The sequence below is a fragment of the Ligilactobacillus apodemi DSM 16634 = JCM 16172 genome, assembly GCF_001434405.1.
GTDB lineage: Bacteria > Bacillota > Bacilli > Lactobacillales > Lactobacillaceae > Ligilactobacillus > Ligilactobacillus apodemi.
In genome coordinates, this window is the sequence record NZ_AZFT01000009.1 from 1 (window position 1) to 57,671 (window position 57,671).

The window sequence follows — 57,671 nt, forward strand, 5'->3', positions numbered from 1 at the left end:
AGACCCTGCACATTTGCTTATCGAAACTTTGTTCAGTTTTCAAAGATCTACTTGTTGCTCTCTAACAAACAACATAAAACATTTTAACAAACATCTCAGTTGTTGTCAACAACTTTTTGAATTAATTTTTAAAAGTTTTTTTCAAGCGACTAACTTATAATAACAATCAGCACTTTAAAAGTCAACAACTTTTTTTAATTAATTAACTGCTGTAACAAATCAGCTTTTATATAATAGCATGACTAACAAGTTAATGTCAATATAATTTTTAAATTATTTTTCAGCAACTTGCTCCGTATCAGCAACTTTTATAGTATAGCAAGAAAACAAATTAATCGTCAAGAACTTTTTTTGCTTTTATAAAAAATTCCAATCTCACTCACAAACATCTTTTATCTTTTCCATCACAAAATTAGTTAACCCTACTCCTTCACGCCAAACTTGCTGTTTTTTAATAACAACATATCCTCTTTGTTCAAAAAAAGGACGCGCCGTCAATGACGCATGCGTTATGATGTGGTCACCACCAAACTTTTCTAACCGATCACATAAAGCAGTGGCCACCTCTCTTCTCAAATGATCAGCAGAAACAAACAGATGGCCTAGATAGCCACTTTCATCGATTTCACCAAAACCGATTATCCGTCCCGCCTCAACTGCTACTAAGCTATATTTTTTTGCTAAGCGTTGCTGCCAAATCGTGGGATCTGTATTACCTTTTGTCCAAGCAGCTAATTGCTCTTGAGAATAATCCTTTGCATTAACAGTCTGCACAGTGGTATAAAATAGCTCAGCGATTTGTTTTTGATCACCAAATTGATATTTTCTGATCATAATGTCTTTCCTTTCTTTACTTAAAACGACAAAAAAATACCGTGACTACTAGCCACAGTATTTTTAGTATTTATTAGTTATTTTCGATTGGACGCATTGTTGGGAATAATAAGACATCACGAATGGATGGCGCATCCGTTAAGAGCATGACCAAACGATCGATCCCGATTCCTAAACCACCTGTTGGAGGCATCCCATATTCCATCGCTTCGATGTAGTCTTCGTCAATTCCTTCGGCTTCATCGTTACCAGCTTGACGCTCTTCTACTTGTGCTTCGAAACGTTCACGTTGATCGATCGGATCATTTAATTCAGTAAAGGCATTAGCGTATTCACTACCTAAAATAAATAATTCGAAACGATCAGTAAAACGAGGATCTTCGGCATTCTTCTTAGCTAAAGGTGAGATTTCTACTGGGTGACCGTAAACAAAAGTTGGGTCAACAATTTTTTCTTCACAGAATTGTTCAAAGAATTCATTGATGATATGACCAACTTTCCAGTATTGTTCATAGTGAACCCCGTGTTCATCAGCTAAAGCACGCGCTTCTTCGATCGTCATTTCTTGCCAGAAATCAACACCAGTATATTCTTTGATGATATCGACCATATGAACACGTTTAAATGGCTTACCAAAGTCAATATCTTTTCCTTGGTAATTGATGATATTGTTGTTTGAAACTACAGCTACAGCGGCCTTAAAGATCCCTTCAGTTTCATCCATAACATCTTTGAAGTCAAAGTAAGCTGCATATGATTCAAGCATCGTAAATTCTGGGTTATGGCGTGTATCGATCCCTTCATTTCGGAAGACACGACCGATTTCATAAACCCGTTCCATCCCCCCGACGATCAAACGCTTCAAGTGCAATTCAAGCGCGATACGTAAGTATAATTCAATGTCTAAGGCATTATGATGAGTGATAAATGGACGAGCTGCTGCACCACCAGCTTGAGTATGTAACACTGGCGTTTCAACTTCTAGGAAACCTTCACCATCTAAATAACGACGAATTGCGGAAACAATGCGACTACGGCTAACAAAACGGTCATAGCTTTCCTTATTTGAAATCAAATCTAAGTAACGTTGACGATAGATTTGTTCTACGTCTTGAAGACCATGCCATTTGTCTGGTAATGGACGCAAAGCTTTGGATAAGAAAGTCAATTCTGTAACTTTAAGTGTCAATTCACCCATGTCAGTCTTAATGACATAGCCCTTGATCCCTAAGAAATCACCTAAATCAGAGCGTTTGAAGATATGATACATTTCTTCGCCCACTTCATCTTTACGGATGTAAAGTTGCATTCTGCCAGTGCGGTCTTGCAAGTCAGCAAAGCCAACTTTACCTTTACCACGCTTAGCCACCATTCGACCAGCGATCGTTGCTGTGATCCCTAAATCATTTAATTCGTCTTTATCCATTTCACCATATTTGTCATGCAAATCTTGGTTCATTGCATCACGTTCGAAACGATGACCAAATGGATCGATTCCTTCTTCACGTAATTCTTGCATCTTTTCACGACGCACACGTAATTGGTCATTCATATTCTGTTGATTAGCCATTAAAAGTCCTCACTTTCCAATTCCTTACTATTTTTCTAATTATAGCATACTCAAAAGTTATAATTAACGCTTTATTTGGTTGCCTAATTAGCGTGTTACCATATTAGCTAAGAAATTATCGAAAATCTCTTGCATTTCTTGTTCAGTTGCAGCCGAATTCAAAGCTGCTTTGGTCCGGGCTGAACGTGGGATCCCTTTTAAATAATACGCTGCTTGAGAACGAAATTCTTTTGGTCCGACCACTTCACCTTTAGCCTTAACCAGACGATGTAAATGTTCTTTAGCAACCGCGATTTTTTCTGCTGGTGCTGGTTCTTCTAGAAGTTCACCTGTTTCTAGATAGTGCGCAGTTTGCTTAACGATCCACGGATTCCCTAAAGCTGCTCGCCCGATCATTACTGCATCAGCGCCAACTTCATCTAACATTTGTTTAGCTTCTTGTGGCGTACGTACATCCCCATTACCGATAAATGGGATCTCAGTTACTTTGCTAGCCACATCATGCAATAATTCCCAGTCTGCATGACCTGAGTAAAGTTGCTTACGTGTTCGACCGTGCATTGCTAAAGCACTAGCTCCTGCTTCTTGGGCAGCTAAAGCATTTTCGACCGCTAAAATATGGTCTTCATCCCAACCAGTTCTCATCTTGACTGTCACAGGTTTTTCAACGGATGAAGATACTGCTTTGACCATTTCATAGACTTTATCTGGATCAAGTAACCACCGTGCACCTGCATCAGTTTTGGTGACTTTAGGCACTGGACAGCCCATATTGATATCAATAATGTCTGTATTGGTATTTTCCGCCACAAATTGGGCTGCTTCAACTAAAGTTTCTTTGCTCCCACCAAAAATTTGAACACTAGCAGGATGTTCACTTGGATCGACAAATAACATTTCAAGGGTTTTCTTATTGCGGAAATGGATCCCCTTATCTGAGATCATTTCACATACGACCATGCCTGCCCCAAATTCTTTACAGATCATCCGAAAGGCTACGTTGGTCACACCGGCCATTGGTGCAACGACTACTTGGTTTGGAATCGTCACATCCCCGATTTTCCATTCCATGGATCTAGTTCACCTCATAAATTATAGTTTTGTTTCGTTTGTTGATAATAGCATACTTTTTAACAAACGACTACTTTTCATTTGCATTTTTTACGATCTCACGCAATTCATCTTCTGAAAAATGATATTCCTTATTGCAGAAATGACAAAGCGCAGTTGCGCCATGATCTTCCTTGATCATTTCTTCAACGTCGGCTACTGGCAAACTTGCCAACGCTTGAGCAAAACGATCTTTTGAGCAATCACATTTATATGCTACTGGTTTTGTTTCTAAGATCTCAAGATTTTCTTCATCAAAGATCTTAGCCAAAATCTCTTCTGGCGTAAGACCTTCACGCATCATTTCTGAAACAAGGGGTAATTCCTTTAGGCGTGTTTCTAATTTAGCCAACACTTCTTCCGTCGCCCCTGGCATAACTTGAATCAAAAAGCCACCGGCAGTTTGGATCGAATTATCATCATTTACAAAGACCGATAACCCGACCGCCGAAGGAATTTGCTCTGATTTAGCAAGATAGTAAGTAAAGTCTTCACCCAATTCACCTGAGACAAGGGGTACTTGACCGGTAAAAGGTTCTTTTAACCCTAAGTCTTTGGTAACAGATAAAAAGCCACTCGTTCCCACGGCACCTTTAACGTCGATCTTGTGATTATCATTTAAAGGCAAATGAATGTGTGGGTGTTGAACATAGCCTTTAACGGTTCCGTTTGCATTACCATCAACGACAATCGCACCTAAAGGACCGTCGCCATCAACTCTAACAGTCATTTTTCCTTCACCTTTTAAGGAAGCTTCCGCTAACATCAATGTTGCCACCAATGTCCGTCCTAAGGCAGCAGAAGCAGCGCTCCAAGTATCGTGAAAAACTTGAGCTTGACTAACAGTTTGGGTAGCATCCACAGCATAAGCCCGAATTTGTCCATCATACGCTAAACTTTTTACTAAATAATCTGACATTACAATACCTCCATCATATTTTCAATTAATTATATTTTATCAGGGTGTGAACCTAGGCGCTAGGTGCGTTAGGATAACTCCCTTTGACCTAATGCGGGTTTGGCATTTTGGCTAAGGAAGTTAGACTCTAGCTCCTGCCTAGGTGAACAAATATAGGGAGAAAGCAAGTTGTCACCCTGTAGTTCAACTTACTTCCTCCCTATACCTTATTTTAGACTAAGCCTTATCTGAATCATCATCATCTTTGTCTTTTTTTGGATAAAAGACTGTCGTTTGTGATTTTTCATCAACTTCTCCGTCTTTTTCACTTGGAAAAGCTGTCTTATCTTCGTCTGTTTCTTTATTTTCGCGCTTAGCTGCTTCCTTACGTTCCAAAGCTTCTTTGGATTCTTCAAAAGTCGTTGCGGTCGATTTTTCACTTGGGAACTCATCTTCATTTTGCGCTGGCATCTTACCAGTCTTATACAAGCTGAGGATTTGTTTTTCATCAAGTGTTTCGTATTCAAGCAATGCTTCAGCGATCACTTTATGTTGTTCTTTATGTTCTTCAATGATCTTCTTAGCTAATTGCATCCCTTCTTCAGAGAGACGTTTAACTTCTTCGTCAATTGCATTAGCAGTATTGATCGAGAATGGTGATTGACCAGGAACAGCGTCACCGGCAAACATGCCACTTTGACCTTCATATTGAACAGGTCCTAATTGATCACTCATCCCGTATTCAGTTACCATCGCACGTGCTAATTGCGTTGCTTGTTGGAAGTCATTTGAAGCACCCGAAGATTGTTGACCAAAGATAAGTTCTTCAGCAGCACGACCACCCATTAAACCAGCGATCTGTTCTTGCATATCTTTCTTAGATAACAACATTTGATCTTCTTTTGGCAACATAATAGCGTAACCGCCAGCACGACCACGTGGGACGATCGTTACTTTGTGAACGACCCGCGCATCATTTAAGACTAAACCAACGATCGTATGACCTGCTTCGTGGTAAGCCACCGTTTCGCGTTCTTTCTTACTGATGACACGATCACGTTTAGCTGGACCTGCAATAACACGGTCTTCAGCTTCATCAATATCGGAAGCATCGATCTTTTTCTTATCTCGTCTAGCAGCTAATAAAGCAGCTTCGTTTAATAAGTTTTCTAGATCGGCCCCTACAAAGCCCGGCGTTTGTTTAGCGATCGTCTTAAGATCAACATCTTTAGCCAATGGCTTGTTCTTAGCGTGAACTTTTAAGATCGCTTCACGACCCTTAACATCTGGACGACCAACTAAGATCTTCCGGTCAAAACGACCTGGACGAAGTAACGCTGGATCCAAGACATCAGAACGGTTTGTCGCAGCCATCACGATGACACCTTCATCACCTTCGAAACCATCCATTTCAACTAACAATTGGTTCAAAGTTTGTTCCCGTTCATCATGGCCACCGCCCATGCCGTTACCACGACGACGACCGACCGCATCGATTTCATCGATAAAGATGATCGATGGAGCATTCTTTTTCGCATTTTCAAATAAATCACGCACACGGCTAGCACCGACACCGACAAACATTTCTACGAAGTCAGAACCTGAAATCGAGAAGAATGGTACGCCAGCTTCACCGGCAACAGCTTTAGCAAGTAAAGTTTTACCTGTTCCGGGAGGTCCTTCAAGTAAGACACCAGATGGGATCCGTGCACCTAAAGACAAGAATTTACGTGGGTCACGTAAGAATTCGACCACTTCGACCAACTCTTGTTTTTCTTCTTCAGCACCAGCAACGTCAGAAAAGCGTACTTTATTGTTTTGCTTTTCAACGGGCTTAGCTTTGGACTTACCAAAGTTCATCACACCACGACCATTGCCACCACCTTGACCAGCTTGTCCCATCATCAAGTAGAAGAAGAAGATAAAGAAGACAAGCGGTAATACATAGATCAGCAATTGAACCCAGATGCTACTTGATTCTTCTTCCTTAGCGCCATAACTGATCTTATTTTTCTCAGCATATGACTTGATCTGACTTACCGTAGCATCATTCGTTAGCACATTAGTAGTAAATGTTGTCGCTTTCGAAGAGGTACCAGCGATTCCTGTAAGGCCCCCGGTTTTTTCGACCGTAACAGCTTTACGATAGGTACCCGTGATCCGATAAGTGCTACCAGCGGGTTGAATTGTAAAATCTTTAACATTATTTTTCTTCAATTCACTGATGAATTGGCTTGTTTGGATCTGTTGTGTTTGAGAACTGCCTCTATTGCCTGTAAAGTAATAAAGTGCCCCCATAATACCAAGGAAAATCACAATATAAAACAGACTATTTTTTAGTAGCCCATTTCTGTTATTCTTCATGGCGGTCCTCCTTATTATTAAGTTTTATTTTTTAACGTTATCGAACCAATAATATCACATTTGACTAATATTGACCAATTAATTGTTTTCGTAAACTTCAGGTTTTAAAATTCCAACATATGGCAAGTTGCGGTAATGTCCAGTGTAATCCAAACCATAACCCACAACAAATTCATTTGGCACTTCAAAACCAACATAATCTGGCACGACAGACTTTACGCGACGCTCTGGTTTATCAAGTAAAGTACAGATCTTGACAGAAGCAGCTTGACGGTGTTTGAGTAATTCAACTAAACGTTCCAAAGTCCGCCCCGTGTCGATAATGTCTTCAACAATCAAAACATGACGACTCTTGACCGAAACATCAAGGTCTTTTACGATCTTCACTTCGCCCGATGATTCAGTCGCATCGCCATAACTTGACACATCCATGAAATCAAGTTCACAATATGTGTCGATTTGGCGCACAATATCAGCCATAAATAGCACTGCACCCTTTAAGACACAGATCACGAGCGGATTTTTGTCCTTTAAGTCTGTGGTGATCTGTTTTCCTAATTTGGCAGTGATCTCTTCAATTTCTTGCTGGCTATATAAAATCTCTTTGATATCATTGTTCATCTTTATTTACCTCTCTTCGCAAAACAACTATGTATTGAATTTTAGCATTTACAGCGCGCGGTGACAAATCAGTTTTTTTCACTCCAATGACCCAAAATATTTCGTCATTTTCAGTCGCTAAACACCACAGCTCGTCTCTTTTTGCTGTAGGGATCTTTTGATCGATCAAAATTTTTTTGACTTTTTGGTGCCCCACCGATGTCAATAAGCGATCGCCTGGATGCCGTTTTCTTAAATAAAGGGGCAAGGAGTCTTTTGAGACTAACAAAACTTCATCATGCATATTTAGTCGAAACTCAGCTGGCACAAAAATCCCAATCTTTGTTTTGTTTCCTAATGAATGCCACTGTCCGACTTGTAGTTTAATTTTTTTAGTTGATGTTGTTTTTTCTTTTGGTTTAGTTTCAAGCCTAAACACATCATACTCTTTTTTTAAAATCAGCTCTTGATTTAAAGTAATACTTCCTTGTGGCTTGGCATTATTTTGTAATAACTGCATAACTTGCTTTAATTGTTTTTGCTCAAGTACCAAGGAATTTTCCACAAATAATTGGCGCAAAGTCAGCTCTTGCCAAGCTAAAGAAAGCTCTTGTAACTTAAAAATACTGTAACCTTTTGCGGTCAAAAGACGAGCCAATTTTTCTTGTGCAACTTCTTCACAGCCTTGTAGAAGAACCGCCAGTTGGTCACTATACTCGGTCACATGTGACAAAAAATGTGGATTTTCCTGTTTTAATTTGGGGACTATCTTGTGACGGATGCGATTTCTAAAATATGCCGAACTTTGATTAGTTTCATCCTCGAAAAAAAACAAGTCTTTTTCTTTAGCAAAATCAGCCAGTTGTTGTTTTGAAAAAGCCAATAAGGGACGCACTAATTTAGTGTTTTTTGCAAAAGAACGCGCTGTTTTTATCCCTACTAATTGGGCTATATCGCCACCACGAACTAATTTCATTAAAAATGTTTCCGCTTGATCGTCACCATGATGCGCCGTCAACAGGTATAAGATCTTTTCTTTTTGCATGATCTCGTTAAAAAAAGCATAGCGCACGTTACGCGCTGCATTTTCGATCCCAGTTTTGGGGTGATCTTGCCAAACTTTCACAAATAAAGGCAAGTGGCTTTTTTCACAGTACGCTTGAATAAATTGCGTTTCAGCTTGACTTTGCACCCGGAGTTGATGGTCAATGTAAGCAACATAAATCTGTGGGCGCAACTTAGGGGGAAGATGTTGAACTAACCACAATAACACCATCGAATCGACCCCCGTAGAAACTGCCACCAAGACCTTTTGTGACGGTAAGATCTTTAATTGACGCCACTGTTTGACAAATTTTTGTTCGACTGTCTGCATAACTTTCTCACTTTCTTAATGTAAGGGAAAAAGGCTGTGACATCCAAGTGTCACAGCCTTTTTTACCTTGACTAGCTCCGACGGCCGCCACGACCACCGCGCTTGCCTTCCGTATTTCGTTTCAAAGAGGTTAAGCGTTCATCGCTTTCTTTTAAGAAACCAGCCAATAAAGAGTCGAAGTCTTTCTTTTTGTTATCAGCTTTACGCCCGAAGGAACGTGCCTTACCTGTATTGCTGTTATTTCGGTGATTATTTCCTCGATTTGAGTGGCCTTCGTTTTCACGGCGACCATGCTCTTCACGTGTATTCTTACCAAAATCCTTTTTAACACTGTCATCTGCCTTGCGGATCGAAAGACTGATTTTACCATCATTTCCGACCGAAAGCACTTTGACTTTTACTTCATCCCCTACAGTCAGCACATCATGAATGTCTTTAACAAAATTATTTGAAACTTCACTGATATGAACCAAGCCAGTCTTTTTATCCCCTAAATCTACAAAAGCTCCAAAATTAGTGATCCCGGATACCTTGCCGTTGACTTTTTCTCCGACTTCAATTGACATAAAAAATTTTTTCCTCCTAGAAATGTTCTAATAAAACACCACTAAGTATATCATGATACGCTTAGTTTAACCAAAAAAATTTATTTTGTGGAACTAGCGCTACTTGAAGACGATTCAGTTGGCAAATTATAGATTGTTTCACCATCTTTGGAATAGTAGTATTTTTCACGGATCAATTTCTCAAGATAATCTTGATTATTAAGTTGTTTTACCCTGATCTTTAAACTCGAATTTTCTTTAGTGATCTTCTTTAAATTTTTTTGTGCCGTTTGGGTCTGTTGTTTGACCGCATGTGCTTGCCACAAGTTTCTTCCTGTTTGGAAGATCCCCACACCTAAGACCACTATGGCCGCAAACATGATCGTGCGCATAATGAGTTTATGGCGTTTAAGTTGTTTATTTTTAGTCGTAGTTCGTTCTTTATCCGCCACCTTTTGACGGTAATATTCGTTATCAATAACTCTGATCTTCTTTTGATTTTGGTTCTTCTTCATGTTAAAAAATCCTCATTAGGGCTTTTTTCCCCTTGACTGATAAAACGTTTTTCTCACGAAGATTATACCAAAATTTGCCTAAAAAATTCAATTTAGAGCCTAAAATCTTCCTTATATTTTTCACTTAAGATCTCATACATCCCTAAAGCTTCATCTTTTTTAGTTGTATCTTTGAGTTCAAGGACTTTTAGTTGCAAAACTTTATTGCCAAAATTAATCGTCAAAATATCACCTACATTGACTTCACTGGCAGATTTAGCAACCTTTTCATTGATCGTGATCCGTCCTTGATCTGCAATTTGTTTAGCCACGCTGCGACGCTTGATCACACGTGACACTTTTAAATATTTATCTAATCTCATATTTGTTCCCCTTTTCTAGTTAATTTTTGCCAAACTTTGAGGATCTTCTTTCCTCCTGGTAACATCAACCATTCGCGCACAGAAAATAATTTAAACGCTAACGCTGACACCACAAAAACAATTGCCCCTAAACTAGCACCGACTAACGAGATAAACAAAGTATCCATTCGGGTATTGCCGATCAAATGACTGTAGACGAGCACAAAAGCTTTAACTACGATCAGCATATTGACCGTTGTCGCCCCTAATTTGAGCCAAAAATGCCCTTCAGAAAACAGGCCCCGGATAAGCTCAGGGCTAAAGACTAAAATAAAACCTAACGCAACTAACAAACTAAGCACCGTAGCCACGCTTGCCCCCATCAGATCTAAGCGCCCGATCAACCACACATTGAGGACAAATTTTACAACGATCGCCGCTAAAAGTCCAACTACGGTGATCAAAAATTGGTTCAAACTTTGTAAGATCGAGTTATACGTCCCGATCAAAGTAATAAAAACCACACTAAAAATGTACATCGATAGTTCGCGACTCAACAGCGCATCCCCAAATAATAAAGTATTGATCTGGGGCATCAAAACGATCATCCCAAAAGCAGCTGCAACTGAGATCGTAATACTGATCCGCAACATAACTTTGGAGATTCGGCGAAATTCCGCCATCTTTTTATTTTTCAAAGCATGACTCAAAGTCGGTAATAATGTCGATGAAAACCCGACCGCTAAAACCATTCCTAATTGAAGCAATGGCTGACCACGATCATAGATCCCTTTTAAATTTTTAGCCGCTTCTGGTAAATAGCCGTTGTGTAATAAGCCCCGCACAACAGTAAACGAGTCGATCAATTGCAACAAGACCATCGTTGAGGCAAATAAGCAGATGATCACACCTTCCGTGAAAATTTTTTCTGTTAATTGTAAATAACTAAACCTAGGGACAGTTGTTTTCACGCGAAAATCGCGGCTAAAAAAGCGGACAAAACTAAAACAGGCCACGATCGCACCCGCACTTGAAGCAAACATCGCTAACGAGCCCATCTTGTAATAATCCCAGTTAAAGTGGGCAAACATAACGGCCGCTACAATGATCACAAAGACACGCATAAACTGCTCAGTCACTTGTGAGATCGCCGTTGGGACCATGTTAAAAGTTCCTTGATAATATCCACGTCCAACTGCCAAAAATGGCATGAATAGTAACATCCAAGAAACGCTGCGGATCAATGAGATCAGTGCCATATCCCCCATCGCACGCGCTAACAATGGCGCAAATAAACGAAGACCAAAAAATGATCCTAAGGAAAAAACACATAAGATCACAAAGATTTGTTGTGATAATTTGATTTTAGTGGCCTCATCATGTTGTTCTGCGATCAATTTAGAAATATAAACTGGAAAACCAGTCAACGCAAATGTCATGCAGATCCCATAGATCGGATAAACTTGTTGATAAACATAAAAACCAGTATTACCCACAATGTTTTCAAAGGGAATCCGATAAACGGCACTTAAGATCTTAGCGATCAAAGAAGCGATCGATAAGATCAAGGCCCCTTTCATGGTCTTTTTTACTTGTTCATTTTTCATTTGACTGTTTCCTCAACTCTAGGCGAATTATCGATCGCAACCATCAAATTAAACATCAATTGTTGTAATTGTGGCAATAAAATATCTTTTTGCCGTGGTTGGAACGTTACATTGATCAACGTCTTTTTATCTTTATTACTAAAGCTTGTTCCAACTTCGAGATCATCACAAGCCGTCACTAGTTTCGCTGCATCATATTTATCTTGACTACTTGACGCTAATTCTACTTGAACTTTATTGGCACCAACTTGTGTAATGCTTTCAACTAAAGCATGATCAGCATAGAGTTTTAAAAGCCCGATCTCAAGCAAAGTTGCGACTTCTGTTGGATATTCACCAAAACGATCAAGCAGATCTTCTTTGATCTCTTCATACTGCTCTTTACTGTTCATTTGATGGATCCGTTTATAGATCTCGATCTTTTGGCGGGCATCTTCAAGATAGGATTCTGGTAGGTAAGCTTCTAAATCAAGGTCGATCTGACAATCGGTCTTAGCTTGCGGTTTGACCCCACGTTTTTTAGCGACTGCTTCATTTAGCATTTGGGTGTAAAGTTCATAACCGACCGAATCAATAAAGCCGTGTTGTTGTTTACCTAAAAGATTACCTGCCCCACGGATCGACAAATCACGCATTGCGATCTTAAAGCCTGAGCCTAGTTCCGTAAAATCCTTAATGGCTTCTAATCTTTTTTCACTCACTTCGGTCAAAACTTTATCAGGCTGGTACATAAAGTAAGCATAAGCCACCCGGTTAGAGCGCCCGACACGACCGCGCAGTTGGTAAAGTTGTGCTAAGCCCATCTTATCAGCATTTTCAACAAATAAAGTATTAGCATTTGGAATATCAACACCGGTCTCAATGATCGTTGTGGTCACTAAAACGTCATATTGTCCGGCAATAAAATCCATCAAGATCCCTTCGAGTTGATTTTCTGTCATTTGACCGTGAATGTAGGCGATCTTAGCTTCTGGCACGAGCGCTTGTAACTCTTCGACCTTTTTTTCAATATCGTCAACGCGATTATGCAAATAAAAGACCTGACCACCACGTGCCATTTCACGGCGGATCCCGTCAACGATCACCCCATAGTTTTGTTCCATCACGTAAGTTTGAATCGGGTAACGGTTCATCGGTGCCGTTTCGATCACTGACAAATCTCTGACCCCTAACATCGACATGTTTAACGTCCGGGGAATCGGCGTAGCAGTCAAGGTCAAAACGTCGACTGAAGATTTTAACTTCTTCAAACGTTCCTTATGCTTGACCCCAAAGCGTTGTTCTTCATCAATGATCAACAAACCTAAGTCTGCAAATTTCACATCTTGTGATAATAAACGGTGCGTACCGACAACGGCATCACATTCACCTGTTTTTAGTGCCTTTAATGTTTCTTCGATTTGTTTTTTCGTACTAAAACGCGACAAGATCCCCACATTAACGGGAAAACCTTCAAAGCGTGACACCATTGTTTCATAGTGTTGCTGTGCTAAAACCGTCGTTGGCGCTAAAAAGGCGACTTGTTTACCATCCTCGATCGCTTTAAAGGCAGCTCTTAAAGCAACTTCTGTCTTGCCATAACCTACATCACCGATCAACAAACGGTCCATCGGGCGTTCTTTTTGCATATCAGCTTTGATCTCTTTGACACTGCGCAATTGATCAGGTGTTTCTGAAAACGGAAAAGCTGCTTCAAATTCATGTTGATAGCTATCATCCGGGGGGAAAGCGTGGCCCTTATTTGCTTCACGTTTAGCATACAGTTCCACTAGTTCATCGGCGATATCCTCAATCTTAGCGGCGACTTTACTCTTGGTCTTAGCCCACTTATTGCCCCCTAATTTATTGATTCGTGGGGCTTTGCCTTCAGCGGAAACATATTTTTGGATCCGATCAAGTTGAGAGACCGGGATAAAAAGTTGCGCATCATCTTGATAAACGATCGTCATATAATCTTGATGTTTGCCCCCAACTTCAAGGGTCTGCATCCCCATAAAGCGCCCGATCCCGTGATTGACATGCACGATGTAATCACCTTTTTTGAGATCGGTATAACTTTTTAGCCGTTCAGCATTGCTCATCGTTTGTCGTTTTGGCTGTTTGCGCGTCTTTTGTGCAAACAACTCATTTTCACTTAAAACGATCAGCTTTATTTGCGGTAATTCAAAGCCAGAATTTAACGTACCTAAAGCGATCTGGACCTTACCTGGTTGTAAGTCATCTGTCGTGCTCAAGAGTGCTTCGATCCCAAAGTCAGCTAAGGTTTGTAAAGTCTTTGCTTGACGTTCTTTTGTTCCAACTAACAACACTACTGTCTCTTGGCTTTCTTGCCAACGCGTTGCTTCTGCTTTTAATAATGGCATTTGCCCAAAGAATTGTTGGACCATTCGGGCTTTAACATCAACTTGTTGGACAAAACGCAAGCGTCCCATGCCCTTTTGAAATAACGCTAAAAAGATCTCAGGACATTTTAGTTTTTTCTCTAAGTCGCTCAAATTATTTGCCAACACCGCCTTAGGCAAAAGGCGTTTTTTAGCCAATTGATCGACTTGCCACTGTTGTTCTTCTTGGCATAACTGCTTTTCTTTTTCACGTAAACGCGGATAGTCATCAAAAACAACTAGTCCGTCTGTTGCCAAATAATCAAACAAACTTGTTTTTTGCGGGTAAATGTACTCTGCAAGCGCTAGATCACTAGCCGCTAAATCTCCTTTATTAAAGCGTGCGACATGTTCGCCCAAAACTTCCATAAATTCAGTAGCATCTTTTTGTTTAGCACTTGCCTTTTCTAATGCTTGTGCGGCTTGTTGCAAATCTTCTTTAGTGGCAATAAAATCTGTTGCTGGTAATACTTCAATTTCTGTGATATTAGCTAAACTTCGCTGATCAGCTACCGAAAAAGTTCGTAAGGAATCTAATTCAGTATCAAAAAAATCAGCTCGAACCGGAACATCTTGCCCAAGGAAGAAAATATCCAAGATCGAACCTCTCAAGGCAAAATCTCCGGGGCGCTCAACTTGTTTTTGACGCATATAGCCCATTTGATGTAACTTTTCCACCAATTGAGTCAAATCATATTCTTGCCCCAACTTCAATTCAAATTTGCTTTGTTGCCATAATTCTTTTTGGGGCAAAAAGCGTCTGATCCCCGAAAGTGAAGTCACGACTATTTGCGGTTCTTCACTTGTAAGCGCGTCTAGTGCTAAGACTCGTTGTGCTTTAAATTCCGGTGAACTGGTCGCCATTTCTGAAGCCATCATTTCTTCGACAGGAAAAAGATGAACTTTAGCTGGCGGCAATACATTTTCTAAGTCATCAACTAATTGTTGGGCATGATAAAGATCATCACAGACCACGATCTGCGAAACTTTTTTGGCGGTGAAATTTTCCGCTAAAAAAAGCGTCTTTGCTGAACCTGAAAGTCCAGTTAGTAAATGCCTTCCTGGTTGCTTCAAATTTTCACTCCACGCTTTGACTTCTGGAATCCCAAAAAAGGCTTCCTTAAGTTTCATCATGAATTACAATTCCTTTCCTATTTATTACGATTGAATTTATTCATCACTTGGGCAAAATCATCCGTACCCAGCCATTCATCTAATGCAGCCACTGCATCTGCTTTTCCTAATTCAAAGTTTTCACTTTGTTCAGGAGTAAAACGCCCTAAGACCCAATCAACCACTTTAGTTTGTTTTGGATGATCGATCCCGACCCGTAAGCGCCCAAAGTTTTGCGTTCCTAAATGAGCAATCAAACTCTTGATGCCATTGTGCCCACCGGCTGAACCTTTTTGCCGCAAACGTAACCGTCCACAATCAAGATCCATATCATCGTAAACAACAATAATGTCATCTAGATCCAAATCATAAAAATCGACGATCTGACGCACTGCACGCCCTGACTCATTCATATAAGTTGTGGGCTTGGCCACTAAAACTTTTTCGCCAGCGACCATTCCATCAGCTAGTTGGGCATCAAACTTTTCCTTATTAAAGGAAAGTCCATGTTCAGCTGCAAACTGATCTACCACCATAAAGCCCGTATTATGACGTGTTTTGTCATAGCGACTACCAATATTACCTAAACCTACGATCAATTTCATATTTTCACTCAAAACCTTTCAACTTGAAAACGCTTTTCAAAATAAAATGCACCTACAGAAAAAAATGCACACTAAGTCATTTCACCTGAAACGTGGCAAAAAAGCGTACATTGGCTACTAAGATTTAATCGTCCTAGTAGAAACTATTTAATTTCCCTAAGTATAACATATTTTGTGAATCTCTTTGAAAAAATCTCACAAAGTCTTGAAATCTTTACACCATTTCTAAAAAAACATGTTATACTTAGGGAGTATCAATTAAGTTACTTAAGAAAGGATGAATTACTGTGTCAAAAACACAAAATCATCAAAAAGTTATTTTAGTCGGTGACGGCGCTGTTGGTTCTAGCTATGCTTATGCTATGGCTTTACAAGGAATTGCTGAAGAATTCGGTATCGTTGACGTTGTTAAAGAACGCACTGAAGGTGACGCATTAGACTTGATCGATGCTACAGGTTACACATATCCTAAGAAGATCTACTCTGCAGAATACTCTGACTGCAAAGATGCAGACTTAGTTGTTATCACTGCAGGTGCTCCTCAAAAGCCTGGTGAAACTCGTCTTGACCTTGTAAACAAGAACTTACGCATCTTGTCTTCGATCGTTAAACCAATCGTTGATTCTGGTTTTAACGGTATTTTCTTGGTTGCTGCTAACCCAGTTGATATCTTGACATATGCTACATGGAAGTTCTCTGGCTTCCCAACAGAACGCGTTTTAGGTTCTGGTACATCTTTGGATACAGCTCGTCTTCGTGTAGCAATGGCTGACCTTACAGGTATCAAAGATCCTCGTTCTATGCACGCATACATCATGGGTGAACACGGTGACTCTGAATTCGCTGCATACTCTTCTGCAACGATCGGTGGTGTGCCATTCTTAGATTGGGTAGAAGCAAACAACATCTCCCAAGAAACACTTGATAAGATGGAAGATGACGTCCGCAACAAAGCTTACGAGATCATCAACCGCAAGGGTGCTACATTCTACGGTGTTGCAGCCGCTCTTGCTCGTATTTCTAAAGCTATCTTACGTGACGAAGATACAGTATTGCCAGTTTCTGCATATATGGACGGTCAATATGGTTTACATGATATCTACATTGGTACACCAGCTGTAGTTAATGCTGACGGTATCAAGCAAGTTATCGAAGTTCCTTTGAACGAAAAAGAATTGAAACAAATGCAAGACTCTGCTAAGACTTTGAAAGAAGTTCTTACAGACGGTTTGAAGAGCTTAGAAGACTAAGCTTACTAGCATTTTTAGCTTTAACAGCCAGGCCTGAGCTTGGCTGTTTTTTTATTTTCTGGTATTTTTTGAAAAAATTTGTACAATTCTACCTTTTTATGTGACTTTTATGGTATTATAGATGCTATATTAAGATACTATGAAAATGAAATGAAAGTTGAGGAGAGATTTATGTTACTGAAAACTTTGATCAAACCCAAGAAAGATCTTGTAACAGTCAAAGAAGATATCACTTTAGAAGAAGCCTTGACAGTTTTAGAAGATTCAGGCTATCGTTGCGTTCCGATCCTTGATGAGACTGGCAAGATTTTCCGGGGAAATATTTATAAGATGCACATCTATCGCCACAAATCCCGCGGGGGCGATATGAGTTTACCCGTAACACAACTATTAAAAAATGCTAACAAATTCATCTCTATCAACTCGGACTTTTTTAATGTCTTTTTCTCGATCAAAGACTTACCTTACATTACCGTTTTAGATGAAAATAATTTCTTCTACGGCATTTTGACCCATACCCGCTTGCTTGATATGTTGACCCAATCTTGGAACTTTAACGTTGGCAGTTATGTTTTAACGGTCGTTTCTTCGGGTGAACGGGGTGATCTAGTTGATATGGCTAAGATCATTACCAAATATACTTCGATCGCAAGTTGTATCACTTTAGATGTGCAACAAGGTGAATTAGTACGCCGGACCCTCTTTACTTTGCCGGCAAATGTTTCACATGAAAAATTAGAACGAATCGTCGCGAACTTAGAGCGAAAGAATTTCAAAGTCCCTGAGATCGAAGATTTACAAGCTTATTAAAAAACAAAACGTCGTCGAATAATTTTTTCGACGACGTTTTGTTTTAGACTTGTTTAACTTTGACCACGAGATCAACAAACTCTTTTTTAGGATGAAATTCATCATGTACGATAAACGTACTGCTAACAACTTCCCATTTTGTTTCTTCATTACCGACCATGATAAAGTCCCCTTTATGAGGTACAAAAGGTAATTCGGTCACGATTTGGCCCGAACCATTATTGATCGGCACATCAGCATTAACTTGTGTCTTAAACATTAACTAACACCTCACCTTTGCTTTTAGTTTAGCACTGAGCTCTTTACTATTTCAAATGTTTCCCGGAAAATACCAACTTTTTTGCGCTAATATGGTAAAATTATTAAAAATACTCCATTAGACGAAAGGAATTGAAAAATATTGGCTGAAAAGTTATACACAAGCCAAGAATTGGCTGATAATGTCGGTGTTAGTCGCTCTACGATCTATCGCTTTTTAAAAGTCAATCAGATCAAACCAGTTAAAATTGAAGGTCGCGCTAAACTTTACGCTAAAGATACCTTAAAAAAAGCGCAACAAGAATTGCTCTTGCCAAGTGCAACTGCTAAAAAAGCCTTAGCTCACGATACTAAACAACTCGATAAACTCCAAGAACAACTTGAATTGATCAATGAACAACTTCAAGAAAAGGATCGCCAAATCGCTGAATTACATCAATTGATCGATCACCAACAAAAACTCACTTTAGCTGCAACTAAGCAAATAAATGATCTCTTAGCTTTACAAGAAACAGACCCTGAAGCGATCAAAGTTGCTGCCGAAGAACTCAAGCGGTTGCCCGAAAATAGTGCAGCGCAACATATCCTTTACCCGACTCAAGGGGTCAGCTATAAAACGACCAATGCGATTAGTGCAGCGGAAGAAAAGAAACGTCCCAAGCGTCGCCGTGGCCTTTTCAGCTGGTTTAGACGTAAGAAAAACAACGACTGATCGATGAAAAAGAAATTTACCTTTTTAGCGTTGATCGCTTCTTTTAATCTAGCGGCTAACTATGCTCACCCGATCACGCCTGCTTACTTTAAGCTTTGGCATTTAGACAGTGCAATGTTTGGGTATGCGTTTGCCGTGATGTCTTTAGGGATGTTTTTAGGTTCGCCCTTTTTCGGAGAATTAGCCAAAAGCATCAATGCCCGTATTTTAATGGCAGGTGGAAGTATCGGCTATTCTTTAGCCCAAGTACTCTTTGCGCTCGGACATACGCCAGGAATTATCTTATGGGGGCGTTTATTAGCGGGAATCGCCTGTGGTGCCTTTTTTGTCGGGGCTTTGACCTATATCGCTAACACTTCATTGGCTGATGAACGTGGGGCTAATTTGACCTTAAATGCTACGGTCCAGACCGTTTTTGGTGCATTGGGTTATTTTATTGGTGGCATCATTGGTAGTTTTGATTTGATGTGGACCTTTAGTTTACAGATCGTGCAATTATTTGTTACGGGGATCTTATTTTATTTTCTCTTGGTCGATGACCTTGCTAATCCGGAAAAATTAAACCTAAAAAAAGCTTGCCAAAGTCTAACGTTTATCCCCCGTCTCGCGCCTAAAGATGCCCCACTTTCTCGTTTATTGTGGGGATTACTTGGTGTCTCGGTTTTGACATTTTTAGGTTACACCGCATTTGACCAAAGCTTTAACTACTATTTAAAAGACGTCTTTGATCTTTCCAGCAGTTATAACGGAACTTTCAAAGGCGCTGTAGGCTTGATCTCACTTGTAGCTAATATGACATTTGGGATGTTTTTAGTTAAAAAGACAGATCTTAAAAGAAGTACGCCGGTGATCTTAGGTGCCTGTGCCCTTTTTATGGGTGCAGTCCTTTTTTCACCTAACTTGCTCATCTTTTTTAGCTTGAATTTAGTTTTTTATGCTTTTTATGCGGTCAGCGTTCCGATGGTGCAAGATTTGATCACTAACCAAGCTACGCCTAAAACTCAAAGTACTGTCCTTGGTTTTTACCAGGCTTCCCAATCATTTGGGCGGATCATCGGGGCTTTTATCGCCGGGATCTTGTATGATCTTAACAACTTGATTCCCTTTAGTCTGGGTGCAGTCTCTTTTTTGATCGCTGCTCTAGTCATTCAATTTCTTAAAAAATCGTAAAAAAAGAGTGGTGTCAAATGCACCACTCTTATTATTAACTAAAAATGAGGTATACTTATGATCAAAAATATCAATCATGACCAAAAAACTTTAAGTCAAAAGGCTACTCCTGCCACTAAGGCTGACGCCCAGATCGTTATTGACTTACTCGATACGCTTAAAGCTAACCAAGAACGCTGTGTTGGCATGGCAGCTAATATGATCGGAGAAAATAAGCAGATCATTGCCTGCCAAGTAGGTCCACTCTTTTTTGCCATGCTAAATCCTAAGATCGTTGCTAAAGCTAAACCCTATCAAACAAAAGAAGGTTGCTTGTCATTACCAACGATCACTCAAACGACGCGCTATGACAAAATCACCGTGACCTATCAAGATGAAAACTTTAAACCTCAAAAACAAGAATTCACAGGTTTTACTGCCCAAATTATCCAACACGAAGTCGACCACTTACAGGGAATTTTGATTTAGTCTTGAGCTTTATTTTTATCACTAAATACTGGAAAGACGCTTGAATCCCCATAATCAAGACCTTTAAGCGCCTTTAACGTTGCCATATCTTCAGCGCTGATCTCAAAATCAAGCTTGGCGTTATCCGCCATATGGGTCGGGTTAGCTGTCTTTGGCAAAGGAACCGTCCCTAATTGCAAATCATAGCGGATGCAAAGTTGGGGAATGCTGACATTATATTTAGCAGCCATTTCTTTTAAGGTCGGATTTTCAAAGGCCTCACCATGAGCAATTGGCGAATATGCTTCGACTAAAATATCGTTTGCTTGGCAATATTGTAATAAGCTAATTGGTGTATTGCCTGCATGAACTAACAACTGGTTGACCATTGGCATGATCTCAGCATTTTCTAGCAAATTAGCCAAATCTTTTTCTAAGAAATTAGAGACCCCGATCGCCCGGATCTTACCATCCCGATAAGCATCTTCTAAAGCGCTCCACGCAGCTAAATTGCCTTCGTCGTAGTTTTCGGCCCGAAAATCAGCCCATGGTTCTGGACTGTGGATCAACATTAGATCTAAATAGTCTAAGCCCATCTTTGTTAATGTTTCATCGATCGCTTGGGCAGCGTCACCATAATCTTTGATCTCAGCAGCTAATTTGGAAGTCACAAAGAGATCTTCACGCGCTACCCCACTATTTAAGATCCCTTCGCCCACACCACGTTCATTACCATAAGCTTGAGCAGTATCAAAATGACGGTAACCTATATTTACCGCATCATAAACGGCTTGCGCAACATCTTCGTCGGGGATAAACCATGTGCCTAAGCCTAACTTGGGGATCTTTACACCGTTATTTAAGGTATATGTTTCAGTAAAAATCATCTTACATTCCTCCATTATTTTATCTATCTCTAGTGTAGTTTTTTGTTCTTAACTTGTAAAATACTTAGTTCAATTAGTTTTTGATACATTTTACGCATGATAACTTAGAAAGGATGCTTGAGTTATGATCACACTTGGCGCTACGACTTGGAGCGAACACCAAGCTTTACTGCCAGATATTTCTCGTCCGTTAACGTTAGCTGAATACGCAGCTTTTTTCCCTGTAGTTGAGATCGATACCTTTTTTTATGCGATTCCGGCACAAAAAACTGTCCGTAACTGGCAAAAACAAGTTCCCAAAGAATTTAAATTTGTGGTTAAAGCCCACCGCTCAATGACTGGTCACGTCAAAGAAAAAGTGGAGCTAGCTACGTTAAAACAAACCTTTCGCGCTTTCAAAGAAGCTTTGGTCCCGCTAAGAGAAACTAACCAATTAACCGCCGTTTTATTTCAGTTTCCCCCTTTCTTTACGCCTACCAAAAAAAGTATTAATTATTTGCGCCAACTCAGAACTTGGCTCCCAGAAATTGCGATTTGTGTTGAATTTCGGGCACAAAGTTGGTATCGCCCCGAAACTTTGCCCTCACTAGTTGAATTTTGCCAAACGCAACATCTGACTTTAACAGCTGCCGATGAACCCAGCCAAACTGAAGCCTCGGTTCCTTTCAAGCCGATCGTGACAACTCCTGAACTTTTTTTCATGCGACTCCACGGACGTAATCAGCATGGTTGGAGCAAAAAAGGCCCGAATTGGCGTAAAGAACGGACCTTATATCGTTACAGTGAGACCGAATTGACCGAATTTAAAGACATCATTAATGGGCTTCAAGGTCAAGTCAATGAAATTTGTGTGATCTTTAACAACAATTCAGGTGGCGATGCAGCTCCAAACGCACTAACGCTCAAAGAAATGCTCGGCATTGATTTTGATGGCTTAGCGCCTAAACCACCAACTCAACTAAAATTGATCTAATAAAAGCCGGATTCTAACAAGTAGTATCCGGCTTTGTTTAGCGTTTTTCGTATTTTAATTCAACGATTCCATTATAAGTTGTCGTTTGTGACAAATTTAAGTTAGTTGGTAACCCACTATCACTAAAGAGCCTGATCCCTTTACCTAAAATCACCGGGATCACTGTTAAATAATATTCATCGATCAGATCTGCCTTTTGTAAGGCTTGCGCAATGCTTGCACCCCCACAGATCCAAATCTTACCTGTTTGAGTTTCTTTAAGTTCTTTAACTAACTCAGCGGGCGAGCGCGCACTAAAAGTTATCTCGGAAAGATTCTGTTTAGCTTTATGCGTTAAGACATAAGTTTTATAACCAGTATAGGGCCAATTATCCGGTGACAAAGTTGTGGTGACTTGCTGATACGTTTTATTGCCCATAATAATCGTAGAAACATCTGCCATATAGTCTTGATACGTGTCAGGTATCTCTTGGTCTTTTCTTTGGCCACTGATCCAAGTTACTTGACCTGCCTCATCAGCAATAAACCCATCCACACTGACCGCAATAAACAAACTGACTTTTCCCATTTTTCTAAATTTCCTCTAAATAAATCGCTTGTAACTGCTTAACTTGAGTCGGGGTCACTTGTAATTCATGGCGTAAATAATCACCTAAACTTCCGTATTCGCGTTGCATGATATCTAACGCCGTCTGCAAATAAAGCGGGTCAACCGAGCCTAGCGCTCTCATATTGTCTAAAAAGATCTGCGTTGTTTCGCCAGCAAGTTGATGCTTTTTTAATTGTTCTTTGTGCCAAGGCGCTAAAAAGTGATTTGACGCTAAGTAATCATTTAAAATCAGTTCATCACTCATCCCTAGCAGACTTAACAAATAGACAGCACCCATACCGGTACGATCTTTTCCCGCCGAACAGTGAAATAACACTGACTGTCCTTCTTTTTCGTTAGCTAACAACACATCAAAGAACTGGCGGTAAGCTTTTTTAGCACTATCCGCTAAAACAATGTGTTGATAGGCTTGTACCATATTATCAAAGCCCGCTTGTGGATCGGTGAAAAAAGCTTCTTTTTGCCGATCTTTTTGGGAACTTTTTGTTTCATCTTCTGGAAATACTGGCGCAAAAAAGTATTTTGTCTCATCAGGCAAACGATCAGGCGCCGCTTTAGTTTCTTCTGCGGAACGAAAATCAATATCGTAACGTAAGCCATAGTCTTCCAAAAATTCTAAGTCTTTTGTCGATAAATTACCCAATGAGGCTGAACGAATGACCTTATTTGTTTTTAACCGGCGACCATCTTTAGTTACATAGCCACCTAGATCTCTAAAATTTACACCTTTTTCCAAAGGCAACGCACGTGGTTGCATCGATCCACCTTCTTTCTTTTACTGTTATCATACTTAAGATAGCGCTTAATTTCAATTCCCTTTGTTTTTCTGAGCCCGTTCTTTGCGTAAAACTTCTAAGACCCAACGCATTGAATAACCATATTCTCTCGCTAATTCACTGGCGTTTTTGCCGTTATATCGCGTCACGATCTTGGCCGCAACTTTTTTAGGATCGTATAACCGCATCGGAAAAGTATAGGATAAGCCACGATACGTTTCATAGATCTTATAGGCATTTTCAAAGCCGATCAACTCGGCCAATTCTGCATAAAATTCATTTAATAGTTCAACTTCGATTTTTTCTTCCATCACTAAGACCTCACTTTATTTTCTGTGCAATTTACAGTCCTTATTTCATTTGACATCTTCTATTATCTAAGGTTAGATAGACATATATTGTCATTAAATGAAAAGAGGTAAATAAGATGTCATCAAGTGCTTTGCGCCTGCTTGATCTTTACCAAACCTTGCTTGCAGGCGCCACCGTTTCCAAAGCCACTTTTGCCCAAAAATACGAAGTCAATTTGCGGACGATCCAACGTGACTTAGCCGATATTCGTGACTTTATCACGACTAATCAACTCGATTTGGTACTAAAATACCAAGCTGACACTAAAGAATATCACTTTGAAGGCAGTAACATGTCGTTTGGAAAAGCCGATATTTTGGCGTTGATCAAGATCTTACTGGCAAGTCGCGCCTTTAACAGCACCGAAACTACCAAAATGTGTCGGCTGTTATTAGCGCTTTTGCCCACTGATGAAGAAAAAAATGAATTGACACGAATCATCAAAAATGAGCTTAGTAATTATGTCCCACTACAACATAAAAAAGCGCTCTTGAGTCCATTGTGGGATTTTTCGCGCTACATTGAACGCAAACAAACGCTAGATATTTTATATACTAATCAACAAGGTGAACAATTCGACCGGACGATCATTCCACAAGCGATCATCTTTTCTGATTATTACTTCTATATTGTTTCTTATGATGTCAAAAAAGAACAAGCGCGCTTTTATCGTCTTGACCGGATCTTAAGTTGGGAACCAGCTACAACTAAAATTTCATTGACCCATAAAGATCGCTTTGAAGATGGACTCTTAAGAAAACACATCCAATATATGACTCCCGGTAACCTGATCAAGATCAAGTTTGAATTTACCGGGATCTTAGAAGCTGCATTGGACCGTTTTCCTAACTCAAAAGTGCTCACACAAAAAGAAAACTTTGCTGTCTTGGAAGTCGAAACAATGGATAACGGTGCAATGATGTGGCTTTTGAGTCAAGGCGCACGCGTCAAAGTCCTTGCACCACAAGCATTCAAAGCTAAAATGCACCAAGAGATCGCAAAAATGCTCGCTAACTATCAATAAACTAAAAAATAGCTTGTCTCACTTTAAGACAAGCTATTTTTTAGTTGAATTGGCTAATTTAAAATACATTTGTGCCCCTAATTCGGCCAAAAAGAAGCCCATTGAGATGGCACCGGCGATCATCCCGGCTTCAACTAAGTAACGTAACGCTAAATTATCATTTTTAAAGGCAAAATAATAAATCGCACGATACGCCTGACCACCAGGAACTAGCGGAACTAAACTAGGAACATTAAATAAGATCATGGGCTTTTTCTTGAGCCGCGCAGCGATCACCGAACTAAGCCCGATCACTAACGCCGCCACCAGATTAGCCAAAACGATCCCCGTATGTACTAAATAAAGCGACTTATAAACTAACCACCCTAAAGCACCGATCAAGCCACACAAGTTTAGTGCCGAACGAGGGATATTTAATGTTACCGCAAAGCTGACTGTTGCTAGATAACTAAATATCAGCTGAAAAATAATCATCTTTAGATCCATCAAAAATCCCCCCTACTTAAAAGAAGCGCAAGACAAATGCAATGCCCATCCCGATCGCGACCGCCGATAACAAACCTTCTGTGGCACGAGCGAGCCCACTTAAAATATGTCCGGCTAACAAATCGCGCACCGCATTGGTCAACGGCACCCCAGGAACTAACGGCATCACACTGCCAATAATGATCATCCCATAACTCTTAGCGATCCCACTACGCACACAAAAAATCGCCAAAAAACCGATCACTAATGCCGCAATAAATTCGCTGGCAAATTTGACCCGAAAACGAGTATTGATCAAATAAAATATATAGTAGCCTAAAGCACTCAAACAAAAAGTCGGCAAAAAGTCACGCCACGAGCCACCATACATGATCTCTAACGTACAACCAACGATCCCAGCCGCTAAAACGAGCCAGTAGACCTTAAAATCGGGGGCAGTTTGCTCTAAGTTTTTTAAATATTGATTGACTTCAAGCAAAGTTTTTTTCTTTTCTTGATATGCCCGCGAAATATCATTGACTCGCGCGATCCGCTCCAAATCGATCCGCCGTCTTTGGATCGAAACTACTTGCGCGTGCGCACCTTTGACAGACATCATGATCCCGGTAGTTGTTTCAAAAATTGCCGGATCAGTGATTCCAGAATTACGGGCGATCCGCTTTAAAGTGTCGTCAACCCGCGCCATATCAGCACCATTTTCGATCATGATCTTGCCCGCTAAAAGCGTAGTTTCAATGATCAAGTCTGCATCTTTCATTTCTTTGCCCCCTATCCTTACTTGCTATTATCGCACATGACAAAAAGTTTATCCCAACTATAACACATCTTAAGCGCACTCAGTTATTTTTTAAGTGAAACAAACCTTAAAAAATTAAGTTTTAATTACATTTTTATATCTTTTTATTAAAAATAGCTATATTTAATTTACAAAACATGCTATATTTAGCTTAATTCAAAAAAAAGGAAGTGACCTGGTATGGGGAAATATTACACTAAAAAACGTCGTTACAAATTATATAAAGCCAAAAAAAGATGGGTCAGTGCTGCGATTATCACTGCCTCGGGGACAGTTTTATTCTTAAGTCAACCACAGGCACAAGCTGCCGAAACATCTAGTGATACTGGAACTGAAACACTTGTCACTCAAAATGAGAACTCTTCTAATCAAGAAACACAAAGCGATACTTCAGCTCTAACAAATTCAGCAACTACGACTGTCACAAATACTACAAGTACTACAAACACAGAAGTTGCTACAACTACCACAACAGCTGAAGAAACTACGCCGACAACGTCAACTACACCAGTAACACAAACTACTTCGACCCAAACTACTTCGTCAGAAACACAAACGAGTACGACTCAAACTGCTACTACCACTCAGGTCACAACGCAAACTGATACTTCAGCAACTACTACTACCCCACCAACGACTCAAAAAGATCACGTTAAGGGTAACGTAGAAGCTGCTTGGCAACAAGGCTACCAAGGCCAAGGAATGGTCGTAGCCGTGATCGACTCGGGGGCAGATACGGCGCACAAAGATTTCCAACAAGTGCCACAAACACCTGCGATCTCAAGTGAAGCTGCGCAAGAAAAAATCAACGAATTGGGCTATGGTAGCTATGCTTCAGAAAAGTTTCCTTTCGTCTATAACTATGCTTCTAAGAGCAATACTTGGGTCAAAGACGACGGCCCTGATGCTTCCCAACACGGGCAGCACGTAGCGGGGATCATTGGCGCCAATGGTCAACCAAATGGTGATAGCCAATATGCAGTCGGCGTAGCGCCCGAAAGTCAGCTTCTCGCCTTGCGGGTCTTTAACGATCAATTTGCCGATGAAAATACCGATGATATTGCCCAAGCGATCTATGATGCGGTCAAATTAGGCGCTAATGTCATCCAAATGTCACTTGGACAAGGGGTCGCTAACGCTGATTTTAATGATGCGGAACAAAAAGCCGTGCAATATGCGATCGATCATGGGGTCTTTGTTTCGATCTCCGCTTCAAATAGTGGTCATGCCGGGAGTGTCAAAAAAGAAGATGCCCTTTATTCTCCAGGTGGTGCTAACGGCTCATTAGAATTGATCTCAAGTAGTACGATCGCTAATCCTGCTGCTTCTAGAAATGCTTTGACCGTTGCCGCCGAAAACTCTGAAACTGGTGCTAAAAATAGCATGGCGAGTTTTTCTTCTTGGGGGCCTTTGCCTGACTTTACTTTAAAACCAGACTTAGCCGCACCAGGATATCAAATCGTTTCAACTGGTAATGATAACAAATACTTAACCATGAGCGGAACATCCATGGCGGGTCCATTTGCTGCCGGGGCTGCTACCTTGGTAATGCAACGCTTAAAACAAGAGACCGATCTCACAAATGCGGATCTCGTGCAAGCAACTAAAGCACTCTTGATGAACACCGCTAAACCAATGCCAGATTTGGCTTCGGGCACATATATCTCCCCAAGACGCCAAGGTGCGGGGCAAATCGATGTGGGAGCGGCAGTAGCTTCGCCAGTCTATATCACTGCTAGCGACAACACAAGTGCTGTTTCCTTACGCCAAGTAAGCGAAAGTACCACTTTTGAATTGACTTTTACCAACTTGAGTTCAACTGACCAAACTTATACCTTTGATGATTTTGGTGGAGGTTTTACCGAAGTCTTAGATGAACTTACTAGCTATTATTATGAAGAACAATTAGCCGGTGCTCGGATCACTGGTAGCGATAAGATCACCGTCAAAGCGGGACAAACCTTGACTGTCCCTTATACTTTGAACTTAACTGGCCTAAAGCAAAACCAGATCGTTGAAGGCTGGCTTAGATTTACCGGGGATAATGGTCAAGAAACCTTAGTCGTACCATTCTTGAGTTACTATGGTGATCTAACTAGTGAAGATGTGTTGGATAAACCAGCTAACGATGAAACAAATGCCTATGGCGGTAACTATTTTGTTAACGAAGCTAATTATCCACGTGGGATCGCCGATGAAGAATCGCTCAAAAAATTGGTCAACTTAGACGGTAATTATGATTGGCAACAAGTTGCTAAACTCTATCAAGACGGTAAAGTTGCCTTCTCACCTAATAATGATGGCAAGAGTGATCTCTTAAAACCACTTGCCTTTGTCAAACAAAATCTAAAAGACTTAAAGGTCATGGTGCTTGATCAAAACAGGCGAGTTGTGCGCGTGATCGCCGACGAACAAGGCTTGGACAAATCGATCTATAGCTCCGGTAGCAACCGTGACGTTTCGCTTTCAGTTTCAATGCGTAACGATCCTAACACACTTGATTGGGATGGTTTAGTCTACAATGACGCTACCGGTGAATTTGTCGCTGCGCCAGATGGTGAATATACTTACCGTTACGTGGCAACTCTTTATAATGAAGGGCCAAATCAAGTTCAAAGTGCAGATTATCCAGTAATCATCGATACGACTGCCCCAACGATCGAAAATGTTTCCTTGCAGATCTCAACTGAAACTGGCACAACTCCAAGTGGCACACTTTTCTTTGATTATCGTGACACCGGGGCTGGCTTTACCGATTATTCTTATGCGGTCATCACGATCAACGGCCAAATGTTTGGACATAAATTAAATGATGGTGCCGATTCTAACTTTAGTGATGACACCAAGATGGCAGGAACAGTTAAATTTGCCCTTAGCGCAGATGAACTCAACGCCTTTACCAACTCCTTAAATTCCGTCAATATCACCTTAAGTGACGTGGCTGACAATGTTCAAACATATGCTACGACCTTCAAACCAGTCCAAGTCAACGACAAAACGATCAATGTTTGGAACGCAACGGATGGTTTAGGATTTAACGAAAGTTCACCTAGTTATGATGCTACTACTAAGACTTATCAATTGACCGGTGGCGCTACGACTGACTTTTACTATAACGGTAGCTTGGTTCAAGTCATTGACTTTAACGCTGACTCTGGTTACGGCTATTACATCGTTCCAGTCGATGCAACTGCTGATAAGATCGTCTTTACCGCCGACAAAGAAGGCAAAGATGTTATCTTGACCCTAAATACTGCTACACCAAAAGCTCAATTTGCTTGGCAAAAGGCGCACACGATCGTCCAAGACTTTGGGATCGACCTTGATACCGTAACTGCTAACGATCCAAATAAAGTTACCGTTTATGCTGCCGTAACGCAAGGCGATAACGTTAAAGCTTACGCCAAAGATTACTTTACTGGTGCAATCTATGAAGGTGTCGTTAAAGATGGTTTAGCCACCTTTGAGATCAAAGTAACCAATGCTAGTCGTCGTACGGTCCTATTGGGCTGGACCGAGATTGCTGGTCCAACCTTTAATGTGGTCCAAAAAACTGATGCCAATGAAGCTTATCTAGGTGTTGATGCCCGCGCTACTAACCAAGCACAAGACTACAGCATTACTTCGGCAGCTGAATTAGGGGTTACTTTGACCAACGAAAATGCTGATCCTAAGACTTTAGGTGCCCCAGGTGCCTTACCAGGACATGCTTTAACTGACTTAACCACCCGTTCAGAACCTAATAGCGAGATCAGTTTTGACCAATTGGAAGATAACAACTATAACTGGCTCAACTTAGCCGACGTTTCAAACGGTCTCTATGATGTCAACACCAAGACCTTTACCGTGACTGGCAAAGTGAGCTCACAAGTCACTTCCTTAGTGATCCTCGGTCAAAGTAGTGATGAACAAGCACCACAAAATAAAGTTACGCTTAATAGCGATGGGACATTTAGTTACCAATTCCAAATGGAAAAAACACAATTACGCCCATTAGCTTATATCTACACCACTGCGGATGGTAGTACTACACGTGGCACGATCGAATTGATCTTAGACACAGAATTACCAACGTTATCGTTTGAATCATCGGCGTTCTCACAAACTCAAACCGGTGATACTTTTGAACTTTACACCAACCAACCGACATTGACACTTAGCGGTGTGGCGAATGACAACCTTGATGGCTATCGTTTCTTCTTAAATGGTGATAATCTTTACCGCGAGCTCCACAATTCAGGGGTAAATCAAGGTGGTAATCCATATGCACCATATACTTTTGCAACAGAGTTTGACCTAACTAAGGGTGGTGTTAGTCAAGAAAATGGGGCTACCTTCCACGTTTACACCCTTGAAGTCGTTGATGTTGTGGGAAATACTAAGAAGATCCAACTTAAGGTCTACTACCAACCACAAACAGCTACACCAAACAAAGTTGTTGTTGATCAACCAACAGCACAAGCGTTGATCAACCAATATCCAGCAGCAACCTTGGAAGTCCTAACCGCAGATAATTGGCACCAAGTTGAAGCAAACGCAACTAAAGCCGAGCAAACTTACCGCTTAGTCGACAAATACGGCAATGTTTTAAGTGTCTTCTTGATCAAAGAAGCTGCTACAGAACAACAGCCAGCTAAACCTGATACCGACCAAAACACTGGTACTGGTAAAGATAACCAAAATGGCTCAAATACAGGCGCAACAAATGATCAAGCAGGCCAAGACCAAACAGGTAGTGCAACTACTGGTCAAAATGGGGATGCTAAAAAAGAAAATACAGGTAATACAGGCGGTGCCGTTGCAACTGGCACTGACACAAATGTTCGTTTGCCACAGCATTCAGCCAAGACTACAACTGCCCCACTAAATGCTATTGCCGCTAATCAAGAAACAAGCACCACGATCAGAGGCCAAGTTTCGACTAATCAACAAGTTGAACAATTAGCCGCTAACGAATTACCCCAAACTGGCGAACAAAGCGTCAAGCCTTCACTTGTAGGCGTAATTCTCTTAGGATTAGCTGGATTCTTGAGTTTAATTGGACTCAAACCTAAAAAAGACTAGCTAAAAAAGAGTTGAAACACATACGTTTCAACTCTTTTTGTTTGCGCTAATTTTTAGCTAAATATGTCGTGAACAATTGGGGATATAATTCACAAAAAGTTAAGTACTGTGACTTATCCACATATTCGTTTGCTTGATGGACACTTTTATTGCCCGGTCCAAAAATGATCAACGGAAAATCAGTTGGTTTACCTTGCGTTAGATTTGAGGCATCGGTGACTGGAGCTAACCCGATCACTTTGATCTCTTGGTGGAAATACTGTTTGCCTAGGTCACAAGCTAACTTAAGCAAGGTTGAATCCGAGGCTAATTTTACTGGGTGTTGGTCAAGATAAATAGCTAAATCTAACTGGGCACCAGTATGATTTAACTTAGTTTTCCACAGGTGCAAAATTTCACGCACTTTTTGGTTATCCACAAGTGGAGTCGTGCGCACATTGATTTTTGCTTCCGCAAAGGCCGGTAAAGAATTGACTTGCTTGCCAGCTTTGATCACCGTGGCGTTAAATGAGGCTAGCCCCAACAGCTCATCTGCTTGATTTATTTTTTCAAAGGCTTGTTTAGTTTGGTACAAAAAATCGATCAGTGGTTCTAGTGCATTATAACCTTCTTCTGGCATCGAACTATGTGCACTTTTCCCACGTGAAGTGACTTTAATATCCATTGAGCCCTTATGTGCATAAGCCAATTCTAAATTAGTTGGCTCCGCGATCAATAACGCATCGACATCAGTTAGATAGCCTTGTTCTAATAACACCCGTGAACCTTCTTGACCAACTTCTTCTGCTACAGTTAGTAATAGTTTGAGACTACCATGTTTTGGTTCATTAGCTTGTTTTAATGCGATCAATGCACTGACTAAAGCTGCCACTCCGGCTTTCATGTCACTTGCACCTCGACCATACAAGCGGTCTTTTTTAGCCGTCAACGTAAATGGATCACTGTACCATTCGGCTGGCTCGGCTAACACGATATCTAAATGTCCTGAAACAGCTAAACATGGGTGGCCGTGTCCGATTTTTGCCACTAAACAGGAACGTCCCTTCGCAACTGGAACTAGTTGAGCTTTGATCCAATAGTCAGCCAAATATCGTTGTAAAAACTGCGCGACTTTTTCTTCGTCACCGTTTACTGATTTTATTGCGACTAACTGCGCTAAAAGTTCAATTTTTTGTGTCTCACTTAATGCCATTTATGTACCTTCTTTCCATGCAAAAAGACCGGTCAGCCCGATCTTTTTAGTTCTTATTTATAATTCTGGGAACCAGATCTCAATTTCACGATCTGCTTCACTTGGACTATCTGAAGTATGGATCACATTTCGTAAATTTCCATCGGGCCATTCACGGCCAAAGTCACCTCTGACCGTACCCCAATCAGCTTCACCAGGATTAGTTGCTCCCGCCATTTTGTGAATGATCGGAACTACGTTGGTGCCCGCAACAATGATCCCCGCAATTGGTCCTTCTTGCATATATGAAACTAATTCTGGAAAAAATGGTGCATTGACCTTATCTTGATAATGCTTGGCTAATTGTTCTTTAGTCGCATTGATCATCTTTAAAGCCTCGATCTTGTAACCTTTGTGTTCGATCCGTGCGATGATATCCCCAATATGTTGGGCCTTGACACCATCTGGTTTGACTAAAACTAATGTACGTTGTTCTGACATTTTATCTTCCCCCTGTCCACTGATAGAATACCACCATTTTTCGTGTAATAATACTTAAAAAACTCGCACTAAGTAAAATACCGCCCCACCCGACCAACGTACTGGCCGAGCAAGGCGGTAATTACTATTGTTGAATGATCTGAGTCGTTAAAATCGCTAATTGGTTTTGGGCAGCGTTTGTCCCAGCATTATCCTTTAAAAGTTCTGGTAAGATCAATTTTAAGAAATATTGCACACTTGCCATATCGTTGAAATCCATGATCGCTTCTAAGCTGGACCGATAAATGTCCATATAGACTGGTTCTGGATTTCCCTTTTGGATCTCACCAAATGATTCATACATCAAGTCGATCTTATCAGCCACTGACAAGATCTTGCCTTCTAGGGTTTCGTCTTTTCCTTCCGCAAACCGGCGTTCGTAAGCTTGCCGAAATTCGGCGGGGATCTCAGTTTGAATGAAATTTTCTGTTAATGATTCATCGACCTTGGCGAGCATCGTGCGGAGCTCTTTAGTCGCATATTTGACTGGAGTTTTGATATCCCCAATAAAACGCTCGGTATAGTCGTGATTCAAGGCTTTTTCATAAAGTGAACGCCAATTGACCTCATTACCTGCTTGTTCTTCAATGTCACCCAACATTTGTGCTGCTTGAGTGACCTTAAATGAATGGGCTGCCACATTGTGTTCTTCAAACTTGAAATAGCCTGGCGCACGGTTGATCATCTCTAAATCGCTTAAACTCTTTAAATATTCATGCATTCCCATGAAAAACACCTCTCCGTCATCATTTCATACTAGAATACACCGCTAGACACCTTTTTGCAACTATCATAAATATTGAACATAAATTTATGTTTATTATTTTTGATATCATTTAATGTTGACACCGCTTACCGAAAACGTTATCATAGACTATGAATTAAGCGTGTTACTGATTTTATCAGGCATTAGCTGTTGTAGATAAGTCTAGGTGGAGTTTACCCCTTTTTCTTATTACAACAGCTTTTTGTTTGTAGGAGGGATCGGGGTGTGATATTTCTCAAAAGTTTCAATAATAGTGTGGCCTTGGTCGAAAACGACCACGGTCAAGAAGAGATCGTGATCGGTAAAGGGATCGGCTTTGGCCTAAAAAAAGGTGATCTGATCGATCAAACAAAGATCGAACGACGCTTTATCACTGCCAATGAACCGACTGAGGTAATGCAAGTCAAAGAACTCGATGATCGAACTATCGAATTGACCACTAAAGTCGTTGCCTTAGTGGAACCTGCTTTAAACTTAAAATTTAACGATTTTCAGTTTTTAGCGTTGGCAGATCATATCGACTTTGCTTTAACTAGAAGTGAAGAAAGCATTGATATGAACGCTGCCAATACGCGCTGGGAGGTTCGCAATCTTTTTAGCGAAGAATATGCAATCGCTAAACAAGCGATTGCCTTGATCGAACACACGACTGGGCTAACGTTACCTAAAAGCGAATCGATCTTGTTGACTTATCATTTCGTTAACGCCGCTTCAAATGACGCTAAGCTCCAAGAAACAGTCCAGATCACACAGATCATGACTGAGATCATTAAGATCGTTGCTTATGAATATCAAATCGAACTGGATAAGCACTCATTTAATTATAGTCGCTTTGTTTCACATCTGCGTACGTTACTCGTTCGCTTGTTAAAAAAGCAACATCAAAGTACCGAAGAACTTGATCCAGCTTTACTCAAGTTGATGCAAGTCAAGTACGCTAAGGCTTACCAAACAGCCGAGCGGATCGCAGTTTTGTTACAAGCTAAAATGGATTGGCAACTAAATCCTGATGATCTTGTTTACTTGACGCTCCACATTTTCCGCGTCACGGCACGACAACAAAATAGCTAGCTTTTAGACACTTGACGGTGTGTTACTGATACGATCAGGCATTAACCCGAACTGTTTATGACGAAAGGCTTTTTAGCCTGTAGTTATAGATAGTTTGGGTTTTTTGTTACTAAAAAAGGAGGAATTTTTTATGGCATACGAAGAATTATCAAACTTTATCATCGAAAATGTTGGTGGTAAAGATAACGTTAAAAGTGTAGTCCACTGTGCTACCCGCTTACGTTTCAAACTAAAAGACGAACAAAAGGCTAATGACGAACGCCTAAAACAAAACGATGGTGTGATCACGGTTGTTAAATCTGGGGGACAATATCAAGTCGTGATCGGAAACCACGTCCCTGATGTTTACAACACCTTAGTCAAAATTGGTGGCTTTGGTAGTAGCGCTCCAGTCGAAGATGATTTTGTCGATGAACAAAACATGAGTCTCTTAGACCGCTTCATTGATTTGATCTCTGGTATCTTCCAACCGATTTTAGGCCCATTATGTGCCGCCGGGATGATCAAAGGATTCACGGCAATGTTAGCTGCTTTTGGCTGGATCCAAACAACTTCTGGGACTTACCAAGTTTTATATGCAATCGGCGATGGGTTCTTTTATTTCTTACCGATAATTTTAGCGATCACCTCAGCTAAAAAATTCAAAGTTGAGATCTTTACCGCTGTTGCGATCGGGGCTGCGATGACTTATCCAACGATCATCGCCATGAGTAGTGATTCTAAAGTCCTTTACACACTCTTTAAAGGTACTTTTATCGAATCAAATATTCACTCAACTTTCTTTGGGATCCCGATCATTGCGATCAACTACTCATCGACAGTTATCCCGATCATCGCTGCGATCTGGTTTGCTTCTGAAATTGAAAAATGGAGTAAACAAGTCATCCCAACGGTCGTAAAAACTTTCCTTGTTCCTTTCACCACACTTTTGATAACTATTCCAGTCACCTTCTTAGTGATCGGACCGCTTTCTTCATGGATCGGTGATCTTTTAGCAGCCGGAACTCAAGGTATCTATTCCTTAAGTCCGATCTTAGCTGGCTTAGTCATGGGGGCATTTTGGCAAGTCTTTGTTATGTTTGGGGTCCACTGGGGCTTTGTCGCAGTGGCTTTGGCAAACATTGGTGCTCAAGGCTTTGACACGCTCTTAAGTTTAACGTTAGCTGCTTCCTTTGCTCAAACAGGGGTCGTGTTAGCGATCTTCTTCCAAGCCAAGAATCCTAAACTAAAGAGTTTAGCCTTTCCTGCCTTTATCTCCGGTATTTTTGGGGTCACTGAACCAGCGATCTACGGAATCACCTTACCTCGGAAGCGTCCGTTTGTTTTAAGCTGTATCGCTGCTTCACTCGGTGGTGGCTTGATCGGATTCTTTGGCACAAAACTTTTCATGGCAGCTGGACTCGGGATCTTCTCTATTCCTGGAGCGATCGCACCTAAAAACGGCATGAACATGACTGTTTATGGTTTAATGATTGCAATGCTTGTTTCCTTTATCTTAGGATTTGTCCTACAAATGATTTTAGGTAAAAAGAGCGTGCTAGAATCAGAAGCTCACGTAACTGCCCAAAATGTTACTACAACTGCCGATGAAGCACGCCAAGTTGCTACACAAAAAGCACTCTCACAACAAGAACAAGGTTATGCTAAACCAACTAAATTGCTCAGCCCATTGACTGGGACGACCCACGAACTTGCTACGATCGAAGATGCAGTCTTTTCATCTGGCGCAATGGGTCAAGGGATCGCGATCGAACCAACAGAAGGTGTCGTCAGTGCTCCAGCCGATGCCACAATTGCATTAGTCTTTCCAACGGGACACGCGATCGGATTAAATACTACTGATGGGACAGAAATTTTGATCCATATCGGGATGGATACCGTGCAACTTAATGGTAAAGGCTTTGAAACATTAGTTAAGCAAGGTCAAAAAGTTAAGGCTGGCGAACCACTAGTTAAATTTGACATTGAGACAATCAAAAAAGCCGGCTATAGTGTCATCACACCGATCGTGGTAACTAACTCCAAAAATTACCATGCCGTGACTGTCCTTAAATCAGGGAATGTTATTACTAGTGACACACTCTTAGAACTAGACTAAAAATTACAAGGAGGATTTAATTATGTACAAAACAGATTTTCCACATTCATTTCCCAAAGATTTCCTATGGGGTGGCGCAACAGCTGCCAATCAGATCGAAGGTGCCTTTGACGTTGACGGCAAAAAATTGACCACTGCTGAAGTCGTCAAAAAAGCCACCGACAGAAAAACATTTACGATGAGTGATGTTACCAAAGAAAGTATCAAAGAAGCTATCGCTGACCCAGGGGTTGATAATTATCCTAAACGTCGCGGAATCGATTTTTACCATCACTACGAAGAAGATATCAAGCTCTTTAGTGAAATGGGCTTTAAAGCCTTTCGTCTCTCACTTGCTTGGGCACGGATCTTTCCAACTGGCTTAGAAGAAAAGCCAAACGAAAAAGGGCTAGCCTTTTACGATAAAGTTTTTGCGACCTGTAAAAAATATAACATTGAACCTGTTGTGACCCTTTCACACTACGAAATGCCCCTCGAATTGACACTAAAACACAATGGCTGGGCAGATCGTAAAGTGATCGAACATTTTACGCGCTATACTAAGGTCGTATTTGAACGTTACCGTGGGATCGTCAAATACTGGATGACATTTAATGAGATCAACGCGGCTTCGGCTGGCTTTATCGGTACAGGAGCGATCGATGCTCATTTAACCTCAAAAGAACAATTGCAATTGCGCTATCAAGCCGTTCACCATCAATTTATTGCTAGCGCGATCGCAGTCAAGCAATTACATGAGATCGACCCTAACGCTACGATTGGGTGCATGTTGGCGCGGATGCAAACTTATCCCGCAACGGCTAAACCGGCCGATGTTAGAGCGGCGCAAGTAAACGACCAATTAAATCTCTTCTTTACTGATGTTCAAGTTCGCGGTGAATACCCTGAATTTATGAACCGTTACTTCAAAGAAAACGGCGTTACCTTAGAATTTGCTCCCGGGGATGTTGAATTGTTAAAAGAAGGAGTAGTCGATTATCTAAGCTTTAGTTACTACATGACAACGGTCAGTGCCGCTGATGACAAGATCAATCAAACGCTTGGTAACTTTGCGATCGGGGGACCTAACCCTTATCTTGAATCAAGTGATTGGGGCTGGCAAATCGATCCAGTTGGGCTGCGAATCGCATTAAATGAACTCTGGGATCGTTACCGCGTGCCACTATTCATCGTCGAAAATGGTCTGGGTGCCGTGGATGAGATCGCTGAAGATGGCAAGATCCACGATGACTACCGCATTGATTATTTGCGCAAACACATCGAGCAAATGAAACTTGCAATCGGTGATGGGGTTGATCTCATGGGTTACACGACTTGGGGGCCGATCGATCTGATCAGTGCTTCAACGTCAGAAATGTCGAAGCGTTACGGATTTATCTACGTTGACCAAGATGATGACGGAAACGGAACCTTAAACCGGATGCCAAAAGATTCATTTTACTGGTATAAAAAAGTGATCGCATCTAATGGCGAAGAACTCTAAGCACAATTTTTCTTTCACAGCCTGACGCTTGTTATAATCAAGGAAAAAAGGAGAAGAAGTCTATGATCGAATCGATTGGTCAAGTCATGCTCTACGTCAATGATGTTTCGCAAGCCGTCACTTTTTGGCAAGAACAAGTCGGTTTCAAACGAGTTGTTGCTTTACCCCAGCAAAATGGCGCTTATTTGATCTCACCTAAACTTGACAGCGAAGTTAGTTTTGTTTTACATGATAAACAAAAAGTTGCCCAACTCGATCCAACCGCTGTACTTGCGACACCGGCGATTCTTTTTTCCACTAAGGATTTAGCAAAGACTTGGCAAAAGCTTAAAGACAATGGCGTTAAAGTCAGTCCGATCACACAAATGGGTCCCCTAAAAGTCTTTAATTTTTGTGACTTAGAAGAAAATTATTTCGCCGTTCAAGAAATTCAATGAAATTTAGATCTCTCTAAGATGGTTGTCTATCTTAGGGAGATCTTTTATTTTGCGCAAAAATAAACAGCCCAATTTCGGCTAAAATTGAACTGTTCTTGCTTATTTATTTTAAAATCTCGTTATATAATGCCAAACCTAAGCTATTCATCGCAGCTTGTTCTTCGGAAATTTCACCGTTTTGTGTCATGACAACTGCCACAAACGCGCCCTTAGAATTTTTAATGATCGCTGCGTCATTTAAGACCCCATAATTTTGCATGATCCCAGTTTTATTGTAGATCGTTGCTTCACTTGGAATATTTTTGACCAAATAATCATGGTCTTGGTTCTTTTCTAAAATCGCTAAGATCTCTTGGCTATCACTTTTACTGATAAATTTATGATTATAGATCTTCTTCAACAATTCACCCACATCAGCTGCCGAAGTGATGTTATCTTTTCCCGCCTTAAGTGAAGCGGTATCCATCAACATCCGTTGTAACTTCGTATCTTTAGCCCCCATCTTTTGGATCTGTGAGTTGACTTTGTCTAACCCACCAAGAGCTTCGATCATAATGTTAGCCGCAGTGTTGTCACTTTCATCGATCATGTAGGTCAATAATTCCCGGTAAGTAAAGGTTTGACCAGCATCCATATTTTGGATGACCCCCGTTCCGCCCACTTTATCGGAATCTTTGAGCGTATAAGTATCACTTAGATCGATCGTCCCGATTTTTTGTTGGGCATAGGCAGCTGCCAAAATAAATAACTTGATCACTGACGCTGCACTTTGCGTTTGATTATTTAATAAGTAACTTTTATCTTCATTGACTGGTGAAACGTAGACCGTCTTATCACCACTGACATTTGCCATCTTGCTGTCAACGAGCTTTTTTATTTTAGCTTCATCAAAACTACTTGTTTTTGTGCTAGCTGAAGTCTTGCTTGAACTACTTTTAGCCTGACTACTTGCCTTTGAACTACTTGAACTGGAACTTGCTACGGTTGAATCATCGGATGAACTTTGCCCTGAATGTTGAAAAATATAAAAGCCCCCGATGGCTAAAACTACGATCCCTGCAAGGATCCCTAAAATAATTCCTAAAGTATTGCTTTTTTTGGCTGCTGGCGCATATGGTCCGTTATTTTGCGTGGCTTTACCAACACTACGTTGCATCGGTTGCCCACAACTTTCACAATAAACATTGTTAGCATCATTTTGCGCCCCACAAATTGGACATTTTCGTTGTGGCGTTGTTTCAGGCTGTTTTAACTCTTGGCCACATCCTTGGCAAAATTTTGACCCTGCCGGATTATTCGTCTGACAATTTGGACATTTCAAAAAATCCACTCCCCTATCTTTTTTCTGCATAAATCAGCCTTAACTCTAACAAATTTTAGTCGCATTTAATAGTTACTTTATCCACGTAGTTTTCCCCCTAAATTGCATCAAAAAATATTTAATCTATATTAATTGCTTTTGTTTGCATGATCGCGCGTGCTAGCGTTATGCTATAGATTATAGTGAGGCTTTATATCAACCTTGCAATTTTAAGGGGGCTTTATTATGAGTGAAAAATTCAGTTCACATTATGATGTTGTCGGTAGTTTTTTGCGACCAAATAAATTAAAACATGCTAAGGAAGATTTAGCAAATGGCAAGATCGACCAAGCAAATTACGAAGAGATCTTGAAAAAAGAGATCAAACGTGTCGTTGAAAAACAAGCTAAAATCGGCTTAAAAGACGCAACAGACGGCGAATTTGGCCGCAGTTGGTGGCACTTAGACTTCATGGCAGGCTTTAATGGCGTTAGAAGCTATGATTACGAACAAAGTTACAAGTTCCACGGCGAAAAAACGCGGACTGACAACGTCGAATTGGGCGGCCGTATCGAATATAACCCTGACCACCCCTTCTTTGCACAATTTGAATATCTAAAGGGTATCGTACCTGAAAAGATCGTCGCTAAACAAACGATCCCTTCCCCAACGTTATTCTTCCGCGATGATCGGAGTAAAAACTATTCCCGTTATTATGCTAACTGGGAAGAATTTTTAGAAGGTCTCGCTGTCGCTTATCGTAAAACGATCCAACATTTTTACGATCTAGGCTGTCGTTACTTACAATTAGACGATACTACTTGGGCATACTTGATCAGTAAGTTAAATGAGACAACTGGTGAAGAACGTGACAAGTATTTGACCTTAGCTAAAGATAGCGTCTTTGTCATCAACAAGATGCTAGAAAAATTACCAGCTGATATGACGATTGCAACACATATCTGCCGTGGTAATTTCAAATCTACTTATCTCTTTAGTGGTAGCTATGATGTGATCGCACCATATTTGAGTTTGCTAAATTATGATGAACTCTTCTTAGAATATGATGATGAACGCTCCGGTAGTTTTGATGCTTTAAAAGACATCTGGAACGATCGCAGTAACGTCAAGATCATTTTAGGTTTAGTTACTTCTAAAGTACCTACATTAGAAGATCCAGCTAAATTAAAAGAACAAGTTAAGGCTGCAACTAAGTTTGTCCCACTTGAAAATCTCGGCTTATCCACACAATGTGGCTTTGCTTCAACTGAAGAAGGTAACAAGCTGACCGAAGATGAACAATGGGCTAAAGTTAAATTAGTTGTTGATACTGCAAAAGAAATTTGGAAATAATCTCCACTAAAAAAGACCGCTGATTGGCGGTCTTTTTGTTTATTCAAAGGTTTCTTTCGTCAAATGATAGCGATATAGGAAATAACGTGCGATCGGTTGGGCAATAATTGCTTCAACAATAAAGGCGATTCCAAAATTACGGGGCCATTTAGCTAAAAATTCGCCGATCGGAATATAATTGATCGCACCTTGTCCGATCCAGCCCCCGATCGCAGTCATGAAAAATGACATTAAAAAGACGTTGCACATGATATTGATCGTAATTTGTGAACGAAAACTATCTTTAGGGTGCACGATCAGATCCTTTAATTTACCGGCAGGCTTTTGCGTTAAAATAACTAAGATCACAACAGCGAGCCAGATAAATGGTAGCACGCGCAAAGTATTGTGCCATACTTTAAGGCTAAAACCTAATTCAAACATACTAATAACCGGCGCGATCAAATTAACTGAAATCAACGAAACGATCAACAAAAAGACCGCAAACTCACGTCGGTTACGCGGTAAACGCATATAAAAATCCATTCTAAACATCCTCTCTTAAAAAAATAAAGGACCAGCAAAACTGAAATGTTTTGCTGATCCTTTATACGCGAAAACTTCAAAAATTATTTTAGCAGATTTTTTTAACGTGCGCTAATGTTTTTTCAACTCTTTTTGAACTTGTATAATTAACCTAGGAAATATTTATGAGCAAGTTGGTACGTAAAATGACAACTGAGCTTTTCAAGCTGCTTAGTCCGCAATACTACTGTTACTTCAAATTAAAAGATCCCACGCTTTGACATCCCCTTGTTTTCCGTAAAAGAAGTATACTAGTAATAAATATCAACTAAACTGAGGTGCTTTTATTTGTTAAGTAAAAATCGGATCTATGTCTTATGTTTTAATTTATTTTGGCTGATCGCTCTTATGGTCAAATATTTAAGCGCGACAACTGATAGTCCCTTGATCACTTTGATTTTATCTGTACTTGGCCTAGTTTGTTTGGTCTGGCAGATCGTTATTTGGAAAAAATTACTTCAAGATAAGACTCGCTTTGATCTTGTTCTCTATTTGAGCGCATGGATCTTATGTATTATTTTTGTTATTTTATTATAAGCATCGGATCTACTGACTAAACTATTGTTTCCCCCCATTCGTTTTGCTCTTTGGTACGTTATTTTTAAAGGCGCGCACATAGCGTTATGGTTTGATCATAAGAAAAAACGTGACCTTTGATAGATCACGTTTTTTCTTTAGTTGTTTAGTTCTTTGACCATGATATAGTCGGTTTGTTTTTCTTCTCCCATGAAAAATGAATGTGCTCCGCTTTGCTTAAAGCCCATTTTTTCATAAAAAGCTAAGGCTGGATAATTTTTCTCCCAGACTCCTAACCAGATTTTCGTACAACTTTTTTCAGCAGCTAAGGCCAAAGCTTTTTCAAACAGCATCTTTCCTAGACCTTGACGCTTGAATTCTTTTTTGAGATAGATCCGTTCGATCTCTAACGCATTTTGACCTAGATCTTCGGTTTGAGCATCTTTGACATTTACTTTCAAATAGCCCGCAAGCTTATCAGCGGCATAGATAAAATAAAATGAAGAATTTGGATCTTTTAATTCATGCGTCAACTTAGCTAGATCATAAGCTTGTTGTAAATAATCATTTAGAGCTTTAGGATCATTTTGATCAGCAAACGTCTCACTAAACGTTTCGATACTTAAAGCTTGTAATACTTTGACATCAGTGCTCGTTATTTTTTGTAATCTCTTTTGCATACTCTTTTTCCTCAATATTTTCTTTTTCCACCCTGTTTGACAAATTTCCAATCTTGGGCAACATTTTGGCAAACTTTTGTTAATAATTGTTCTAACTGTACTTTTTCGCTAGCAGTAAGCCCAGTTAATGCCATTTTTTCTGAATGATCATTTTCCCGCTTGATAATTGCATAGAGTTCTTTTCCCTGTGCAGTGACAAACAAATGCTTATTTTTTTGATTTTTATCACTGTTTTGTCGCATTATCAAACCAGCGGTCATTAATTTTTTTAGTGCTCGTGAAGCTGTCGTCTTATCGACTTTCAATAAATTAGCCAACTCTTCTTGAATGATCCCTGGATTTTCATAGATCCTGACTAAATATAGATACTGACCTTTAGAGAGCGCTAAATCTTTAAACTCAACATTACTGATCGAATCAAGTGCTCGTGCGATCATCCCGATTTCACGCAAAACCTCTGTCATATGCTCACACCCTTTTCTCTAGGATACAAAAATATAGTTGTAAATGCAACTATATTCAGATAAAATATATAATCTATTAATTTATACATTACGTAACAATAACTTTTAAATTATAGTATTGTTACAAACATCTCTTCCTCCCTATTTTCAAATATAATCTAGGTGCAAGCCCCATATTGTTATCACCCGGGGACATTATGGCGCTTGCAAAAAAACATTATTGGGGGGATATAGATGACTAAACTAGTCAAAACTCTGTTAACTGTCGTAGCTACTAGTTTTTTTGTGTTCTTAACTAGCTCTTATGCTCAGGCTGTTAGTGTCGATGTACCAAATTATCTACCACAAGGTGAAGTTCAATTAGATGACCACGATAAGGTCGTCTCAGCTTCAGCGGAAGTATTGAAGGGAACACCTGCTACACCCGATCAAAAGTGGACACTCTTTGACCTTATTTCTAATGTCAGCTTAGCAGCTGTCAATTTACCTAATGGTCGCTGGGTCTACTATTCTAACCACCATAATTACTTCAATGGGTATAAGTGGGGACATTCTAACTATCTAAATCGTGTTTATGATCATTATTCCACAGCCCAAGTGGGAAATGACACTAAAAACGCTTTTGCTGTCAAGGGATCTTGGTCCCGTGCAACAGCTAAAGGATACGGAACTTCCGTGCTTACTACAGCATCCGTAACTAAGGAAAAAGAGTGGAGCGTGTGTTCCCCACTCTTTTTTCTAAAATAAATAAAAGGGGGCATAAAATGAAACACAAAGCACTATTTTTGACCATTATTTTCTTACTTACACTCGTTTTAGATCTGATCACTTTAAATCAGCATAATGCTGAGATCTCAGAATATTTGATCATGCAACAGTTAGATACTTCACGCTACTTTTTGCCGTTTAAATTACCTTTTACTCCCCATGATCATAAGCAATTTAAAGAAATACTGACGATCTTAAATACTTGTGCTAAAAAAGAGCGCTTAAATTATATGGAAAAACACGCTTATGCAGGATATCTATTAAAAAATGGCAAGCCAGACTATGCTCATCAAACATTTCGGCAGAATTTCTATATTTATGATCTTTCAAGTACTAAATTTTTGCGTAATTTTAGAAAATTTGGAACTAATAAAACTAAACATAGCTACAATTATATGTATCGATCACCAGCCGATCATCAAGTAACACTTGAGCCACTCGCTCACGCACTACGCTCAGATGCCAATTTTGAAGGAGTTTTCTTTTTAGAAACACTCGATCAAAATAAGTACAAAAGTTTTCTTACTAAAGTAGCTCAACAGATAAATCAGAAATTTAAAACGAATTATTCAAGCAACGATTACCAGTTGACTTCTTCACTAGATCTTTTACTACCTGAATTTGATCTTGATCCTACTTTAGGGAAACTCATCAACTATTTAGAAGTTTTTTTGTTAGTATCTTTGTTACTTTATTTTATCTTGCAACAACGCAACATTTCACTTTACAAATTAAATGGTTGGTCGTTTGGAAAAACTTTTATGTCACTTGCCTTAGCACCACTTGGGCTTATCCTACTAGCAACGAGCAGTGTTGATATTTTAGCTATTTTACAAGGGTTCAAGCTTACCAACTTACCATTAAAACAATTACTAGTATTTTTTATCATGCTACTTTTAGCCTTATTTACGGTGGCGCTCATGTATACGATCAGTCTAAATCGAGTTAAGGAAAAAATATTTAATAACACTACCTTTTGGCTATTAGGAGTAACTAAATTACTGCTGCTCACGACTGTGATCTTTTCTTTAGCACCACTTGGGCAACTACTTTTTAGTAGCTATAACTTTGTGACCTCACGTCATTTGGCTTTAAGTAACTACGCTGAGTTTTTTCCACAGTTTGTGGGAAGTAACAGACCTGATATAACTGACTATAAAGCTAAGATGCAAGTATATCGCCAGGCAGATCAACGTGGAGCATTATATATCAATGACTCAAACTCAAGCTATGTTCAACCAAAAGATGTTTCGCGAGCAATAACGGCAGTTGAACTAAATCTCAATTATCTAAAGCTTCACCCGATCAGAGATCTTCACGGAAAAAAGATCCATATCTCTTCTCATGAACGCCGTGCTGTTTTGATTGTTCCACGAACCAAAAAACATTTTCTACCCGCGACATTAAAATATCAGCGTGAAGTTTCAAATATTGCCCGAAAAAATGGGATCTTAGTCATCTACTCTGACCCTAAATACAATCGCCATTTAATTGATGTTACTTCTAAAAGAAATATCGCCAATGAGATCATCAGGGTTTTTACGCCCAATAATATCGGTAATTTCCAAGGAAAAGATGCTACCGTCTTAAATGTTCTCAGCGGTTTTGAAGAAGATAGCTTGCTTTTACCACTCAACGGTCCCCTAGCCAAAATGAACAACTATTGGCAACACATCTTACGCCAACAAAATTTAAATGATAATCTGCCCCAACTTATCCGTTATGATAAAGCTGACTTAGAAGAATTAAAATTGTCTCTTGGCAATGTGATAAGCGAATTGCTTAGCCAGTTATTGTTACTGGCGATAGTTTTTATGATCAGCTTTTATTCGATGCTTAGCTTCTTTACCAAAAAATTCTACGTGATCGGTTTGAAAAATGCTTTGGGTTATTCACGCTTGCGTAATTACTGGGGATATTGGGCCTTGATGACACTACAGTATGTACTAGCAGCCTTATTTTCCTTTGAGCCTGAGCTTCATATTGCCAAAGTGGTCTACTTTATCTTAGTGGGGCTTTGCGCTGTGCTCGAAATCATTCTCTTAGATCACTTCATCAACTATCTAGAAAGAAAGGCGATCCAAAATGTCCACTGAGCTTATCCAAATCACCAATTTAACCAAACGTTTTAAACAAAAAACTGTCTTTTTTGAACTCAATTTAAGTTTTCCTAAGCATAAGATCACCGTGATCTACGGAAAAAGTGGTTCGGGCAAATCAACGTTATTAAAACTCCTCGGAGGGATCGAACCTTATCAAGCCGGTATGATCTATTTTAACGGGCAAAAACTCCCACGCGCCAGAAAACACAAAGCAACCGTCTATCGGCGCGATCATGTGAGTTTTATTTTTCAAGACTATGGACTGATCAAAGCAAGCTCGATCAAAACAAATCTATTGATCGGCTTAGCTTATAGTAAGCTCTCACATTCAGAAAAACTTGCTAAAATGAATGAAGCGTTGACCGAAGTAGGATTGAACTATCCTTTAAAGACAAAAGTCGACATCCTTTCTGGTGGAGAACAACAACGTGTCGCGATCGCTCGTGCACTGTTGAAACCCGGCGAATTAGTTTTAGCAGATGAACCCACTGGCTCACTTGATCTCGTCAACCGTGAACTTGTCTTTGAACTACTAAAAAAACTTAGAGACCAGGGGAAAACGGTTATTATGGTCAGTCACGATCCTTACTTTGAACAAGTCTGTGACCATGTGATAAAGCTTTAACGCTCACTGCTCAAAAAAGCAGGCTTTTTAAGTTTCTACAAACATCAAATAGCACTGACGATAGAAAAAATCAGGTGGCCACAACATGCTTGATGTCTATAATTATGCTCAACTTGCATGCCTGATCATAGAAATTAGGCACTGGTCATATTACTGGTCATATAGTGGACAACGTTTTACAATATTAGATAATAGTATGGTGGAGGTAGATTTTATGAAAACTGCAATTTTTGAAAAAGCAGGCCAGATGATCATCGAAGATGTTCCAAAACCAGTACTTGAAGAAGACGACGATGTGATCATTAAAGTTGTCCGTGTTTGTGGTTCTGATCTCTGGGCATATGCTCACGGTGACGATAAGGAAGCTCATTCTGAAAATAGTGGCCATGAAGCTTTAGGGATCGTAGAAGAGATCAGCTCGGCGATCACTACGGTCAAACCAGGCGATTTTGTGATCGTACCTTTTACCCACGGTTGTGGTCATTGCGATGCTTGTCTTGCTGGTTTTGATGGCACTTGTGACAACCGTCCTGGCTATAGTAACTGGTCTGGTGGTTTTCAAGCCGAATATGTTCGGTTCCATTATGGTAACTGGGCTTTAGTCAAGGTCCCTGGCAAACCAGCCGATTATACGGAAGGTATGCTCAGATCCTTGCTGACGTTAGCCGATGTCATGCCAACTGGCTACCATGCTGCCCGAGTTGCAGATGTTAAACGAGGCGATAAAGTGGTCGTGATCGGTGATGGCGCTGTTGGTCAATGTGCTGTGATCGCCGCTAGAATGCGCGGCGCTTCACAGATAGTTCTCATGAGCCGCCATAAAGATCGCCAAGAAATGGCTTTAGCATCAGGAGCAACTGCAGTAGTCGCTGAACGTGGACCTGAGGGGATCGAAAAAGTCCGTGAGATCTTAGGTGGTGGCGCAGATGCTGCCCTTGAATGTGTTGGGACTGAAGCTTCGATCGATCAAGCACTAGGAGTCTTACACAATGGTGGGCGAATCGGTTATGTTGGCGTACCACATTATAATAATCGTCCTTTAGGTTCAACTTTCGCCCAAAACATTATGATCGGTGGGGGGTCTGCTTCCGTGACGACTTATGATAAACAGATCTTATTAAAGGCCGTTCTTGATGGTGATATCGATCCAGGCCGGGTCTTTACTAAAACTTATAGCTTGGATGATATCGATCAAGCTTATAAAGACATGCAAAATCGACAAACGATCAAATCAATGCTTGTGATCGCTGAGTGATCACAAATCTCAATACCATATGCGCTTTATTCTCGTGACCTGACTAAGGTCACGATTTTTTATGCCTAAAATATCTTCACGATCATCTGTAAAAAATGTAAATGCACATAAACTATTTAACGACCTCGCAATTCCTATTATTATGTAAAAAGACGATTTTTACATAAATAATGGAGTTATTTTAAGCACCATTTTCATCCTAATATTTGATTTATCACTAACGACCAAACCATAATTGTATTTTGCTCAAAATGCTAACAAGAAGAACTCAAGACAAGACCACGCTTTTACAAAGCTAGTTCAAAAATCTCAACATTTATTCCTAAAACACTACTTGATCGCCCGTAATTTACCACACAATACCCAAACACTAAACAAGATCATATAGCCAGCTAAAACCATATGTGTTCCGTTGATACTTGGGAATTCATACAGATTTAGTCTGTGAGCAACGTACGCAGTTAAAATATCTTGTACTCCCGCACTTTTTAAGAAGATAAATAAACTTGACCACATTACCAATTATGAAAGTAGCCCACCAACAGCTAAATAATAATAATTGCTGATATATGAAATTTGATAATTTTTAGTTTGGAGCTCATATTCTGTGAGCGCCATATTATTTATTTCTTTAGCAAATACTCTGATCAAAAAGATCCCCCTCGCATACGTGGGTAACCAAACTGTCAGCCCGATCCCTAAAATCGTCAATAGTAAACTAATAGTAAGTGGCTCAGCCTTACTATGGCTGATGACCAACTTTGTAAAAGCCTTGCCCAAAATCACTGCAAGTATATATACTACAATGACCCGAGCATATAGCTACCGTATTGTGCGCCCACAAAGATCGTACTATATATACTCCAATTATTGGCCACAAACACCATAAAAAAGTGCCATACGTGTGCTTAATGGTGCTTTAGTTTTACTTTTTTGACGCCAGTTTAGCATTTCTTTTCATGGATCGATCACCTTTGTACAAAATCGTATTTTTCAATCTGATATTGAAATCAATTGAATCATCATCCCTTTTACTTACATATAGTATGTAAAGATCATCTATCTTATTTTACGTCTTTATCAAGTCTGATACAACAGCTAGCACCCTTATAGTAATTACATAAATAAGACCCATAGCTCAAATCATCGAAATCAAAATCACGACCATAAACTTAGTAAAAACATGCTCGCAAGTCAAAGAACATGAATTATTTTTGTAACCGTTTTATCATAAAAGTAAAGGATGGTGATCAACATGACAAACACTTGGATCTACAAGCAATTATTTACAAATTGGAAGAAATTTGAAGTTATTTACGTCAGCATTTTGATTTTGATTCAGCTATTAGTCTTTTTTGTCGTTCCAGATAGTCTGATCGGTATGATCTCTGGGGTAACAGGAACCTTATCGCTAGTTTATGGGATGAAAGGACGCAAGATCGCCTTTATTTTCGGGACGATCCAGTGTTTGGCGATGACTTATATTGCCTGGATCAGCCACGCCTATGGATCATTTGCGATGGATATCTTTTATGTTATTTCACAACCTATCGGCTGGTTTATGTGGGGTCATGAGCAAGCAACGCGTCGTTTTTCATCAGCTAACCGTAAAAAAATTTTTGTCGGGGCATTTATCGCTTGGCTGATCGGCTGGTGGATCTTAGCGTTATTACACGGACAATTACCATATTTTGATTCGATCAATTTCGTTATCAGTTTCATTGCTCAACTGCTCTACATCTTAAAATACCAAGAAAACTGGTCGCTTTGGATCGTAGTCAATATTGCTAATATTCTCTATTGGTCGATCTTAAGCATTCAAGTCATAACTGGCGCAACAGCTATTGGTTCTTTAGGTACCTACCTCTCACAAGTTGCTTTGCAAGCAGCCTTACTCTTTAATTCGATTTATGCAACTAAAGTCTGGGCTAGTGGAGAAGCCGATAATGAAGGGGGAACTAAATAACACAACTCAGTAAACATTATCAACTATCTCGGGGAGCGTAAAAAAGCAAGGCTCACGACTTTTTTGACCACAATTTGCATAGATACATCACTGCCTTATCACAAGACAAGCATGACTAACACGATAATTACCAACGTCTTTATAGTTCACACGTTTCCAAACAAACTGCCTAGTTTTGTGCTTAACTTTTTTCTTTTGCTCTTCTTTGGTCAACTTTTCTAGTCCCTTGTCTAGGATTCTTAGCGGTATTTGTGTCTCTGATGTGGAATTTACCGCGTTCAGAGCATATCCATTTTCTATATTCTTGAATATTGGCGTTAAAAATATCTATATAATTTTTGAATTTTACTAGCTAGCTGAATACTCGGGTATTTAAGGGCCTTAGGGTAGATATTTGAACTTATCTCCCACCAATCCCCCTAGCATTTGTCCGAAGTTGACATCAATTCGTCACAATATACCAAAAGCGCGGTCTCACTAGGAGATCACGCTTTTTTAGAGATGAGAATAAAACAGATTTACCAGCACTTACCACTTGTTGGATCCCTAAATGGAACTAAGATTCCGTTACCGATCGCATTATTTTAGAAATAAAACCTTAACTAACTCAATAAAGATATTAGCTAAGGGCATAAATGAACTAAAATGATCCAGTCAGCGTCTTCCCACATCAGCATACTACTGGTAGTAACGACCGAATTAACTATATACCCCCTAACGATCACTAGGAGCATCCCTAGAAGCATTAGCGCCAAAAATTTTATTAAAAGTATAGCCTCCGTGACTTTAGCAAGCAATTTTCTAAGAATAGCTATTTTTTAGTACTTCTACTACTTTTCACAACTATTTCCAAATGTCAAAACACATAAATCAAATGATACTAAAACACTATATTATATTTTAATAACCAAAAAAATAATCTTAATATAATTAACTTACAATAAGCTATGTATAGGGAAAAAACATCTGCAAACACCATAGGAAATAATGATAACTGAATATCATCAAGGAGGATCGCTCACAGGAAATCTTCCGTCAATTCGGTAGATATTGGGAATTAAAGATATAAAGGAAAATGTACATGAAATTTAAAGTCTTACAGAAAATTCAAATAGTGTTGCTTTTCGTGTTTCTCATCTTACATCTTTTATTACATACTTTCAACTTTCATCCAGAACTTTTGCTTGCCCTCACAATTGGTATGACATTTTTGGAAAATAATCGCTCATCACTTTTTCTCTTTAGTTGTCTTGAGTTGATGACATTATCTACGGTTGTGTATTTCATTGCTAGCATAACGTAAATTATGTCAAAGAACGGGGAACTTTTAACTTTTTTATTTATAGTATAGAAAACGATCGTAAATGAACAATTTTTAAAGTCCATTTACGGCCGTATTTTGGAGAATTATGTCACAACTCTTAGTTTCATTATTTGTCCCAGTAAATATCTTCTTTAGCTTGATCGTTTGAAAATAGCCAAACTTCAGCGATCTTACCATCTTTGATCTTGAAAAGGTCGATCCCATTCATGTCAAGATCATCCTCATCTTCACGTTCGGCTTTAAAAGTCACATTGGCCGCTACCAGATCATCATTATCGGGAGACCCAATTAGTTAAAACTCTAAACGTACCATTAGTCGAAGCTCCAAAACTTGCTAAATGAGCCCCTAAAACTTCTTTACCCACGATCTTGCCTGATAATTTATTTTTGCCCGGTTGATGCCAAATAATATCATCTGCCATCGTCTTAAAAACTGCTTCAAAATCCCCTGCTATCAAAGCTTCGTTGTAAGCGTTAAACATATCTAAATTACTCATATCGATTTCCTCCAAATACTTTTATTTTGAAACTGTTCTACTATTTTAATATAATAAAATTAGTAATTAATTTGAAGTACTATATTTAAGTAAAGTTACTAACTTTTTCGCTAGTATTCACTGTCGCCAACAAAAATAAAATGAGAAAAATTTGTCTAATATATCTAATGAGTCTGACCCTTTATTTATGATTTGTCCTTTTACGACCACAAGTAGAGTTGTTTCTGGAAAATATGCCTTAAAGGATGGACCAAAACGTTTCGGACAGCTAAAAAATTACTCCCCAATATTGCCGAAACCACTCTCACCAAACAATTACGTCAATTAGAAAAAGATAAATTGATAAAACATCAAGTCTATCCAGAGGTCCCTCCACAAGTTGAATATCGCTTGAGCTCACAAGGAAAAGCCTTCAAAAAAGTACTCGACAGCATCGAGGAATGGGGGACAATTATATCAAATATCTCCAACAAACCGATAATTAAGCAGCGCTTTTAATAAGCACGCTGCTTTTTTGTTTATTACAATGTTCAGTCTGAAGCGACCATTATGTGCTCTATCGGATACTTCCTCTAAAATATCGCAGATCTTATCTATCACTGAGCAGCTGTAAGCAAATCAATATATTCTCGCTTTAAAATTACTTGCTCTATATAATAGTTTAAGAAGACTTCTTGCAAATTTTTGACGAGCTGAACTTGCAAACATTTCTTTTAACATTTTTCCATCGAATTTATCTACTCCCCTTCCAATCTCTACTTTATTTAATAAGTATGAAGATAGTTTTTGAAACTCTTTTGGTATGGTTTGGATCATTTCTTCAGCATCATCTTCAATAAACGGTCCAAAAACAGCTTATTCGATATTTAATTTTTCAACTCCATCCTTTATTTTACTCTAATATGGTTGGGATCGAATTAGCTACATTCTACTCTTAATATAATTGATTTTTTAAATATTTTATTAGAATTTATTTTTTTGTATAATATCAATTGTTGCTTAAATGCAAAAGGGAGGCTATCAAATTGAAGAATTTCGGTGAAGTTTTTAAATCTTTTAGAGAAAGCAAAAATATGTCTCTTCGTGAAGTCGCAGGTGATGATTCTTCAGCATCTCAAATTTCACGATTTGAACGAGGAAAAACAGCACTTAACATTGAAACTTTTTATCATTGTTTACATGCAATGAATATCTCTATGTATGAATTTGAAAATAAATATAATGAATATAATCACATAGATAGTATTATATATGACACTAAAATATCAGATGCTTATCTTGAAGGCAATATATCAAAATTAACTGCTATTTTAAATAATGTACTTGAATCCAATGAAAAAACAGCCAAGTTAAATTCCATAGCGATAAAAATTAGGATATATATGTGTGATAACTCCAAAAAAGTACATAAAAAAGACATTGAATATCTGAGTGATTATCTTTTTTCTATTGACGATTGGAGTAGATATGAAATCTGGCTTTTCAGCAATTCCATATTTGTATTACCCTCTAAAACACTAGAAGTTTTAGGTAAAGAAGTAGCAAACAGTTTACATTTCCATAAAATATCAGAAGATTACAAAAGGAAAGTTCATATAATCCTTCTAAAAATCATTAATTGTTTTTTAGAACGCAATGATCTAGACTTATCACTAAAATTTATTAATTACATTGAAAATATTAATGTCCCTGAGTCAGAAATGTATATCAGGATATTTTACAAATATTCTAAATTAGTTTATTTATATAGAATAGGAGAGATATCTTCTCTATCCGAATTAACTAAAATAATAGATTTTTTGGAATTTATTGATTGCTTTGGTACTATCAGAACAATCAAAAGTCACTTAGATAAATTGCAAATTTGCAACGAAATTTTGTAAAACATTATTCATGCTAAGATAATGTTGTGCTCAACATTAGAGAGCTAAATTCTTTCTAATGCTGACCTACTTAATTTTATGCGATAGAAATAAAATTAGGAACTCAGAAAAAGAAATTCTTTGATTCTTTACGTGAAGATCTATGGTCACCTAATATTGGGCACCCAATTTTAGGTGATATGATTGATATTTCAAATGTGACAGTTGAGCAGATTAAATATGCTATCCAAGATATATGGAGTAATGAGCAACTCTTTATATTATATACTGGTAATTTATCATCCGAAAAGGTACAGAACATTTTCAAATTTTCTGAAATCACTGATCAGGAATTTACCTTCTCTAATTCCTTACTCATTGATTCCAAGAGATCAAAACTTCGGACTGAAAAAAAACAATTAGTACTACCCGATAGTAAAATAGTAAATACTTCTCTAGTATACGAATTAGACAGCAATCTGGTTTCTAAAAACGGATTATTATTATCTCTACTGAGTAGATTGATTGCATTTGGTGATATGGGATTCCTTTCGCAAGAATTGCGGAATAGTGCTATTCCAATGTATTATGTCATGACTCTTCCATTATCGTTTAAGTATGAAGATATGTTAATAATTAACTTTGTTACCAAGCAAGAACATACATTTGATATTGTACAAAAAATACAAAAATCTATTAAAGACATAGATAATCAATTAAACTCTATAGAACCATATTTCGAAATAGCTAAACAAGGTTTGCTCAACGATATAAATAAATCACAAAAATCAGATTTTGGTGCTATGAACTATATTGGACAATCTCTTCTTTATAATCATCATCTGGACCGTATGAATGAAACTAATGAAAAAATCAATAATATTAGCTTCTTAAATCTAAAAGAACTTTGCAAAGAAAATTCTTTTAGATGTAGAACCTGCATACTTTACCGCTAACAGGGAGGAAATAAGCTATGACTAAACCTATCGAGGTTAACCAGCTTAACTTTAAATATAAAAATAATAGTGACCTTACACTAGAAAATATTAATCTAAGTGTAGACGAAAATGAAATTTTAGGGATCGTCGGCCCAAATGGTGCTGGGAAATCTACCCTTATAAGCATACTAGAAGGACTACAACACAATTATACTGGTGATGTTAAAATACTTGGATTTGATTTGAAAAAAACTCCTTCTTTAGCCCAAAAACAAATCGGCGCACTATTTCAATCTAGTGGTTACTTCGATAATTTAACAGTTGAAGAATCACTTACCCTTTTTTCTCAGATGTACCATTCATCTATTTCACCCGAAATAGCCCTACAACATATGGATGCACAAGAGCTCTTACCACGAAGGGTCAAAACCTTATCTGGAGGACAAAAACAAAAATTTGGAATTGCTCTTAGTCTGATCAACAAACCTAAATTATTATTTTTAGATGAACCAACAACGGGACTTGATCCAGATGCGCGTTTACATTTATGGAAAACCATTAAACAACTTCAAGGAAAATCAACTATCATTATTTGCTCACACTATTTAGATGAAGTTTCTTATTTATGTGATCGTGTCTGCTTTATTTATAACGGTAAAGTCTACGCAACCGACACTCCAGATAATTTAATTAAAAAAAGTAAGGCTCATACTCGGATCGAGTTTGATTGCTCAGATACTACTGCAGTTATTAATAGTGTAGCTACTCTCAATAAAGAAGATCTCCACTATTTAAACGGAAAAAGATTCTGTATCTCTACCAATGAACCAAGTAGTATCTTATCTGCCCTCTATACACTTAAAAAAGTAGTTACAAATATTGATATCAAAAAGCCTACCCTTGATGACGCATACTATAAAATAACCGGTGAAAGCATGGAAGGAATCATCTAATGAAAAAATATATTACTATGATCCGTTTAATATTACTAAACGAATTACGCAATCGCGAAGCTATAATCTTCTCACTTCTCTTACCTATTGCTATTTTAGTCCTGATCGGTGAATCAGATAAAAGTCAAATACCATATATTTATTCTGGTGTTATTTGCATCGCATTTGGTTCTATCGCACTGATAGGGGTCGCCTCTCAAGTAACAAGCCTTCGAGAAAATGGGATCTTAAAGCGTGTAAAATTGACTGAGTTATCTTTGAATAAATTTATATATTGTATATACATTAGTCAAATATTCTTCATGTTAGGACAATTGATAATAATTACCCTTATCGCTATATTTGTATATGATCTTAAATTTAAGATAGATAAACAGTTTTTATTCGGAGTTGCCGTACAAACCGTTTTAGGAATGCTATCCTTAATAGCTATTGGCATATTAATAGCAATTTTCTCAAAAAATACACGGGCAGCTTCAACTATCGGTAATACTGTGATCGTTACTATGTTATTTGTGGGAAATACACTTTTTCCTTCAAATGGTTGGCCAAAAACTGTAAAGCAAGTTGTTAAATATTTTCCTATGAATAACTTGGGTGATGCACTACGCCGAACACTTATATATAACTCTCAATCAATGGAACATTTCGTATTTCAAACATTGTGCTTATTATCTTGTTTTGTTCTATTTTATGTGATCGGTCAATACTTGTTAAATAAAACTGTAACTTCTAATTAAGTATATACCATGCTAGTATAAGATCCATGCTAATTTACAAAAATTTAGCATGGATCTTTTTAGAGGTATTTAAGGGCCTTAGGGTAGATATTTGAACTTATCTCCCACCAATCCCCCTAGCATTTGTCCGAAGTTGACATCAATTCGTCATGAATCGTCACGATACACAAAAAAAAGCGTGCTCTCGTTTGAGAACACGCTTTTTTAGCGAAAGGCTTTATCCTAAAGCTTTTCTTTGGAGACAATGTTTAAGTTGTCATCCAATTCATAAACAACTGGTTGACCTGTTGCCATTTCAACGTCCATGATGTCTTCATCAGAGATGTTTTCAATGTATTTTGTCAAGGCACGTAATGAGTTACCGTGTGCGGCAACGATCACGTTCTTGCCATCCAACAAGTCTGGAGCGATGTTGTCTTCCCCCAGAATATATTTATATAATTTTATCACTGATAAATATTATGTACAATCATTTTTTTGGATACCTAAAAAAGTATTGTGTATCTCTTAACTTCTTGTTACAATTCATTTGTAAACGTTTACCAACGCTTTTATAAAGATGTAATCCAATATAGGATAGGAGGTTTTTTTAATGTTCTCTACTAAGAAAACAACTACCCATAAATTCTACCTTGCGTTTCTAGGTTTTATAATTTTTACCATTCTAGCTAGTGTTTCTGCAGGTGCTGTAACAGTTACAAAATCATTCTGGTATGACAAGAATAA

At 39.2% G+C, this 57,671-nt stretch carries 55 protein-coding genes and 2 pseudogenes (1 of these 57 running past the window's edge); 25 read left to right on the forward strand and 32 right to left on the reverse strand.

Translation table 11 applies throughout. From position 1 onward, the window contains the following. Positions 1–375 precede the first annotated feature (375 nt). From FC32_RS01570 to pth, 13 genes are all read right to left on the reverse strand, one after another. Positions 376–834 (reverse strand): GNAT family N-acetyltransferase, encoded by a 459-nt coding sequence (locus tag FC32_RS01570; RefSeq protein ID WP_235722598.1) that lies wholly within the window; start codon positions 832–834, stop codon positions 376–378. Positions 835–907: 73 nt separating this feature from the next. After that, entirely contained in the window at positions 908–2,404 is a 1,497-nt protein-coding gene (gene lysS / locus FC32_RS01575) for a lysine--tRNA ligase (protein WP_025087920.1), read from the reverse strand. Positions 2,405–2,491: 87 nt separating this feature from the next. After that, a complete protein-coding gene (gene dusB, locus FC32_RS01580) occupies positions 2,492–3,475 on the reverse strand; it encodes a tRNA dihydrouridine synthase DusB (RefSeq protein WP_035460232.1) in 984 nt (327 codons plus the stop codon). 70 nt (positions 3,476–3,545) lie between these two features. Then, a complete protein-coding gene (gene hslO, locus FC32_RS01585) occupies positions 3,546–4,433 on the reverse strand; it encodes an Hsp33 family molecular chaperone HslO (protein WP_025087921.1) in 888 nt (295 codons plus the stop codon). A 216-nt stretch (positions 4,434–4,649) separates the two neighbouring features. Then, entirely contained in the window at positions 4,650–6,776 is a 2,127-nt protein-coding gene (ftsH, locus tag FC32_RS01590; RefSeq protein ID WP_025087922.1) for an ATP-dependent zinc metalloprotease FtsH, read from the reverse strand. 78 nt (positions 6,777–6,854) lie between these two features. Next, on the reverse strand, positions 6,855–7,397 hold the full coding sequence (gene hpt / locus FC32_RS01595) for a hypoxanthine phosphoribosyltransferase (protein ID WP_025087923.1): 543 nt from the start codon (positions 7,395–7,397) through the stop codon (positions 6,855–6,857). Further along, positions 7,387–8,751, reverse strand: a complete 1,365-nt coding sequence (gene tilS / locus FC32_RS01600; RefSeq protein ID WP_056957216.1) for a tRNA lysidine(34) synthetase TilS — start codon at positions 8,749–8,751, stop codon at positions 7,387–7,389. The genes hpt and tilS overlap by 11 nt, the downstream gene beginning before the upstream one ends. Positions 8,752–8,822: 71 nt before the next feature. Continuing rightward, positions 8,823–9,317 (reverse strand): S1 domain-containing RNA-binding protein, encoded by a 495-nt coding sequence (locus FC32_RS01605; RefSeq protein WP_025087924.1) that lies wholly within the window; start codon positions 9,315–9,317, stop codon positions 8,823–8,825. A gap of 80 nt (positions 9,318–9,397) precedes the next feature. Continuing rightward, the gene (locus FC32_RS01610; protein ID WP_025087925.1) at positions 9,398–9,811 is read right to left on the reverse strand and encodes an FtsB family cell division protein; all 414 of its coding nucleotides are present in this window, start codon (positions 9,809–9,811) and stop codon (positions 9,398–9,400) included. Positions 9,812–9,903: 92 nt separating this feature from the next. Then, on the reverse strand, positions 9,904–10,173 hold the full coding sequence (locus FC32_RS01615) for an RNA-binding S4 domain-containing protein (RefSeq protein WP_025087926.1): 270 nt from the start codon (positions 10,171–10,173) through the stop codon (positions 9,904–9,906). Continuing rightward, positions 10,170–11,759 carry a putative polysaccharide biosynthesis protein gene (locus FC32_RS01620; RefSeq protein WP_025087927.1) on the reverse strand — a complete coding sequence of 530 codons (1,590 nt, stop codon included), beginning with the start codon at positions 11,757–11,759 and terminating at the stop codon, positions 10,170–10,172. Before FC32_RS01620 ends, FC32_RS01615 begins: the two co-directional genes overlap by 4 nt. Further along, positions 11,756–15,271, reverse strand: a complete 3,516-nt coding sequence (gene mfd, locus FC32_RS01625; protein ID WP_025087928.1) for a transcription-repair coupling factor — start codon at positions 15,269–15,271, stop codon at positions 11,756–11,758. The genes FC32_RS01620 and mfd overlap by 4 nt, the downstream gene beginning before the upstream one ends. A gap of 20 nt (positions 15,272–15,291) precedes the next feature. Then, positions 15,292–15,858 carry an aminoacyl-tRNA hydrolase gene (pth, locus tag FC32_RS01630; protein ID WP_025087929.1) on the reverse strand — a complete coding sequence of 189 codons (567 nt, stop codon included), beginning with the start codon at positions 15,856–15,858 and terminating at the stop codon, positions 15,292–15,294. Between the two features lie 287 nt (positions 15,859–16,145). Between pth and FC32_RS01635 the strand changes: the two genes are divergently transcribed. Continuing rightward, complete coding sequence (locus FC32_RS01635) at positions 16,146–17,108, forward strand: L-lactate dehydrogenase (protein ID WP_025087930.1); 963 nt, start codon at positions 16,146–16,148, stop codon at positions 17,106–17,108. A gap of 171 nt (positions 17,109–17,279) precedes the next feature. Continuing rightward, the gene (cbpA, locus tag FC32_RS01640) at positions 17,280–17,918 is read left to right on the forward strand and encodes a cyclic di-AMP binding protein CbpA (RefSeq protein ID WP_025087931.1); all 639 of its coding nucleotides are present in this window, start codon (positions 17,280–17,282) and stop codon (positions 17,916–17,918) included. 43 nt (positions 17,919–17,961) lie between these two features. Here the strand turns inward: cbpA and FC32_RS01645 are convergent, their stop codons facing one another. After that, the gene (locus tag FC32_RS01645; protein WP_025087932.1) at positions 17,962–18,177 is read right to left on the reverse strand and encodes a hypothetical protein; all 216 of its coding nucleotides are present in this window, start codon (positions 18,175–18,177) and stop codon (positions 17,962–17,964) included. Between the two features lie 141 nt (positions 18,178–18,318). On the opposite strand from FC32_RS01645, the gene FC32_RS01650 reads away from it, so the two are divergent. The 3 genes from FC32_RS01650 to FC32_RS01660 are packed head-to-tail and all read left to right on the forward strand — an operon-like array spanning position 18,319 to position 20,526. After that, complete coding sequence (locus FC32_RS01650; RefSeq protein WP_025087933.1) at positions 18,319–18,888, forward strand: helix-turn-helix domain-containing protein; 570 nt, start codon at positions 18,319–18,321, stop codon at positions 18,886–18,888. A gap of 3 nt (positions 18,889–18,891) precedes the next feature. After that, positions 18,892–20,058, forward strand: coding sequence for an MFS transporter (locus FC32_RS01655; protein WP_056957217.1), 1,167 nt, complete (start codon positions 18,892–18,894; stop codon positions 20,056–20,058). A 57-nt stretch (positions 20,059–20,115) separates the two neighbouring features. Further along, positions 20,116–20,526 (forward strand): peptide deformylase, encoded by a 411-nt coding sequence (locus FC32_RS01660; RefSeq protein WP_056957218.1) that lies wholly within the window; start codon positions 20,116–20,118, stop codon positions 20,524–20,526. On the opposite strand, the gene FC32_RS01665 is transcribed toward FC32_RS01660, so the two are convergent. Then, positions 20,523–21,392, reverse strand: a complete 870-nt coding sequence (locus tag FC32_RS01665) for an aldo/keto reductase (RefSeq protein ID WP_025087934.1) — start codon at positions 21,390–21,392, stop codon at positions 20,523–20,525. The two genes, FC32_RS01660 and FC32_RS01665, sit on opposite strands and share 4 nt — an antisense overlap. A 124-nt stretch (positions 21,393–21,516) precedes the next feature. Here FC32_RS01665 and FC32_RS01670 point away from each other — a divergent pair, with 124 nt between their 5' ends. Next, on the forward strand, positions 21,517–22,365 hold the full coding sequence (locus FC32_RS01670) for a DUF72 domain-containing protein (RefSeq protein WP_025087935.1): 849 nt from the start codon (positions 21,517–21,519) through the stop codon (positions 22,363–22,365). Between the two features lie 37 nt (positions 22,366–22,402). On the opposite strand, the gene FC32_RS01675 is transcribed toward FC32_RS01670, so the two are convergent. From FC32_RS01675 to FC32_RS01685, 3 genes are read right to left on the reverse strand one after another with little or no spacing between them, the layout of a single operon-like run. Then, positions 22,403–22,933 carry a dihydrofolate reductase family protein gene (locus FC32_RS01675; RefSeq protein WP_025087936.1) on the reverse strand — a complete coding sequence of 177 codons (531 nt, stop codon included), beginning with the start codon at positions 22,931–22,933 and terminating at the stop codon, positions 22,403–22,405. Between the two features lie 4 nt (positions 22,934–22,937). Continuing rightward, the gene (locus FC32_RS01680) at positions 22,938–23,732 is read right to left on the reverse strand and encodes a tyrosine-protein phosphatase (RefSeq protein ID WP_025087937.1); all 795 of its coding nucleotides are present in this window, start codon (positions 23,730–23,732) and stop codon (positions 22,938–22,940) included. A gap of 51 nt (positions 23,733–23,783) precedes the next feature. Next, positions 23,784–24,062 (reverse strand): Mor transcription activator family protein, encoded by a 279-nt coding sequence (locus tag FC32_RS01685; RefSeq protein ID WP_025087938.1) that lies wholly within the window; start codon positions 24,060–24,062, stop codon positions 23,784–23,786. A gap of 116 nt (positions 24,063–24,178) precedes the next feature. On the opposite strand from FC32_RS01685, the gene FC32_RS01690 reads away from it, so the two are divergent. After that, the gene (locus tag FC32_RS01690) at positions 24,179–25,126 is read left to right on the forward strand and encodes a helix-turn-helix transcriptional regulator (RefSeq protein WP_025087939.1); all 948 of its coding nucleotides are present in this window, start codon (positions 24,179–24,181) and stop codon (positions 25,124–25,126) included. 33 nt (positions 25,127–25,159) lie between these two features. Here FC32_RS01690 and FC32_RS01695 read toward each other — a convergent pair whose 3' ends face one another. Next, positions 25,160–25,612, reverse strand: a complete 453-nt coding sequence (locus FC32_RS01695; RefSeq protein WP_056957219.1) for a threonine/serine exporter family protein — start codon at positions 25,610–25,612, stop codon at positions 25,160–25,162. Positions 25,613–25,628: 16 nt separating this feature from the next. Next, entirely contained in the window at positions 25,629–26,369 is a 741-nt protein-coding gene (locus tag FC32_RS01700; protein ID WP_056957220.1) for a threonine/serine exporter family protein, read from the reverse strand. Between the two features lie 219 nt (positions 26,370–26,588). Between FC32_RS01700 and FC32_RS01705 the strand changes: the two genes are divergently transcribed. Beyond that, entirely contained in the window at positions 26,589–31,472 is a 4,884-nt protein-coding gene (locus FC32_RS01705) for a S8 family serine peptidase (RefSeq protein ID WP_056957221.1), read from the forward strand. A 46-nt stretch (positions 31,473–31,518) separates the two neighbouring features. Here the strand turns inward: FC32_RS01705 and FC32_RS01710 are convergent, their stop codons facing one another. The 3 genes from FC32_RS01710 to FC32_RS01720 all read right to left on the reverse strand — a co-directional run bounded on the left by FC32_RS01710 (position 31,519) and on the right by FC32_RS01720 (position 33,910). Then, a complete protein-coding gene (locus tag FC32_RS01710) occupies positions 31,519–32,664 on the reverse strand; it encodes an ArgE/DapE family deacylase (protein ID WP_025087606.1) in 1,146 nt (381 codons plus the stop codon). A gap of 57 nt (positions 32,665–32,721) precedes the next feature. After that, a complete protein-coding gene (gene ndk / locus FC32_RS01715; RefSeq protein WP_035460059.1) occupies positions 32,722–33,144 on the reverse strand; it encodes a nucleoside-diphosphate kinase in 423 nt (140 codons plus the stop codon). A gap of 124 nt (positions 33,145–33,268) precedes the next feature. Next, on the reverse strand, positions 33,269–33,910 hold the full coding sequence (locus tag FC32_RS01720; RefSeq protein WP_025087605.1) for a YfbR-like 5'-deoxynucleotidase: 642 nt from the start codon (positions 33,908–33,910) through the stop codon (positions 33,269–33,271). 264 nt (positions 33,911–34,174) lie between these two features. Between FC32_RS01720 and FC32_RS01725 the strand changes: the two genes are divergently transcribed. The 4 genes from FC32_RS01725 to FC32_RS01740 all read left to right on the forward strand — a co-directional run bounded on the left by FC32_RS01725 (position 34,175) and on the right by FC32_RS01740 (position 39,038). After that, positions 34,175–35,020, forward strand: coding sequence for a PRD domain-containing protein (locus tag FC32_RS01725; RefSeq protein WP_025087604.1), 846 nt, complete (start codon positions 34,175–34,177; stop codon positions 35,018–35,020). A 130-nt stretch (positions 35,021–35,150) separates the two neighbouring features. Continuing rightward, a complete protein-coding gene (locus FC32_RS01730; protein ID WP_025087603.1) occupies positions 35,151–37,118 on the forward strand; it encodes a beta-glucoside-specific PTS transporter subunit IIABC in 1,968 nt (655 codons plus the stop codon). Between the two features lie 22 nt (positions 37,119–37,140). Further along, positions 37,141–38,601, forward strand: coding sequence for a glycoside hydrolase family 1 protein (locus FC32_RS01735; RefSeq protein WP_056957222.1), 1,461 nt, complete (start codon positions 37,141–37,143; stop codon positions 38,599–38,601). 62 nt (positions 38,602–38,663) lie between these two features. Then, positions 38,664–39,038: a VOC family protein gene (locus FC32_RS01740; protein ID WP_025087602.1), complete on the forward strand. Its 375-nt coding sequence runs from the start codon at positions 38,664–38,666 to the stop codon at positions 39,036–39,038. Between the two features lie 103 nt (positions 39,039–39,141). Here FC32_RS01740 and FC32_RS01745 read toward each other — a convergent pair whose 3' ends face one another. Further along, positions 39,142–40,359, reverse strand: coding sequence for a serine hydrolase (locus FC32_RS01745; protein WP_025087601.1), 1,218 nt, complete (start codon positions 40,357–40,359; stop codon positions 39,142–39,144). A gap of 225 nt (positions 40,360–40,584) precedes the next feature. Between FC32_RS01745 and FC32_RS01750 the strand changes: the two genes are divergently transcribed. Further along, positions 40,585–41,691 (forward strand): vitamin B12 independent methionine synthase, encoded by a 1,107-nt coding sequence (locus tag FC32_RS01750; protein WP_056957223.1) that lies wholly within the window; start codon positions 40,585–40,587, stop codon positions 41,689–41,691. Positions 41,692–41,730: 39 nt separating this feature from the next. Here the strand turns inward: FC32_RS01750 and FC32_RS01755 are convergent, their stop codons facing one another. Next, positions 41,731–42,216 (reverse strand): DUF2798 domain-containing protein, encoded by a 486-nt coding sequence (locus tag FC32_RS01755; protein ID WP_025087600.1) that lies wholly within the window; start codon positions 42,214–42,216, stop codon positions 41,731–41,733. A gap of 327 nt (positions 42,217–42,543) precedes the next feature. Between FC32_RS01755 and FC32_RS01760 the strand changes: the two genes are divergently transcribed. Next, complete coding sequence (locus FC32_RS01760) at positions 42,544–42,792, forward strand: hypothetical protein (protein ID WP_025087599.1); 249 nt, start codon at positions 42,544–42,546, stop codon at positions 42,790–42,792. A 137-nt stretch (positions 42,793–42,929) separates the two neighbouring features. Here FC32_RS01760 and FC32_RS01765 read toward each other — a convergent pair whose 3' ends face one another. Continuing rightward, complete coding sequence (locus FC32_RS01765) at positions 42,930–43,451, reverse strand: GNAT family N-acetyltransferase (RefSeq protein ID WP_025087598.1); 522 nt, start codon at positions 43,449–43,451, stop codon at positions 42,930–42,932. Positions 43,452–43,462: 11 nt separating this feature from the next. Beyond that, a complete protein-coding gene (locus FC32_RS01770; RefSeq protein WP_025087597.1) occupies positions 43,463–43,915 on the reverse strand; it encodes a MarR family winged helix-turn-helix transcriptional regulator in 453 nt (150 codons plus the stop codon). 234 nt (positions 43,916–44,149) lie between these two features. On the opposite strand from FC32_RS01770, the gene FC32_RS01775 reads away from it, so the two are divergent. The 4 genes from FC32_RS01775 (at position 44,150) to FC32_RS01790 (ending at position 48,665) form a co-directional block, all read left to right on the forward strand. Beyond that, positions 44,150–44,662, forward strand: a complete 513-nt coding sequence (locus FC32_RS01775) for a hypothetical protein (protein ID WP_025087596.1) — start codon at positions 44,150–44,152, stop codon at positions 44,660–44,662. 17 nt (positions 44,663–44,679) lie between these two features. Further along, positions 44,680–46,779: a hypothetical protein gene (locus FC32_RS01780; protein WP_056957224.1), complete on the forward strand. Its 2,100-nt coding sequence runs from the start codon at positions 44,680–44,682 to the stop codon at positions 46,777–46,779. Then, positions 46,769–47,410: an ATP-binding cassette domain-containing protein gene (locus tag FC32_RS01785; protein WP_056957225.1), complete on the forward strand. Its 642-nt coding sequence runs from the start codon at positions 46,769–46,771 to the stop codon at positions 47,408–47,410. The genes FC32_RS01780 and FC32_RS01785 overlap by 11 nt, the downstream gene beginning before the upstream one ends. Before the next feature lie 214 nt (positions 47,411–47,624). Then, positions 47,625–48,665 carry a zinc-binding dehydrogenase gene (locus tag FC32_RS01790; protein ID WP_025087593.1) on the forward strand — a complete coding sequence of 347 codons (1,041 nt, stop codon included), beginning with the start codon at positions 47,625–47,627 and terminating at the stop codon, positions 48,663–48,665. Between the two features lie 330 nt (positions 48,666–48,995). On the opposite strand, the gene FC32_RS01795 is transcribed toward FC32_RS01790, so the two are convergent. Then, positions 48,996–49,187, reverse strand: coding sequence for a hypothetical protein (locus FC32_RS01795; RefSeq protein ID WP_025087592.1), 192 nt, complete (start codon positions 49,185–49,187; stop codon positions 48,996–48,998). Beyond that, positions 49,188–49,424 carry a hypothetical protein gene (locus FC32_RS01800; protein ID WP_155891481.1) on the reverse strand — a complete coding sequence of 79 codons (237 nt, stop codon included), beginning with the start codon at positions 49,422–49,424 and terminating at the stop codon, positions 49,188–49,190. A gap of 496 nt (positions 49,425–49,920) precedes the next feature. On the opposite strand from FC32_RS01800, the gene pnuC reads away from it, so the two are divergent. Further along, positions 49,921–50,631 (forward strand): nicotinamide riboside transporter PnuC, encoded by a 711-nt coding sequence (gene pnuC / locus FC32_RS01805; protein ID WP_155891480.1) that lies wholly within the window; start codon positions 49,921–49,923, stop codon positions 50,629–50,631. Between the two features lie 1,430 nt (positions 50,632–52,061). Here pnuC and FC32_RS01810 read toward each other — a convergent pair. Continuing rightward, positions 52,062–52,477 (reverse strand): annotated as a pseudogene (locus tag FC32_RS01810) (nuclear transport factor 2 family protein). Positions 52,478–52,740: 263 nt separating this feature from the next. Here FC32_RS01810 and FC32_RS10330 point away from each other — a divergent pair. Next, positions 52,741–52,950 (forward strand): winged helix-turn-helix transcriptional regulator, encoded by a 210-nt coding sequence (locus FC32_RS10330; RefSeq protein WP_338033170.1) that lies wholly within the window; start codon positions 52,741–52,743, stop codon positions 52,948–52,950. Between the two features lie 120 nt (positions 52,951–53,070). Here the strand turns inward: FC32_RS10330 and FC32_RS01815 are convergent, their stop codons facing one another. After that, positions 53,071–53,268 carry a hypothetical protein gene (locus tag FC32_RS01815; protein WP_025087589.1) on the reverse strand — a complete coding sequence of 66 codons (198 nt, stop codon included), beginning with the start codon at positions 53,266–53,268 and terminating at the stop codon, positions 53,071–53,073. A gap of 209 nt (positions 53,269–53,477) precedes the next feature. On the opposite strand from FC32_RS01815, the gene FC32_RS01820 reads away from it, so the two are divergent. From FC32_RS01820 to FC32_RS01835, 4 genes are all read left to right on the forward strand, one after another. Then, on the forward strand, positions 53,478–54,335 hold the full coding sequence (locus tag FC32_RS01820) for a helix-turn-helix domain-containing protein (protein ID WP_025087588.1): 858 nt from the start codon (positions 53,478–53,480) through the stop codon (positions 54,333–54,335). 179 nt (positions 54,336–54,514) lie between these two features. Then, positions 54,515–55,270: an insulinase family protein gene (locus tag FC32_RS01825; RefSeq protein WP_025087587.1), complete on the forward strand. Its 756-nt coding sequence runs from the start codon at positions 54,515–54,517 to the stop codon at positions 55,268–55,270. Positions 55,271–55,287: 17 nt separating this feature from the next. After that, a complete protein-coding gene (locus FC32_RS01830) occupies positions 55,288–56,205 on the forward strand; it encodes an ABC transporter ATP-binding protein (protein WP_025087586.1) in 918 nt (305 codons plus the stop codon). Continuing rightward, positions 56,205–56,945, forward strand: a complete 741-nt coding sequence (locus tag FC32_RS01835) for an ABC transporter permease (RefSeq protein ID WP_025087585.1) — start codon at positions 56,205–56,207, stop codon at positions 56,943–56,945. The genes FC32_RS01830 and FC32_RS01835 overlap by 1 nt, the downstream gene beginning before the upstream one ends. Before the next feature lie 222 nt (positions 56,946–57,167). Here FC32_RS01835 and FC32_RS10335 read toward each other — a convergent pair. Further along, a pseudogene (locus tag FC32_RS10335) lies at positions 57,168–57,365 on the reverse strand (2,3-bisphosphoglycerate-dependent phosphoglycerate mutase); the annotation flags it as partial. A 172-nt stretch (positions 57,366–57,537) separates the two neighbouring features. Between FC32_RS10335 and FC32_RS01840 the strand changes: the two are divergent. Then, positions 57,538–57,671, forward strand: partial view of a hypothetical protein gene (locus FC32_RS01840; protein WP_025087584.1) — the start only. 151 nt of this gene lie beyond the right edge of the window; only the first 134 of its 285 coding nucleotides appear in the window; its start codon is at positions 57,538–57,540; its stop codon lies beyond the right edge, outside the window.

Bases quoted from the DNA above. Each gene is read 5' to 3' on its own strand.
- FC32_RS01570 (WP_235722598.1), bottom strand. From the start codon at position 834: ATGATCAGAAAATATCAATTTGGTGATCAAAAACAAATCGCTGAGCTA.
- lysS (WP_025087920.1), bottom strand. From the start codon at position 2,404: ATGGCTAATCAACAGAATATGAATGACCAATTACGTGTGCGTCGTGAA.
- dusB (WP_035460232.1), bottom strand. From the start codon at position 3,475: ATGGAATGGAAAATCGGGGATGTGACGATTCCAAACCAAGTAGTCGTT.
- hslO (WP_025087921.1), bottom strand. From the start codon at position 4,433: ATGTCAGATTATTTAGTAAAAAGTTTAGCGTATGATGGACAAATTCGG.
- ftsH (WP_025087922.1), bottom strand. From the start codon at position 6,776: ATGAAGAATAACAGAAATGGGCTACTAAAAAATAGTCTGTTTTATATT.
- hpt (WP_025087923.1), bottom strand. From the start codon at position 7,397: ATGAACAATGATATCAAAGAGATTTTATATAGCCAGCAAGAAATTGAA.
- tilS (WP_056957216.1), bottom strand. From the start codon at position 8,751: ATGCAGACAGTCGAACAAAAATTTGTCAAACAGTGGCGTCAATTAAAG.
- FC32_RS01605 (WP_025087924.1), bottom strand. From the start codon at position 9,317: ATGTCAATTGAAGTCGGAGAAAAAGTCAACGGCAAGGTATCCGGGATC.
- FC32_RS01610 (WP_025087925.1), bottom strand. From the start codon at position 9,811: ATGAAGAAGAACCAAAATCAAAAGAAGATCAGAGTTATTGATAACGAA.
- FC32_RS01615 (WP_025087926.1), bottom strand. From the start codon at position 10,173: ATGAGATTAGATAAATATTTAAAAGTGTCACGTGTGATCAAGCGTCGC.
- FC32_RS01620 (WP_025087927.1), bottom strand. From the start codon at position 11,759: ATGAAAAATGAACAAGTAAAAAAGACCATGAAAGGGGCCTTGATCTTA.
- mfd (WP_025087928.1), bottom strand. From the start codon at position 15,271: ATGAAACTTAAGGAAGCCTTTTTTGGGATTCCAGAAGTCAAAGCGTGG.
- pth (WP_025087929.1), bottom strand. From the start codon at position 15,858: ATGAAATTGATCGTAGGTTTAGGTAATATTGGTAGTCGCTATGACAAA.
- cbpA (WP_025087931.1), top strand. From the start codon at position 17,280: ATGTTACTGAAAACTTTGATCAAACCCAAGAAAGATCTTGTAACAGTC.
- FC32_RS01645 (WP_025087932.1), bottom strand. From the start codon at position 18,177: ATGTTTAAGACACAAGTTAATGCTGATGTGCCGATCAATAATGGTTCG.
- FC32_RS01655 (WP_056957217.1), top strand. From the start codon at position 18,892: ATGAAAAAGAAATTTACCTTTTTAGCGTTGATCGCTTCTTTTAATCTA.
- FC32_RS01660 (WP_056957218.1), top strand. From the start codon at position 20,116: ATGATCAAAAATATCAATCATGACCAAAAAACTTTAAGTCAAAAGGCT.
- FC32_RS01665 (WP_025087934.1), bottom strand. From the start codon at position 21,392: ATGATTTTTACTGAAACATATACCTTAAATAACGGTGTAAAGATCCCC.
- FC32_RS01670 (WP_025087935.1), top strand. From the start codon at position 21,517: ATGATCACACTTGGCGCTACGACTTGGAGCGAACACCAAGCTTTACTG.
- FC32_RS01675 (WP_025087936.1), bottom strand. From the start codon at position 22,933: ATGGGAAAAGTCAGTTTGTTTATTGCGGTCAGTGTGGATGGGTTTATT.
- FC32_RS01680 (WP_025087937.1), bottom strand. From the start codon at position 23,732: ATGCAACCACGTGCGTTGCCTTTGGAAAAAGGTGTAAATTTTAGAGAT.
- FC32_RS01685 (WP_025087938.1), bottom strand. From the start codon at position 24,062: ATGGAAGAAAAAATCGAAGTTGAACTATTAAATGAATTTTATGCAGAA.
- FC32_RS01690 (WP_025087939.1), top strand. From the start codon at position 24,179: ATGTCATCAAGTGCTTTGCGCCTGCTTGATCTTTACCAAACCTTGCTT.
- FC32_RS01695 (WP_056957219.1), bottom strand. From the start codon at position 25,612: ATGGATCTAAAGATGATTATTTTTCAGCTGATATTTAGTTATCTAGCA.
- FC32_RS01700 (WP_056957220.1), bottom strand. From the start codon at position 26,369: ATGAAAGATGCAGACTTGATCATTGAAACTACGCTTTTAGCGGGCAAG.
- FC32_RS01705 (WP_056957221.1), top strand. From the start codon at position 26,589: ATGGGGAAATATTACACTAAAAAACGTCGTTACAAATTATATAAAGCC.
- FC32_RS01710 (WP_025087606.1), bottom strand. From the start codon at position 32,664: ATGGCATTAAGTGAGACACAAAAAATTGAACTTTTAGCGCAGTTAGTC.
- ndk (WP_035460059.1), bottom strand. From the start codon at position 33,144: ATGTCAGAACAACGTACATTAGTTTTAGTCAAACCAGATGGTGTCAAG.
- FC32_RS01720 (WP_025087605.1), bottom strand. From the start codon at position 33,910: ATGGGAATGCATGAATATTTAAAGAGTTTAAGCGATTTAGAGATGATC.
- FC32_RS01730 (WP_025087603.1), top strand. From the start codon at position 35,151: ATGGCATACGAAGAATTATCAAACTTTATCATCGAAAATGTTGGTGGT.
- FC32_RS01735 (WP_056957222.1), top strand. From the start codon at position 37,141: ATGTACAAAACAGATTTTCCACATTCATTTCCCAAAGATTTCCTATGG.
- FC32_RS01740 (WP_025087602.1), top strand. From the start codon at position 38,664: ATGATCGAATCGATTGGTCAAGTCATGCTCTACGTCAATGATGTTTCG.
- FC32_RS01750 (WP_056957223.1), top strand. From the start codon at position 40,585: ATGAGTGAAAAATTCAGTTCACATTATGATGTTGTCGGTAGTTTTTTG.
- FC32_RS01755 (WP_025087600.1), bottom strand. From the start codon at position 42,216: ATGGATTTTTATATGCGTTTACCGCGTAACCGACGTGAGTTTGCGGTC.
- FC32_RS01765 (WP_025087598.1), bottom strand. From the start codon at position 43,451: ATGCAAAAGAGATTACAAAAAATAACGAGCACTGATGTCAAAGTATTA.
- FC32_RS01770 (WP_025087597.1), bottom strand. From the start codon at position 43,915: ATGACAGAGGTTTTGCGTGAAATCGGGATGATCGCACGAGCACTTGAT.
- FC32_RS01775 (WP_025087596.1), top strand. From the start codon at position 44,150: ATGACTAAACTAGTCAAAACTCTGTTAACTGTCGTAGCTACTAGTTTT.
- FC32_RS01780 (WP_056957224.1), top strand. From the start codon at position 44,680: ATGAAACACAAAGCACTATTTTTGACCATTATTTTCTTACTTACACTC.
- FC32_RS01785 (WP_056957225.1), top strand. From the start codon at position 46,769: ATGTCCACTGAGCTTATCCAAATCACCAATTTAACCAAACGTTTTAAA.
- FC32_RS01790 (WP_025087593.1), top strand. From the start codon at position 47,625: ATGAAAACTGCAATTTTTGAAAAAGCAGGCCAGATGATCATCGAAGAT.
- pnuC (WP_155891480.1), top strand. From the start codon at position 49,921: ATGACAAACACTTGGATCTACAAGCAATTATTTACAAATTGGAAGAAA.
- FC32_RS01815 (WP_025087589.1), bottom strand. From the start codon at position 53,268: ATGATCCAAACCATACCAAAAGAGTTTCAAAAACTATCTTCATACTTA.
- FC32_RS01825 (WP_025087587.1), top strand. From the start codon at position 54,515: ATGATTGATATTTCAAATGTGACAGTTGAGCAGATTAAATATGCTATC.
- FC32_RS01830 (WP_025087586.1), top strand. From the start codon at position 55,288: ATGACTAAACCTATCGAGGTTAACCAGCTTAACTTTAAATATAAAAAT.
- FC32_RS01835 (WP_025087585.1), top strand. From the start codon at position 56,205: ATGAAAAAATATATTACTATGATCCGTTTAATATTACTAAACGAATTA.